The 55,573-nt window shown below is 62.0% G+C and carries 58 protein-coding genes and 1 pseudogene (2 of these 59 cut by a window edge); 25 read left to right on the top strand and 34 right to left on the bottom strand.

The genetic code is table 11. The features are described 5' to 3' along the window. From EJ066_RS23475 to EJ066_RS23460, 4 genes are all read left to right on the top strand, one after another. Nucleotides 1-419 carry the 3' portion of an ABC transporter permease gene (locus EJ066_RS23475; protein ID WP_126042158.1) on the top strand. Its footprint begins 412 nt before the window's first position, so 419 of the gene's 831 nt are visible here — the last part of the coding sequence; its start codon lies off the left edge, out of view; the stop codon is at nt 417-419. A 64-nt stretch (nt 420-483) separates the two neighbouring features. Beyond that, a complete protein-coding gene (locus EJ066_RS23470; protein ID WP_126042156.1) occupies nt 484-1,353 on the top strand; it encodes an NAD(P)-dependent oxidoreductase in 870 nt (289 codons plus the stop codon). Between the two features lie 8 nt (nt 1,354-1,361). Next, the gene (locus tag EJ066_RS23465) at nt 1,362-2,063 is read left to right on the top strand and encodes a DNA alkylation repair protein (protein WP_126042153.1); all 702 of its coding nucleotides are present in this window, start codon (nt 1,362-1,364) and stop codon (nt 2,061-2,063) included. Between the two features lie 86 nt (nt 2,064-2,149). After that, nucleotides 2,150-2,719, top strand: a complete 570-nt coding sequence (locus tag EJ066_RS23460) for a DUF3299 domain-containing protein (protein WP_126044021.1) — start codon at nt 2,150-2,152, stop codon at nt 2,717-2,719. Between the two features lie 11 nt (nt 2,720-2,730). On the opposite strand, the gene EJ066_RS23455 is transcribed toward EJ066_RS23460, so the two are convergent. The 4 genes from EJ066_RS23455 to EJ066_RS23440 all read right to left on the bottom strand — a co-directional run bounded on the left by EJ066_RS23455 (nt 2,731) and on the right by EJ066_RS23440 (nt 5,234). Further along, nucleotides 2,731-3,222 (bottom strand): Lrp/AsnC family transcriptional regulator, encoded by a 492-nt coding sequence (locus tag EJ066_RS23455; RefSeq protein WP_006333679.1) that lies wholly within the window; start codon nt 3,220-3,222, stop codon nt 2,731-2,733. Nucleotides 3,223-3,340: 118 nt separating this feature from the next. Then, nucleotides 3,341-4,021, bottom strand: coding sequence for a uracil-DNA glycosylase family protein (locus tag EJ066_RS23450; RefSeq protein WP_126044020.1), 681 nt, complete (start codon nt 4,019-4,021; stop codon nt 3,341-3,343). After that, entirely contained in the window at nt 3,961-4,572 is a 612-nt protein-coding gene (locus EJ066_RS23445) for a glutathione S-transferase (protein WP_126042151.1), read from the bottom strand. The genes EJ066_RS23450 and EJ066_RS23445 overlap by 61 nt, the downstream gene beginning before the upstream one ends. A 41-nt stretch (nt 4,573-4,613) precedes the next feature. Continuing rightward, nucleotides 4,614-5,234, bottom strand: coding sequence for a thermonuclease family protein (locus EJ066_RS23440; RefSeq protein WP_126042149.1), 621 nt, complete (start codon nt 5,232-5,234; stop codon nt 4,614-4,616). 75 nt (nt 5,235-5,309) lie between these two features. Here EJ066_RS23440 and EJ066_RS23435 point away from each other — a divergent pair, with 75 nt between their 5' ends. Then, nucleotides 5,310-6,830, top strand: coding sequence for a HAMP domain-containing sensor histidine kinase (locus tag EJ066_RS23435; protein ID WP_126042147.1), 1,521 nt, complete (start codon nt 5,310-5,312; stop codon nt 6,828-6,830). A gap of 189 nt (nt 6,831-7,019) precedes the next feature. Continuing rightward, complete coding sequence (locus EJ066_RS23430; RefSeq protein ID WP_245454963.1) at nt 7,020-8,768, top strand: FAD-binding oxidoreductase; 1,749 nt, start codon at nt 7,020-7,022, stop codon at nt 8,766-8,768. Between the two features lie 64 nt (nt 8,769-8,832). Here EJ066_RS23430 and EJ066_RS23425 read toward each other — a convergent pair whose 3' ends face one another. Further along, nucleotides 8,833-9,834 (bottom strand): nicotinate-nucleotide--dimethylbenzimidazole phosphoribosyltransferase, encoded by a 1,002-nt coding sequence (locus tag EJ066_RS23425; RefSeq protein WP_126044019.1) that lies wholly within the window; start codon nt 9,832-9,834, stop codon nt 8,833-8,835. 195 nt (nt 9,835-10,029) lie between these two features. On the opposite strand from EJ066_RS23425, the gene EJ066_RS23420 reads away from it, so the two are divergent. Both EJ066_RS23420 and EJ066_RS23415 read left to right on the top strand, forming a co-directional pair. Beyond that, nucleotides 10,030-10,263 (top strand): DUF1289 domain-containing protein, encoded by a 234-nt coding sequence (locus tag EJ066_RS23420; RefSeq protein WP_126042143.1) that lies wholly within the window; start codon nt 10,030-10,032, stop codon nt 10,261-10,263. Between the two features lie 7 nt (nt 10,264-10,270). Continuing rightward, nucleotides 10,271-10,975, top strand: a complete 705-nt coding sequence (locus EJ066_RS23415; RefSeq protein ID WP_126042141.1) for a TIGR02281 family clan AA aspartic protease — start codon at nt 10,271-10,273, stop codon at nt 10,973-10,975. A gap of 4 nt (nt 10,976-10,979) precedes the next feature. Here the strand turns inward: EJ066_RS23415 and dusA are convergent, their stop codons facing one another. Then, the gene (gene dusA, locus EJ066_RS23410) at nt 10,980-11,975 is read right to left on the bottom strand and encodes a tRNA dihydrouridine(20/20a) synthase DusA (RefSeq protein ID WP_126042139.1); all 996 of its coding nucleotides are present in this window, start codon (nt 11,973-11,975) and stop codon (nt 10,980-10,982) included. Nucleotides 11,976-12,060: 85 nt separating this feature from the next. Beyond that, nucleotides 12,061-12,636 (bottom strand): periplasmic heavy metal sensor, encoded by a 576-nt coding sequence (locus EJ066_RS23405; RefSeq protein WP_126042137.1) that lies wholly within the window; start codon nt 12,634-12,636, stop codon nt 12,061-12,063. Between the two features lie 57 nt (nt 12,637-12,693). On the opposite strand from EJ066_RS23405, the gene EJ066_RS23400 reads away from it, so the two are divergent. After that, nucleotides 12,694-13,236: a Crp/Fnr family transcriptional regulator gene (locus EJ066_RS23400; RefSeq protein WP_126042135.1), complete on the top strand. Its 543-nt coding sequence runs from the start codon at nt 12,694-12,696 to the stop codon at nt 13,234-13,236. A gap of 67 nt (nt 13,237-13,303) precedes the next feature. On the opposite strand, the gene EJ066_RS23395 is transcribed toward EJ066_RS23400, so the two are convergent. After that, nucleotides 13,304-13,567: a BrnA antitoxin family protein gene (locus EJ066_RS23395; protein WP_126044018.1), complete on the bottom strand. Its 264-nt coding sequence runs from the start codon at nt 13,565-13,567 to the stop codon at nt 13,304-13,306. 145 nt (nt 13,568-13,712) lie between these two features. Here EJ066_RS23395 and EJ066_RS23390 point away from each other — a divergent pair, with 145 nt between their 5' ends. Next, complete coding sequence (locus EJ066_RS23390; protein ID WP_126042133.1) at nt 13,713-14,075, top strand: hypothetical protein; 363 nt, start codon at nt 13,713-13,715, stop codon at nt 14,073-14,075. A gap of 66 nt (nt 14,076-14,141) precedes the next feature. Here the strand turns inward: EJ066_RS23390 and EJ066_RS23385 are convergent, their stop codons facing one another. The 3 genes and pseudogenes from EJ066_RS23385 to EJ066_RS23375 form a co-directional block, all read right to left on the bottom strand. Further along, complete coding sequence (locus EJ066_RS23385) at nt 14,142-14,426, bottom strand: copper-binding protein (protein ID WP_126042131.1); 285 nt, start codon at nt 14,424-14,426, stop codon at nt 14,142-14,144. Between the two features lie 25 nt (nt 14,427-14,451). After that, entirely contained in the window at nt 14,452-14,937 is a 486-nt protein-coding gene (locus EJ066_RS23380; protein ID WP_126044017.1) for a cupredoxin family protein, read from the bottom strand. Between the two features lie 66 nt (nt 14,938-15,003). Continuing rightward, nucleotides 15,004-15,164, bottom strand: a pseudogene (locus tag EJ066_RS23375) (copper oxidase); the annotation flags it as partial. A gap of 511 nt (nt 15,165-15,675) precedes the next feature. Between EJ066_RS23375 and EJ066_RS23370 the strand changes: the two are divergent. From EJ066_RS23370 to EJ066_RS23360, 3 genes are all read left to right on the top strand, one after another. Continuing rightward, nucleotides 15,676-15,966: a hypothetical protein gene (locus tag EJ066_RS23370; RefSeq protein ID WP_126042128.1), complete on the top strand. Its 291-nt coding sequence runs from the start codon at nt 15,676-15,678 to the stop codon at nt 15,964-15,966. 623 nt (nt 15,967-16,589) lie between these two features. Further along, on the top strand, nt 16,590-17,267 hold the full coding sequence (locus tag EJ066_RS23365) for a response regulator transcription factor (RefSeq protein WP_126042126.1): 678 nt from the start codon (nt 16,590-16,592) through the stop codon (nt 17,265-17,267). Further along, on the top strand, nt 17,254-18,612 hold the full coding sequence (locus tag EJ066_RS23360) for a HAMP domain-containing sensor histidine kinase (RefSeq protein WP_126042124.1): 1,359 nt from the start codon (nt 17,254-17,256) through the stop codon (nt 18,610-18,612). The genes EJ066_RS23365 and EJ066_RS23360 overlap by 14 nt, the downstream gene beginning before the upstream one ends. Before the next feature lie 84 nt (nt 18,613-18,696). Here the strand turns inward: EJ066_RS23360 and EJ066_RS23355 are convergent, their stop codons facing one another. The 8 genes from EJ066_RS23355 to EJ066_RS23320 all read right to left on the bottom strand — a co-directional run bounded on the left by EJ066_RS23355 (nt 18,697) and on the right by EJ066_RS23320 (nt 25,779). Then, nucleotides 18,697-18,981 (bottom strand): copper-binding protein, encoded by a 285-nt coding sequence (locus EJ066_RS23355; protein WP_126042122.1) that lies wholly within the window; start codon nt 18,979-18,981, stop codon nt 18,697-18,699. Between the two features lie 27 nt (nt 18,982-19,008). Then, nucleotides 19,009-19,497: a cupredoxin family protein gene (locus EJ066_RS23350; protein WP_126042120.1), complete on the bottom strand. Its 489-nt coding sequence runs from the start codon at nt 19,495-19,497 to the stop codon at nt 19,009-19,011. A 41-nt stretch (nt 19,498-19,538) separates the two neighbouring features. Further along, the gene (locus EJ066_RS23345) at nt 19,539-20,897 is read right to left on the bottom strand and encodes a copper oxidase (protein WP_126042118.1); all 1,359 of its coding nucleotides are present in this window, start codon (nt 20,895-20,897) and stop codon (nt 19,539-19,541) included. 16 nt (nt 20,898-20,913) lie between these two features. Next, nucleotides 20,914-22,371, bottom strand: a complete 1,458-nt coding sequence (locus EJ066_RS23340) for a TolC family protein (protein WP_126042116.1) — start codon at nt 22,369-22,371, stop codon at nt 20,914-20,916. Continuing rightward, on the bottom strand, nt 22,368-22,601 hold the full coding sequence (locus EJ066_RS23335) for a hypothetical protein (protein WP_126042114.1): 234 nt from the start codon (nt 22,599-22,601) through the stop codon (nt 22,368-22,370). The genes EJ066_RS23340 and EJ066_RS23335 overlap by 4 nt, the downstream gene beginning before the upstream one ends. Nucleotides 22,602-22,686: 85 nt before the next feature. After that, nucleotides 22,687-23,190: a hypothetical protein gene (locus EJ066_RS23330; protein WP_126042112.1), complete on the bottom strand. Its 504-nt coding sequence runs from the start codon at nt 23,188-23,190 to the stop codon at nt 22,687-22,689. A gap of 88 nt (nt 23,191-23,278) precedes the next feature. Continuing rightward, entirely contained in the window at nt 23,279-23,710 is a 432-nt protein-coding gene (locus EJ066_RS23325) for a YqaA family protein (RefSeq protein WP_189644553.1), read from the bottom strand. 32 nt (nt 23,711-23,742) lie between these two features. Then, a complete protein-coding gene (locus EJ066_RS23320; protein WP_126042108.1) occupies nt 23,743-25,779 on the bottom strand; it encodes a multicopper oxidase domain-containing protein in 2,037 nt (678 codons plus the stop codon). A 389-nt stretch (nt 25,780-26,168) separates the two neighbouring features. Between EJ066_RS23320 and EJ066_RS23315 the strand changes: the two genes are divergently transcribed. The 5 genes from EJ066_RS23315 to EJ066_RS23295 all read left to right on the top strand — a co-directional run bounded on the left by EJ066_RS23315 (nt 26,169) and on the right by EJ066_RS23295 (nt 31,035). Next, nucleotides 26,169-26,888: a FadR/GntR family transcriptional regulator gene (locus tag EJ066_RS23315; protein WP_126042106.1), complete on the top strand. Its 720-nt coding sequence runs from the start codon at nt 26,169-26,171 to the stop codon at nt 26,886-26,888. 62 nt (nt 26,889-26,950) lie between these two features. Further along, nucleotides 26,951-27,925, top strand: coding sequence for a sialic acid TRAP transporter substrate-binding protein SiaP (locus EJ066_RS23310; RefSeq protein ID WP_126042104.1), 975 nt, complete (start codon nt 26,951-26,953; stop codon nt 27,923-27,925). Between the two features lie 81 nt (nt 27,926-28,006). Next, complete coding sequence (locus EJ066_RS23305; RefSeq protein ID WP_126042101.1) at nt 28,007-28,579, top strand: TRAP transporter small permease; 573 nt, start codon at nt 28,007-28,009, stop codon at nt 28,577-28,579. A gap of 3 nt (nt 28,580-28,582) precedes the next feature. Continuing rightward, nucleotides 28,583-29,989 (top strand): TRAP transporter large permease, encoded by a 1,407-nt coding sequence (locus EJ066_RS23300; protein ID WP_126042099.1) that lies wholly within the window; start codon nt 28,583-28,585, stop codon nt 29,987-29,989. Next, on the top strand, nt 29,986-31,035 hold the full coding sequence (locus EJ066_RS23295; protein WP_126042097.1) for an L-idonate 5-dehydrogenase: 1,050 nt from the start codon (nt 29,986-29,988) through the stop codon (nt 31,033-31,035). The genes EJ066_RS23300 and EJ066_RS23295 overlap by 4 nt, the downstream gene beginning before the upstream one ends. A gap of 61 nt (nt 31,036-31,096) precedes the next feature. Here the strand turns inward: EJ066_RS23295 and EJ066_RS23290 are convergent, their stop codons facing one another. Both EJ066_RS23290 and EJ066_RS23285 read right to left on the bottom strand, forming a co-directional pair. Beyond that, a complete protein-coding gene (locus EJ066_RS23290) occupies nt 31,097-33,688 on the bottom strand; it encodes a TRAP transporter permease (protein ID WP_126042094.1) in 2,592 nt (863 codons plus the stop codon). A gap of 67 nt (nt 33,689-33,755) precedes the next feature. Beyond that, a complete protein-coding gene (locus EJ066_RS23285; protein WP_126042092.1) occupies nt 33,756-34,739 on the bottom strand; it encodes a TAXI family TRAP transporter solute-binding subunit in 984 nt (327 codons plus the stop codon). Between the two features lie 116 nt (nt 34,740-34,855). Here EJ066_RS23285 and EJ066_RS23280 point away from each other — a divergent pair, with 116 nt between their 5' ends. Beyond that, nucleotides 34,856-35,728, top strand: a complete 873-nt coding sequence (locus EJ066_RS23280) for a MurR/RpiR family transcriptional regulator (RefSeq protein WP_126042090.1) — start codon at nt 34,856-34,858, stop codon at nt 35,726-35,728. 12 nt (nt 35,729-35,740) lie between these two features. On the opposite strand, the gene EJ066_RS23275 is transcribed toward EJ066_RS23280, so the two are convergent. After that, nucleotides 35,741-37,063 carry an aspartate aminotransferase family protein gene (locus tag EJ066_RS23275; protein WP_126042088.1) on the bottom strand — a complete coding sequence of 441 codons (1,323 nt, stop codon included), beginning with the start codon at nt 37,061-37,063 and terminating at the stop codon, nt 35,741-35,743. Between the two features lie 133 nt (nt 37,064-37,196). Here EJ066_RS23275 and EJ066_RS23270 point away from each other — a divergent pair, with 133 nt between their 5' ends. After that, nucleotides 37,197-38,015, top strand: a complete 819-nt coding sequence (locus EJ066_RS23270) for a 3-keto-5-aminohexanoate cleavage protein (RefSeq protein ID WP_245454962.1) — start codon at nt 37,197-37,199, stop codon at nt 38,013-38,015. 64 nt (nt 38,016-38,079) lie between these two features. Here the strand turns inward: EJ066_RS23270 and EJ066_RS23265 are convergent, their stop codons facing one another. After that, nucleotides 38,080-38,382: a DUF982 domain-containing protein gene (locus EJ066_RS23265; RefSeq protein WP_126042084.1), complete on the bottom strand. Its 303-nt coding sequence runs from the start codon at nt 38,380-38,382 to the stop codon at nt 38,080-38,082. 47 nt (nt 38,383-38,429) lie between these two features. Next, nucleotides 38,430-38,708: a hypothetical protein gene (locus tag EJ066_RS31505; protein ID WP_189644584.1), complete on the bottom strand. Its 279-nt coding sequence runs from the start codon at nt 38,706-38,708 to the stop codon at nt 38,430-38,432. Between EJ066_RS31505 and EJ066_RS23260 the strand changes: the two genes are divergently transcribed. From EJ066_RS23260 to EJ066_RS23250, 3 genes are all read left to right on the top strand, one after another. Next, a complete protein-coding gene (locus EJ066_RS23260; RefSeq protein WP_126042082.1) occupies nt 38,598-39,659 on the top strand; it encodes a glycosyltransferase family 4 protein in 1,062 nt (353 codons plus the stop codon). The two genes, EJ066_RS31505 and EJ066_RS23260, sit on opposite strands and share 111 nt — an antisense overlap. Nucleotides 39,660-39,699: 40 nt before the next feature. Continuing rightward, nucleotides 39,700-41,862, top strand: a complete 2,163-nt coding sequence (locus EJ066_RS23255) for an amylo-alpha-1,6-glucosidase (protein WP_126042080.1) — start codon at nt 39,700-39,702, stop codon at nt 41,860-41,862. A gap of 143 nt (nt 41,863-42,005) precedes the next feature. After that, nucleotides 42,006-43,784 (top strand): trehalose-6-phosphate synthase, encoded by a 1,779-nt coding sequence (locus tag EJ066_RS23250; protein ID WP_126042078.1) that lies wholly within the window; start codon nt 42,006-42,008, stop codon nt 43,782-43,784. A gap of 173 nt (nt 43,785-43,957) precedes the next feature. Here EJ066_RS23250 and EJ066_RS23245 read toward each other — a convergent pair whose 3' ends face one another. The 3 genes from EJ066_RS23245 to EJ066_RS23235 are packed head-to-tail and all read right to left on the bottom strand — an operon-like array spanning nt 43,958 to nt 46,953. After that, nucleotides 43,958-44,629 (bottom strand): ABC transporter ATP-binding protein, encoded by a 672-nt coding sequence (locus EJ066_RS23245; RefSeq protein WP_126042076.1) that lies wholly within the window; start codon nt 44,627-44,629, stop codon nt 43,958-43,960. Continuing rightward, the gene (locus EJ066_RS23240; RefSeq protein ID WP_126042073.1) at nt 44,626-45,867 is read right to left on the bottom strand and encodes an ABC transporter permease; all 1,242 of its coding nucleotides are present in this window, start codon (nt 45,865-45,867) and stop codon (nt 44,626-44,628) included. The genes EJ066_RS23245 and EJ066_RS23240 overlap by 4 nt, the downstream gene beginning before the upstream one ends. A 9-nt stretch (nt 45,868-45,876) precedes the next feature. Continuing rightward, entirely contained in the window at nt 45,877-46,953 is a 1,077-nt protein-coding gene (locus EJ066_RS23235; RefSeq protein ID WP_126042071.1) for an efflux RND transporter periplasmic adaptor subunit, read from the bottom strand. A gap of 97 nt (nt 46,954-47,050) precedes the next feature. Between EJ066_RS23235 and EJ066_RS23230 the strand changes: the two genes are divergently transcribed. Then, nucleotides 47,051-47,734 (top strand): TetR/AcrR family transcriptional regulator, encoded by a 684-nt coding sequence (locus EJ066_RS23230; RefSeq protein WP_245455229.1) that lies wholly within the window; start codon nt 47,051-47,053, stop codon nt 47,732-47,734. A 194-nt stretch (nt 47,735-47,928) separates the two neighbouring features. On the opposite strand, the gene EJ066_RS23225 is transcribed toward EJ066_RS23230, so the two are convergent. From EJ066_RS23225 to EJ066_RS23210, 4 genes are all read right to left on the bottom strand, one after another. Next, complete coding sequence (locus EJ066_RS23225) at nt 47,929-48,303, bottom strand: cupin domain-containing protein (RefSeq protein ID WP_126042067.1); 375 nt, start codon at nt 48,301-48,303, stop codon at nt 47,929-47,931. Between the two features lie 19 nt (nt 48,304-48,322). Further along, a complete protein-coding gene (locus tag EJ066_RS23220; protein WP_126042065.1) occupies nt 48,323-49,198 on the bottom strand; it encodes a methyltransferase domain-containing protein in 876 nt (291 codons plus the stop codon). 162 nt (nt 49,199-49,360) lie between these two features. After that, nucleotides 49,361-51,877, bottom strand: coding sequence for a two-component system VirA-like sensor kinase (locus EJ066_RS23215; protein ID WP_126042063.1), 2,517 nt, complete (start codon nt 51,875-51,877; stop codon nt 49,361-49,363). Beyond that, nucleotides 51,874-52,818: a cytochrome c peroxidase gene (locus EJ066_RS23210; protein ID WP_210211037.1), complete on the bottom strand. Its 945-nt coding sequence runs from the start codon at nt 52,816-52,818 to the stop codon at nt 51,874-51,876. Before EJ066_RS23210 ends, EJ066_RS23215 begins: the two co-directional genes overlap by 4 nt. On the opposite strand from EJ066_RS23210, the gene EJ066_RS23205 reads away from it, so the two are divergent. After that, on the top strand, nt 52,805-53,794 hold the full coding sequence (locus EJ066_RS23205) for a response regulator (protein WP_281035436.1): 990 nt from the start codon (nt 52,805-52,807) through the stop codon (nt 53,792-53,794). The two genes, EJ066_RS23210 and EJ066_RS23205, sit on opposite strands and share 14 nt — an antisense overlap. A gap of 47 nt (nt 53,795-53,841) precedes the next feature. Here EJ066_RS23205 and EJ066_RS23200 read toward each other — a convergent pair whose 3' ends face one another. From EJ066_RS23200 to EJ066_RS23190, 3 genes are all read right to left on the bottom strand, one after another. Beyond that, entirely contained in the window at nt 53,842-54,144 is a 303-nt protein-coding gene (locus tag EJ066_RS23200) for a DUF982 domain-containing protein (protein ID WP_126044016.1), read from the bottom strand. 272 nt (nt 54,145-54,416) lie between these two features. Beyond that, on the bottom strand, nt 54,417-54,956 hold the full coding sequence (locus EJ066_RS23195) for a DUF1697 domain-containing protein (RefSeq protein ID WP_126042057.1): 540 nt from the start codon (nt 54,954-54,956) through the stop codon (nt 54,417-54,419). 17 nt (nt 54,957-54,973) lie between these two features. Next, nucleotides 54,974-55,573, bottom strand: the 3' portion of a protein-coding gene (locus tag EJ066_RS23190) for a CTP synthase (protein WP_126042056.1). It continues 1,038 nt past the right edge of the window; 600 of the gene's 1,638 nt are visible here — the last part of the coding sequence; the start codon falls outside the window, past its right edge; the stop codon is at nt 54,974-54,976.

The following is a 55,573-nucleotide window of genomic DNA, read 5'->3' as shown; positions in this document are numbered from 1 at the left end:
GGGGTTTTTTCCGCGAGGCGTTCAACTGTGCAATCTTCGCCTTCTCGCTCAACACTGCCGCCTATCAGGCCGAAATCCTGCGCGGCGCGATCCAGAGCGTGCCCAGGGGCCAGTGGGAGGGCGCCGCCTCGCTCGGCCTGCACAAATTGCAGACGATGTGGAAGATCATCCTGCCGCAGGCACTGATCGTGGCGCTGCGACCCTACGGCAACGAGATCATCCTGATGATCAAGGGCTCGGCAATCGTCGCCATCATCACCGTCTATGATCTGATGGGCATCACGAAGCTCACCTATTCGCGCACTTTCGACTTCCAGTCCTATGTCTGGGCGGCGATCATCTATCTGATCATTGTCGAAACACTGCGCCACGCAGTCGAATGGATCGAACGGCGCATCACGATCCATCTGCAACGCTGACTCCCATAGCCTTGCCTGATCCGCTAAAAAGCCGGAAAGCTGGCTTCTAAAAGGATTCGAAAACATGGCATCGGTGGCATTTCTCGGTCTTGGCGTCATGGGCTATCCAATGGCCGGACATCTCAGGAACAAGGGCGGCCACGACGTCACCGTCTATAACCGCACCAAGGCAAAGGCCGAGCAATGGGTTGACCAGCATGGCGGCAGTGCCGCCAGGACGCCGACTGAGGCGGCCGACGGCAAGGACTTTGTCTTTTCCTGCGTTGGCAATGACGACGACCTGCGTGCGGTAACGATCGGCGCCGAGGGTGCTTTCCAGACGATGAAGAAGGGAGCGATTTTCATCGACAACACCACGGCCTCGGCCGAAGTCGCGCGCGAACTGGCGGAGAAGGCGCAAGCGCGCGGGTTTTCATTCCTCGACGCACCGGTCTCCGGCGGTCAGGCAGGCGCCGAAAATGGCGTGCTGACCGTCATGGTCGGCGGCGAGCAAAAAGCCTTCGACGAGGCGAAGCCTGTCATCGATGCCTATGCCCGCATGATCGGGCTGATGGGCCCGGCCGGTGCCGGCCAACTCACCAAGATGATCAACCAGATCTGCATCGCCGGATTGGTGCAGGGATTGGCTGAGGGTATTCATTTCGGCAAGAAGGCCGGGCTCGACATCGAAAAGGTCATCGAGGTGATTTCCAAGGGGGCGGCCGGTTCGTGGCAGATGGAGAACCGCCACAAGACGATGAATGCCGACAAATATGATTTTGGCTTCGCCGTCGACTGGATGCGCAAGGATCTCGGCATCTGCCTGGCGGAAGCCGACCGCAACGGCGCCAAGCTGCCGGTGACGGCACTGATTGACCAGTTCTACAAGGACGTTCAGGCGATGGGCGGCAAGCGCTGGGATACGTCCTCTTTGCTGGCGCGATTGGAAAAATAGCGTTCGCCGTGGTCGAGCTTTCGCCTCAATCCAGCGCCGAGGAGATTGTCGCCCATCTGCGCTCGATCGGCTCGGAGGAGAATCGCCGCGGCATGCTGCGCTATGGCATCAAGATCGAACGTGCGCTCGGCATCCCGCATGGTGTGCAGCGGCAGATTGCCAAGAAAATCAAGCGCAACCATGAGCGTGCCTTCGAGCTATGGCGGACAGGCATCATGGAAGCGCAATTCATCGCTTCCGTCACGGCCGATCCGAAGCGGTTCTCTGCCGCGGATGCAAGGCAATGGGCGGCGACTTTTGATTCTTGGGATATCGTCGACGGCGTCTCCGATCTCTTTGTCGACACGGATTCCTGGAGGGAACTGATAGGCGAGTTCGCGGCCGACGAACGGGAATTCGTTCGACGCACGGCATTTGCCATGATGGCCTGGTCGGTCGTCCACCGGAAGAAGGAACCAGAATCGACTTTCCTCGATTTCCTGCCGATCATTGAAGCGCATGCCACCGACGGCCGAAATTTTGTGAAGAAGGCGGTAAACTGGGCGCTTCGTTCGATCGGCAAGCGATCGATGAATTTGCACGCCCCTGCCCTTGCCCTGGCGCAAAAGCTGGCGACCTCGACCGACAAGACGGCGCGCTGGATCGGCAAGGATGCCGTGAAGGAACTTTCCGATGCCAGAACGCTCGATCGGCTCGCCAGGAAAGGCTGACGGGCAAAATCCGCATCGGCATGCGATGCAGTTGGGACGTTGACGCCGTGGACGGCGACGGCTTTATTGGGCGAAAAGGCGAGCGGATGACGAAGTGGTTGGGATTGCCCGCGGCCGTCGCGGCCTTGTTGCTTTGCTTCGACACAGCGAGCGCTTCCGCCGAAGCCGCACGCATATTCTGGAGGGATTTGCGTCCGGCGGCCCAGCCCGCCGCCGAGAGTGTCGGATTGCCGATGGTCGCGGCAAAAATGCCCGACCATGGCGAGACGCTGTCTCTCAATCTGCAGGACAAGACGGTCCAACTGGCGGGGTACGCGCTGCCGGTCGATCGCGAGGGCGATCTCGTCTACCAGTTCCTGCTGGTGCCGTGGACGGGTGCGTGCAGCCACATGCCGACGCCCCCGCCCAATCAGATCGTGCTCGTCACGCCCTCCCGCCCCTACAGGATGTCTAAGGCCTACCAGCCCGTTTCCGTGACCGGCACCTTGCGGCCGGGCATGGAGAAAAGTCAGCTGTTCATCCTCGACGGCGCCAGCGTCATCCAGTCGGGCTACGCAGTGCGCAAGGCGGAAGTGGTGGACGTCGATGCGGTCCCCGACACCATCACGCAGCCGGCAAACTCGCCGTGGCGTTTTCTCAACAAAAAGAAGAACTAAGCAAAAAAACCTCAGGCGGCGTTGGCGCCCGATTCCTTGTCAAGAACCATGTAGTCCAGCGGCATTTCGGTCGTGTACTTGATCTGCTCCATGGCGAACGAAGACGACACGTCGCGAATCTCGATCTTGGCGATCAGCCGCTTGTAGAAGGCGTCGTAAGCAGCAATGTCGGGCACCACCACGCGCAAGAGATAGTCTACGTCGCCGCTCATGCGGTAGAACTCGACCACCTCCGGAAATTCCTGGATAACCTCCGAAAAGCGCCGCAGCCATTCATGGCTATGCGAATTCGTGCGGATCGACACGAATACGGTGACCCGCACATTCACCTTTTCATGATCGAGGATGGCAACGCGCCGCTTGATGACGCCTTCCTCCTCGAGCTTCTGGATGCGCCGCCAGCAGGGCGTCGTCGACAGCCCGACTTTCTTGGCGACATCGGCGACCGCGAGCGTCGCGTCCTCCTGCAAGAGGCGGAGGATTTTTCTGTCAAGGCGGTCCATTGGGCGCTCCCATGGGGATGACTAGGAATAGATTGGCTATAGTCCCTCTTATTTGGGCCGTTCACAAGAAAGAAATTCTGCCAGATGCCGCAAAAGCGAGTGATTTCTTGCTCACGCCTTACCCGAGGCGATAGCGGATTTCCGATCTCAGAAACGGCAGCAAATCCATTTCAAACCACGGATTGCGCTTCAGCCAGCCGGTGTTGCGCCACGACGGATGTGGCAGCGGCAGCACTTTCGGGTTGCTGGGCGCATCCCATATGGCGCGCCAATCCATCACCGTCTCCGTCAGCGAGGCGCGGCGCGCGGCGCCCATGTGCCAGGATTGCGCATAGCTGCCGATCGTCAGCACCAGATCGATGCGCGGCATCAGCGCCATCAGCGGCACACGCCAGGCTGGTGCGCATTCGCGGCGCGGCGGCAGGTCGCCGCCCTTGGCATCTTGGCCGGGAAAGCAAAAGCCCATCGGCACAATGGCGAATTTTGTCGTGTCGTAGAATTCTTCGCCGGTGACGCCCAGCCAGCTTCGCAACCGATCACCCGATGCATCGGTGAACGGCATGCCTGACATATGCACCTTGGTGCCCGGCGCCTGGCTGGCAATCAGGATGCGGGCGCTCGACGAGGGCCGCAGCACCGGGCGCGGCTCGTGCGGCAACGGCCGGCCGACCGGGTTTTCGACGCAGATACGGCAAGCGCGTACCGTCGCCGCGAAGTTTTCCAGTTCTTCACTCATGCTCAGGCGGCGGCGCTCGGCCGGCTGGAGATCGCCTGGTGCCAGCGCAGCACATTGGCGCAGTCTTCCGGCACCTTGATGCGCGCCGGCTTCATGAAATCGATGGCAATCAACCCGGTGATATCGGCGATCGAATAGGCATCGCCGGCGACGAACTCCCGGTCCGCCAACTCCTCGTCGAGAAGTTTCAGGAATCCGACAGCTTTCGGTTTGTTGGCCTCGCCCCATTCGGGGATTTGCGGAACCTCCCACTCCCTCATCGCAGGGTGGATGTGCCGAAACGCGGCGGCGACGCAACCGAGCAGGTTGAGTTCCATGCGTCTTTGCCACATCTCGACCAGCGCCTTGCCGAGCGCGCCGCGCCCGAACAAAGCCGGCTCCGGATGCAGTTCCTCGAAATAGCGGCAGATGGCGACGGATTCGGTGATGACGGTGCCGTCGTCCAGCTCGAGCACCGGCAGACGCTGCAGCGGATTGCGCGAACTGACCGGCTCCTGCTTATGTCCGAGCGCGCCCATATCGATGGGCACCAGCGGAACCTCGATCCCCTTCTCTGCGAGGAAAACCCGAACCCGCCTTGGATTGGGTGCGCGGCCACCATCGAACAGCTTCATTCCATTCTCCCGGTTTGCTCCAACAATTATAGCGTTCCTCATCAGAAGCGAAAAATTTCTCGCAAAGCATCGCCGATCGAAGCCAAAGTGCCGTGCTTTCTCTCGATCACCTCACGATCGTGGCTCTCGCGCCAATCGTGTGGCTCGTCGAAAGTGCCGGCCCAGATGCCGGCTTTGCCGGAACGTGCGGCGGCTTCCTCGGTTTCGAAATCGCCATAGGCAACCGCCCAGCCGGTCTCGACCTGGGCGCGGTTGAGATCCTTGTCGCCGGCCTTGCAATCGCCAAGCAGCCGGCCGTATCGGTCGCGCTGCCAGCCGGTGCAGGAGACGGGTTTGCCTGATATCAGCCGCACCAGCGACTGCCGCGCCAGCTTGCCGCAGGGATAGTCGGCGCCGTCTTTGCGGCAGGTTTGCGAATACTCCGGTGCGTCGATGCCGCGCATGCGGATGCGCTCGGTACCGAGCGTGATCGTATCGCCGTCATTGACGACGGCGGCCCCCTCCGTCCGGCGCGTCTCGATCCGGTCAAGGCGCGCCGCCAGAACGATCAGCAGACCGAGAACGATGACGGTCAGTGCGTAGTCCATCAGCCGGCGCCACAGGCTTCGCGGCCGCGGCGGTACGTATCGCTGTCGCGGTCGTCGCGACCACGAACGGCTCATATGGCAAACCGTTGGTTAATCATTCGAACGTAGCTTAACACTTTGAAACCGCTGCGCGCATAAATTGAAGTCTCCATGCCCTTGCAACGCTCGACCACAGCGGACAAGTTTATTGTGGACCGCAGGAAACCCCATCGCAACAGCGATGTGGCGCGCGCGGTGCGCAAGACGCGCGACCGTCTTTCGCAGCAGGCAGGCAATCCCGATTTCGACCGCGAGCTTTTGAAGCTCCACGCCCATGCGATGACAGGCAACGCGATCGTCGTTCCGCTTCTCGTCCTGGCAGCCGCGGCGACGGGCCTGTTTGCTGGGGTGGGTAGGGAAATTGGCGTCTGGGTTCTCTTTACACTCATCTGCTACGCCATCGTCGTGTTCATGGCGAGGCGCGTCGATCGGACGGAAGCTGCCGAACTCAACCCGCTGCAAACGCACAGTGATTTCTTGATAGGCCATTTCCTTTGCGGCCTGGGCTGGGCTTGGTTCGCCTGGCTCGGTTGCGATGCTTGCCAGGTCGACCAGTTCCAGCTCATCAAGGCGGTGGTGCTGCTGCTTGCCATGGCGGCGACCGCGATCACAGCGTCATCGCTGCGCGGTGCGCTGCTGTCGACCTTCGCCGTTCCGGTGGCGGCCTACGCCTATGCTGGCGCGCGGCACTGGATGCCGGTCGAGCTGATCATGGCCGGGTTGCTGATCGTCTCACTGCCCTTCTTCGCCTATGTGGCGCGCCATCTCAATCGCGCGTCCTTGATGGTGCTCTCGTTCCGGTCCGAAAAAGATGCGCTGGTCGCCGAATTGGAGACGGCGAAATCGATGTCGGATGAGGCGCGGCGACGGGCGGAAGACGCCAATCTGGCAAAGTCGCGGTTTTTGGCCTCGATGAGCCACGAGCTGCGGACGCCGCTCAACGCCATTCTTGGTTTCTCAGAGGTGATGGCGAACGAGGTGCTCGGACCGATGAGCAACCCGACTTATCGCGACTACGCTCGTGATGTCCACGAGTCCGGTCAGCATCTGCTCGATCTGATCAACGAAATCCTCGACCTGTCGCGCATCGAGGCGGGCCGCTATCAGCTCAACGAAGAGCCGATGATGCTGCTCTCCGTCGTCGAGGATTGCTGTCATATGATGGAGCTGAAGGCGCGCAACAAGGACATTCGTATCGTACAGGATTTCGAAAGCGCCTTGCCGCGCCTGTTCGCCGACGAACGCGCGGTGCGGCAGATCGCGCTCAACCTCCTATCGAATGCGATCAAATTCACCGGGACTGGCGGTGAAATCCGCGTGCGCGTCGGCTGGACTGCGGGCGGCGGCCAATATCTCTCCGTCAAGGACAATGGCCCGGGCATACCGGAAGACGAGATTCCGGTCGTGCTGTCCGCCTTCGGCCAGGGCTCGATCGCCATCAAGAGCGCCGAACAAGGCACCGGGCTTGGCCTGCCGATCGTCCAGGGCCTGCTCGCCATGCATGGCGGCGAGTTCGAACTCCATTCCAAACTGCGCGAAGGCACCGAGGCGATCGCCATCTTCCCGTTGAGCCGGGTGATGGAGGAATTGCCGGCACTGCCGACCAAGGCGGTTGCCGCTCGCCGGCGCTGAGCAATGGCTCACGTCGAAACCCGGCACTGGCGCCTGAATCGTTGCGGATAGGGCGATTTGGCAATAGCCTTGCCCAGGCAGGCTATCCAACGTGTCTTCCGAGCCAAGGCAATCAGGGGCCAAGGCAATCAGATGAACAGAAGACGTCTATTGCAGACAGCGGCAGCGATCCCGTTCTTGCGGTCGTGGATGCTCGGGCCGGCACAGGCCGCGGCCCGTCCCACGTCGCGCGTCCGTCCGGCCGACCTGGAATGGCCAGCGAAAGTAAGTTGGGACCGGCTTGGCCGGCAAGTCGGGGGGCAACTCGTAAAGATCCAGCCGCCGCTCGCCGCATGCATGAAGGCGCCGTCAGATCCCCGCTGCACGGATGTCTTCAAGGAACTGAAGAACCCCTATTACCTCGGCGACGAGGTCGGGTTGACACAGACGCTTGGCTGGGTCGACGGCTGGACATCGCAACCCAGCGAATATGCAGTCGTTGCCCGAACGAACGATGATGTCGTGGCGGCGGTCAATTTCGCCCGTGACAACAATCTGCGGCTCGTGGTGAAGGGCGGCGGCCATAGCTACCAAGGCACATCCAATGCCGCGGACTCCTTGTTGATCTGGACCCGGAAGATGAACGCCATCACCGTGCACGATTCATTCGTCGGTGTTGGATGCGCCGGACGACAACCGCCGCAGCCGGCAGTCACGATCGAAGCGGGCGCAATCTGGGGGCAGATCTATGACGCTGTCACCACGAAAGCGGGGCGCTATGTCCAGGGCGGCGGTTGCCTGACGGTCGGCGTCGCGGGCCTGATCCAAAGTGGCGGGTTTGGAAGTTTCTCGAAGGCCTATGGAATGGCGGCGGCGAGCCTGCTGGAAGCGGAGATCGTCACTGCCGATGGCGCCATTACAATCGCCAACGCATGCACAAATCGGGACCTGTTCTGGGGGATCAAGGGTGGCGGTGGCGGAAGCCTCGGGGTCGTGACCCGGCTCACGCTGCGGACGCACGAGTTGCCGGAATTCTTCGGCGCCGTGTTCACCACGATCGGCGCGACGTCGGACGCCGCCTTCCACCGACTGATCGTAAAGATCGTGGAATTCTACAGCAAGGCGCTGCTCAATCCTCACTGGGGCGAGCAGATTGCCTTCCGGCCGGGCAACGTTCTCGCGATCGCGATGGTATTCCAAGGTCTGGACCAACAGCAGGCTGAGACGCTCTGGCGGCCATTCTTCGACTGGGTGGCCGGCTCGCCGCAGGATTTCAGCCTCGAGGCGGAGCCGGTGATCATTGCCGCCCCGGCTCGAAATTTCTGGGATCCCGAATTTCTCAAGAAAATACCCGGACTGGTGCTCGCTGACGACCGCCCCGATGCCGGCAAGGCCAACATATTCTGGGCAAGCAATCTGGAGGAGACGGGACAGGTTCTGCATGGCTACCAGTCTGCATGGATTCCGTCATCCCTTCTCCAGACGGACCGGCAGCAGAACCTTGCCGACGCCCTGTTCGCGGCTACCCGCCACTGGACTGTCTCCCTGCATGTCAACAAGGGTCTTGCGGGCGCTCCTGCCGAGGTGATTGACGCCGCCCGCCAGACGGCGACCAATCCGGTGGTGCTGGATGCCTTCGCCCTGGCCATCAGCGGCGCCGAGGGACCGCCGGCATACCCCGGCATTGCCGGTCGCGAACCCAACCTGGCGGCTGCCCGTCGAGATGCGAGTGCAATCGACAAGGCTATGAACGAAGTGCGCAAGCTAATACCGGACGTCGGCTCATATGTGGCGGAAAGCGATTTCTTCGATGAAAGGTGGCGAGACGCCTTTTGGGGTTCGAATTACGTCAAGCTTCTCGCGGTGAAGGACAGATACGATCCGCACGGCCTCTTCTTCGTGCACCACGGAGTGGGCAGTGAGCGCTGGAGCGATGATGGGTTCACGAGATTGACCTGACACTGGAGCGTGACGGCCGAGACGAACCTGTGGCTTCCGGCGCAGTGCCAGCCTTAGACTCTCATCACCTGTCGCGAACCGCCGCCGCCATGCCCGAGCTGGTGAGCGCCGCCGCCTTGACCAGGCCCGCGGCAAGGGCCGCCCCTGCCCCCTCACCGTGGCTCACGCCGAGATCAAGCAGCGGGCGCAAGCCGAGCCGCTCGGCGGCCCGGCCATGCGCGGGTTCCGGCGACAGGCTGGCAAGCAGGCAATGGTCGAGCGCAGCCGGACTGGCTACCTGGAGCACCGCGGCGGCGGCGGTCGCCACCAATCCATCGAGCAGCACCGGAATCTTCTGCATCCGGGCGGCGAGGATGGCGCCGGCGATCGCTGCCAATTCACGGCCGCCAACCCGGCGCAGCGCTTCGAGCGGATCCCTCAGGCTTGTGCCGTGGAAGGCCAGCGCGGCATCGACCACCTCGGCCTTCCGTGCCTGCATCGCCGCATCCGCGCCCGATCCGGGTCCAACCCAATCGGCGCCACTGCCGCCGAACAGCGCCGCACACAAGGCGGCGGCGACGGTGGAATTGCCGACACCGACATCGCCAAGGCAAAGCAGATCGGTGCCGCCGGCGACCGCTTCCATGCCGAAAGCCATGGTGGCGGCGCAGCCGCGCTCGTCAAGTGCTGCATCCTCGGTGATGTCAGCGGTCGGAATGTGCAGCGCAAGATCGAACACTTTCAGCCCCAGATCGTTGGCGATGCAGATCTGGTTGACCGCAGCACCGCCCGCCGCGCAAAGCTCGACCTCGTTCGCCGTGGCAGCGACAGGCCGCGGCGAAATGCCGTGCCGAGCGACACCATGATTGCCGGCGAAGATCCCCACCAGGGGCCGGTTCACCGCCGGCGGCGCACGACCGCTCCAGGCGGCAAGCCACGCGGCGATGTCTTCGATGCGGCCGAGTGAACCTTTGGGCTTGTCGGCCTTTGCAAACAGCGAACGGACGCGGGCTTCGGCCGCCGTGTCGGCCGGCGGCAGGGTCGCAAGAAGATTGCGAAAATCGTCGAAGGGCAGCGCGCTGGTCATGTCGTTGGTGATCATTCCCTGAGTTGGTGAGCGGCATAGCCGCCTTGCTCGATCTTCACAACCTTTCGGCACAACTGCCTGAATTGGCGTGAAAGCGGTTGCCGGCGGCGCATTCCGGAGGGCTTGCATTGGCCTTACCGTTACACCATGTGGAGGCGAGACAAGGGATTCCTGACGGAATCCTGAGAGAACATCATGACGGCCATCGAATCCCCGTGCATCCTGGTCTGTTCGATCGATATGAAAACCGGTTTCTGCTTCGGTTGCGGCCGCACGCGCGAGGAAATCGGCGCCTGGATCGACATGACCCCTGAAATCCGCCGAAGTGTGATGGCCGAGCTGCCGGCCCGGTTGGAAACGGTCGAGCGGCGACCGCGCCGGGAAACGCGCCGCACCCGCCTCGCGCGCGAACGCGACTCCCTCTCGTGAGCCATCTATGAACCGGTTTTTTTGGACTTTGATGATCGTGATCGGGGCAGGCGTGGTCCTGCTCATGCTCAACGATTCCGCCGGCAGCACGTTTGGTGTCGAGAACCATGATTTCGGCCGGCTGGTCTGGCTTGGCGCATTGGTCGCGCTCATCGGCGCCGGCCTGCTTCGATCAGGCCGGTCCTTAGGCGCCATGGCGCAAAACCTCGGCATCTGGGGCGTCATCGTGCTCGCGCTGATCGCCGGCTACCAGTACCGTTATGAATTGCAGGATTTCGCCAGCCGGGTAACGGCTGGCCTTGTTCCCGGCAGTCCGCTGGCATTGGGGCTGGAAGACGGCCACGCCACGGTGACCCTGGACAAGGCCGGCAATGGCCATTTCGAAGCGCGCATCATGGTCAACGGAGCGCCGGTCCGGGCCGTGGTCGATACCGGTGCAACCAGCACCGTGCTGACCGCGCAGGACGCGCAAGCGGCCGGGTTCAATCCAGCCGTTCTCAATTTCAGCATACCGGTTTCCACCGCCAATGGCATGGCGCGCGCCGCCGCCGTGAGAACCGACGAATTGGCGATCGGCGGGATCGTGCGCAAGGACATGCCGGTGATGATCGCAGCGCCCGGCATGCTCGGCCAGAGCCTGCTCGGCATGAATTTCATCGGCTCACTGTCCGGTTTCGACGTGCGCGGCGATCGCATGACCTTGCGCGATTGAACAGTCAGGCTGCTTCGGCGTCCGTCCCGCCGAAATCGACTGCGGCGAAAGCCGCCTTCAGCACATCCGGTCCGGCGCCGGACCTTGTCGCGTCGGTCGAAAGGATCTGCCGATAGCGGCGCGCACCGGGCAGGCCGTGGAACAAGCCGACCATGTGACGGGTGACATGGCCAAGCCGCCCGCCCTGCTCGATATGGCACGCCGCATAATCCGCCATGGCATCGATCAGTGCGGCAAAATCAAACGGGTTGGGTTTGTCGCCGTAAAACGCGGCGTCTACGCCTGCCAGAATGCCCGGCGTATGATAGGCGGCGCGGCCGAGCATGGCGCCGTCGACATGATCGAGATGGTGAAGCGCTTCCTCAACCGACTGAATTCCGCCGTTTATGCCAATGAATTTGTTTGGCTTTCTGGCTTTCAGCCGATAGACGCGACTATAGTCGAGCGGCGGGATGTCGCGGTTTTCCTTCGGGCTCAGCCCTTCCAGCCACGCCTTGCGGGCATGCACCCACAGCGCGTCGGCGCCGGCCGCGAACACACCGTCCGCCAGCCCATCGAGCGCCGGCTCGGGATCCTGCTCGTCGACGCCGATGCGGCATTTGACGGTGACGGGGATGCTGACGGAAGCCTTCATCGCCGCAACGCAATCGGCGACCAGAACCGGTGCTTTCATCAAGCAGGCGCCGAACGTACCCGACTGGACGCGGTCGGACGGGCAGCCGACATTGAGATTGATCTCGTCATAACCGAAGGCCTCGCCGATGCGCGCCGCCTCGGCAAGTTTCTGCGGATCGGAACCGCCGAGCTGCAACGCGACCGGATGTTCCGTGTCGTCGAAGCCGAGCAAGCGCTCGCGCGCGCCCTGGATGACCGCGTCGGCCACGACCATTTCGGTGTAGAGCAGCGCTTGGCGCGTCAACTGGCGATGGAAGAACCGGCAATGCCGGTCCGTCCAGTCCATCATCGGCGCGACGGCAAGTCTGTGATCTACCGGCTTCATTTAATTATCTTTTTCTACCTCAGCCCGTCCAATGCCCGTCGCAATCTACACGATCCGGCCGCATTGACGCCTCAATAGGCCCTGTTCAATCAGCCTGTCCAGAGTATCCGCGAAGTTGTGAATACCGGCTGATCTGCCCAGGGGTAAGCAACCCGGCCATATCGAGGTGATAGCGCAGGTGCGCTGCCCGTAGCTCGCCTTGCACGCCGGCGATGGCTTTTGTCATCTCAGCGAGGCGCGCCGACGTTATCTTCCGTTCGGAAAACAAGCGGTCCAGTTCGGTTTCTTTCTCGATTATTCGTCTTCCGAGCAGGATGGTTTCTGCCTTCATCTGATCCAAAAGGGCCTTGGTCCGCGACGCCTGTTCGTCGGTGAGGTCAAGAGCATTCCGGAGTTCGAGGACGTGTGACGGACCCGGATAGGAATTGAGTTCGGCCGCCAGCGCCAGGCCGATCCCTCGCCCCGCCATAAGGTCGGCGATCTGCTCGCCCGAGAGCGCCTTCACGCGGCGCGTCTCCATCCCGGAATAAGACGAAGTGATTTGGTCCTTTCCTTTAGCGGCCTTGTGATGGTTGATGCCATCATGCTGTTGCGCCAGCCCGTGAGGGACGGCAAGAAAAGTCAGCATGAGGGACAGCGCGGCAATTGGGTTGCGGTTCATCGAGCGATCTCAGCGTTTCGTGTTCGCGACGTTTGACATGGCTGCGGGATCTGAAACATGATCGCGATCATGTCGGAACTCCTCTTCGAGCAACTCCTTGAGCTCGCGGAACGCGAGCAGTCTCTCTCTGCCGGCAGTGTCCTGTTTCGTAGGGACGACCCGGTTCTGTCGCTCTTCCTGGTCACCGCGGGAGAACTGCACCTTGTCCGGGTACTTCCTGACGGCTTCCAGCTGACATTGCAGCGTGCCAGCTCGGTTTCGATCCTGGCCGAGGCTTCGCTGTTTGCGGATCGATACCATTGCGATGCCTTGGCACCTGAGGAATCCATGGTGCGCGCTGTGCCGATCACCAGGGCCAGGGCCGTGCTCGAAAGCGATCGCGCGCTGGCCTCCGCACTGCTGCGACACCTGGCAGGCGAGGTCCATCGGACGCGGACGCGGGCCGAGATATTATCCCTGAAATCCGTCGCGGCGAGAGTTAGCGCCTGGAAGGCATGCAACGGCGGCGTCTTGCCGCCCAAGGGACGCTGGCATCATGTTGCATCGGAAATCGCCGTTACGCCGGAGGCGCTTTATCGGGAGCTTGCCCGCCGGCGATGATGTGCCACCAGCATGATGCATTCCCACATGCCGCCAAGAAAAAGATCACTAAGCGCGCACGTTTCCGTCAGGTGATGTCGTCTGGACGGTCGTTCTCGGCGGCGATCCGCTTCTGGACCGTGGCCCGCAAGGCGTCGTTGATACGGTCCTGCCAGCCCGATCCGTCCGCCTGGAAATAATCCAAGACAGCCCGATCAATCCTGATTGAAACAAGCTCTCTGACATTTGGAGCTGCGGTTTCGCGAACCGGTGCGGCCGGCTTCTTGATTGGCTTGAAGGCGGCTTCGGCAGCGGCCATTGGATTTGTCGGTCGGCGTGGAGGATTTGCCATTGCTGGTCCTGACTGGAGATACGAATCGGAGGAGACATCCAACGCAATGCGCATCCCAATGCCTCGGCACACTGCCGGGAACAGTGATTCGAATATTGACGCAAGACATGGTAGTCTCTCGTCCTTGGATCTTCGGGAGGAGGAGATGCGCGCCATTGCATTTTTTGCCGGCGTGTTGGTGGCTACGCCCTCGATGGCGGAGCAACTGATCTTCTACACTGCCAATTTTCCCGATGCGACGTCGGTCCAGCTTAGTGTGCGGAGCAATAGCGTCTCGCAAAGCGGGGACTATGATTTTGACGTCGCTATTGGCCTCCTCGAGACGGATGCGAACGGCGTCATCAGGTATGAAGATACCGGCAGGCACCATGCGCGCGTTCGCTGTGCCTACCCGGCGTATGTAGGCGTGGGTTCGCGCCGATATCCAGTGGAGATGCCTCTGAGCAGTTCCGCACATGATTGGAAAGAAAATCTCTGGATAACGTTCTGCGCGTCCCCGTCATCGTGATACCGTTTTGCCCGATCGGGCCAGCGGCCGCGGGTTGACTTTTCAACCCGCGGTGCTGGTCTCGGATCACTTGATGTCGGTGACCGTGATGCGTCCGTTGACGCGGTCGGCTGTGAACTCGATCGCCTGACCCGCCTTGACCTTCTCGATCATACCGTCCTCCGCGACGACGAACACCATCGTCATCGCGGGCATGTCGAGATTGGTCAGCGGCCCATGCTTGATCGTCAGCTTCTGCTGTTTGGCGTCGACCTTGACGACTTCGCCCTTCACGTATTCCTGCGCAAGCGCGCTCCCGCCGATGGCGAGCGCGAGCGCGAGTGTCGAGAGTGTTTTTTCCAACAATGTCATGATTCTTCCTTTGCGGTTTTGGCGGTCAGTTGGCGACGGTGATGTCGCCCTTCATGCCGGAATCGTAATGACCCGGGACCAGGCAGGCGAAGCCGAACTCGCCGGCATTGGCGAACGTCCAGATGATCTCGCCTCTGGCGCCGGGAGCCAGCCGGATCGAGTTGGGATCGGCATGCTCCATTTCGGGGAACTTCTCCATCAGCGCCTTGTGCTCCATGATCCCGTCATGGACGTCCATGACGAATTCGTGGTCGATCTGGCCCTTGTTGACGAACTTCAGGCGAACGGTCTCGCCCTTCTTCACCTTGAGCACGGCCGGTTGGAACAGCATCGTCCCGTCGTCCTTCTCCGACATCGAGATGTTGACCGTCCGCTTTGCCTGGCCAGCTTCACCAGGATTGCCGATCGGCATTGCGGCTTCGTCGCCATGCCCTCCAGCGTGGGTTCCGCCGGCAAGAGCTGCTCCGGAACTGGCGGCCATCAAAATGGCCGCTGCAATGATACGTTTCATGCTGCACTTTCTCTCATTGTTGAGGTTGAGGGTTCTCATCCCTGTTTGCCGTGACCGCCGTGCGCTGTATTCGGGCTGGACCCGGCGGATCTTGCTGGTGACTTCGAGTTGTCGACGCCGATGACCGTGAGTACGCCCATGGCGTTCGTTGTGTGGTGCGACTTATGGCAGTGGATCGCCCGGTCGCCCTCGTATTTGGCTTCGAACGCGTATGCCCGCATGGCGCCGTCGGGGTGTCGAGCGACACCTCGGACGATCCCAGGATACTGCTTCAATACCGAGGTTCGAGCACGGGCGAACGAAGGCCGTTGCAAGAACGGTATTGCTCGCGGCCGCCATGCGCCACAACATTTTTCATACATTTTTGTAAGGCTTGTGTATGGCTCGTGGCCACTTGCGGGTGGTCGTCAACCTCGCTGCGGAACTCCTGAATCAGGAATAGCGGACGACCGACACAACTCCTGTGCGGCAGTCTCTCAGCGCCTCAAGCAGACGCGACAATCAGATGTTCTTCATGACGGAAGTCGCATTGGATGGCCATGCATCGGCGCAAGAGAAACTGCGACAGCCGTTCAACATGTGGCATTTCAAAGCTGAACTTCCCGATTTCGGCTTCAGTCGCGACCACGCATGAGAATCACAAAAATGTAAGTCCGACGGAAGGTGCCCGTGAATTCGACCCCGTAGCCTGTTGTTGCTGAGCGTTCGAACGCTCGCTTTAGACAAAAGGACTGAACCATGAAACACACCATCGGATATGCATTGATAGTCTTCGCGGCGATGACCTCGGCCAGTGTCGCCAGCAGCGGCACGAACCCGACAAGCTCCGGCATCGACAAGGTCTTGCAGGGCCATGGATCGGCGGGCGAAACCGCGAAATCGGCATCCAACCCCGACATATCTTACCAAGTGCTCGACAATGGCGACATCCAGAAGACCAATTCCCGCTACGATCGAGTCGAAGTCGTGAGCCCGTCATGGTGGCAGGGTATCTCCCCCCGCCAGCGCGACAGCTGGGCGGGCCGATAGCAGGACCAACACAGCAGGCTCCGCATCCTCCCACGGGGCCAATGCAGGGCAAACCAGCCGGCAGCACCGCCGGCTGGTTTGCCCCTTCACCGCTCGCTAACGAACCTGACCAAATCTTGCTCCAGTGCGCAGCTCATTGCAGCCGACATGCTCTCCACGCACCTCAGGGAGGGGCGCCGCTTATACAAGCGGCGCGACACGATGCTGTGATCGCCGGCCACGATCCGCCAAGCTATTGGCCTATATTGGACACAGTTGTGAGAGAATCCGTAGTCATCGTCGGAATCACCCGGCCATTGCCCGGGAATGGAAAAAGGTGAGCCTTATGTTGGACTTGCGGTACAATGAAAGGATGACGATACGAGTGGTCAATTACCTCGAAAGTTGCAAGGTGCTTTTGCTTCCAAACCGTGTTGTCGATCCAGTCCATGGATGTTGAGGTATCAAAACCCAGGATCTGGCTGGTGGAAAGGCCGCGTCACCGACTGATGGCGCCGAGCCGAAAAACCCGCCGAGCAAAGTCTCCCTGAAACATCGCTTCGTCCGCGCCATCGCCGGCAGAAGCAAGCTGGATAAAAGGTCATCAACGCTTGGCGCGCCAAGCCAGATGAGAGACTGCCATTATGAAAATTCTCTTGGTCGAAGACGACGAACAAATCAGCCGCTACATCGAAAATGGACTGAACTCTTCCGGCCATGTGGTCGATGTCATGACAGACGGGCGCGATGCTCTGCTTGTCGGACTGCGCGAACCTTATGATGTCGCAATTGTGGATCGGATGCTGCCAGGCCTCGATGGCTTGTCGCTCGTGCGGGGTCTTCGAGGCGCCGGCGGAAAGGTGCCAGTGATCTTCCTGACGGCGGTGGGCGGTGTCAACGATCGAGTCGAGGGACTGGAGGCCGGTGCCGACGATTACCTGATCAAGCCCTTTGCCTTCTCCGAACTCCTGGCTCGTGTCAATGCTCTGCGAAGGCGCCCTCCGATCGCCGCCGAAAAGGCAAAGCTGAAAGTGGCTGATCTGGAACTGGATCTCCTCAGCCGCCTCGCCACCCGCGGCGGAACGACGATCGAATTGCTCCCTCGGGAATTCGCGTTGCTTGAACTCCTGATGCGTAACGAGGGCCGCATACTGACGAAGACCATGCTTCTGGAGCGGATCTGGAACTTCAACTTCGACCCACAAAGCACCGTGGTGGAAACCCATATCAGCCGACTGCGGGCGAAGATCGACAAACCGTTCGATGTTCCGCTCCTGCATAATACACGCAATACCGGCTACACCATTCATGGCCAACGCTAGTATCGCCAGAAGTACGTCGATCCGACTTGCCGCGTTCTACATCTCCCTGTTTCTGCTTTCGTTCCTGGGAGCCAATTTCGTCGCTTACAACATGGTCGCCGCCTATCTTTACGAGCGGCTGGATTCAAATGTGATGGAGCGGTTCCGGGAGATTGCATTCGCCTATGAGGCGAACGGTGTCGATGGCGCTGCCGCCATGATCCGAAGCCATGGTCCGGCAATCAGGGGACAGGAGACGCTTTACACACTGAAGGATCCCAACGGCGACTTCCTGGCTGGCAACATTGATATTTCGGCGTCGCCGCCGGGATTTTCCACGCGCGCACCGACAAGCCACAACACGGCGCTCACCAACTACCGGCTCTACCGGAAGAACCTGGATGGCTACGACCTGACCGTCGGCGTAAGCTATGACGACACCAATCGCTTGCGCGGCATCGCGCTTGTCAGCTTCGGCTGGGGAACGGCGATCGTACTTGCCGGAGGCCTCGGCGCGGGTGCGGTGTTGGCGTTCCGCACACGGCGGCGCATCGCTGGACTCTCGGGTGCCATGAAGGCCGTCGGCGCCGGCGAGCTCGCCACCCGCCTGCCGATCTCCTTGCGCGGCGATGACATCGACATGCTGGCAGCTGAGGTCAATGTCGCGCTGGCACAGCTGCAGGCTAGCGTTGCGGCGATGACGCAGGTAACGACCGACATCGCGCATGACCTCAAGACGCCGATCGGGCGGCTGTTTCTGACACTTGAGGCCGCTTCCGAAAGCAAGGACCAAACCGTCACGAGATCGCTCATCGAAAAGGCGATGGGCGAAGTCTCGCACATAGCCGGCACATTCGATGGTCTGCTGCGCATCTCGCAGATCGAGTCCGGCGCGCGCCGGACGCGATTTGCAAAGGTGAACCTTTCAGAATTGGTCACCGAAATCCACGATATCTATAGTCACATCGTGGAAGACGCCGAGCGTTCTCTGGTTCTGTCCAGTGACAGCCGAAACACGGCCTCATTCATATGGGGCGATGCCGATCTGCTGAAGCAGATGTGCGTGAACCTTGTCGTCAATGCAATGCGCCACACACAACGAGGGGCCCGGATTGCGATCGGTGTCACGACGAAGGCGAAGCGCTGCTCCATCGTCGTCAGCGACAACGGACCGGGCATCCCGGCGGAGGAGCGGCAGAAAGTGCTCAAGCGCTTCTATCGCGTGGAAAAGAGCAGGACGACCGAAGGGACAGGGCTCGGCCTCAGCCTGGTCAAGGCCATATCCGACATCCATGGTGCGACAATTTCCCTGGACGACAATAGCCCCGGCTTAATCGTCAGCGCAGAATTCCCACGTACACGATGAATGGATTTGAAGAAATGTCCGTCCACGGAGATCAAGCGCGTGGGACTGCCGCGGGTTTTTTCAACCCGCGGTGCTGTTCCCGGATCACTTGATGTCAGTGACCGTGATGCGTCCGTTGACGCGGTCGGCTGTGAACTCGATCGCTTGACCCGTTTTGACCTTCTCGATCATGCCGTCCTCCGCGACGACGAACACCATCGTCATCGCGGGCATGTCGAGATTGGTCAGCGGCTCATGCTTGATCGTCAGCTTCTGCTGTTTGGCGTCGACCTTGACGACTTCGCCCTTCACGTATTCCTGCGCAAGCGCGCTGCTGCCGATGGCGAGCATGAGCGCGAGTGTCGAGAGTGCCTTTATCAATAGCGTCATGATTGTCTCCTTTGCGATTTTTGTCAGTCAGTTGGCGACGCTGATGTCGCCCTTCATGCCGGAATCGTAATGACCCGGGACCAGGCAGGCGAAGCCGAATTCGCCGGCATTGGCGAAGGTCCAGATGATCTCGCCTCTGGCGCCGGGCGCCAGCCGGATCGCGTTGGGATCGGCATGCTCCATTTCGGGGAACTTCTCCATCAGCGCCTTGTGCTCCATGATCCCGTCATGGACGTCCATGACGAATTCGTGGTCGGTCTGGCCCTTGTTGACGAACTTCAGGCGAACGGTCTCACCCTTCTTCACCTTGAGCACGGCTGGTTGGAACAACATCGTCCCGTCGTCCTTCTCCGACATCGAGATGTTGACGGTCCGCTTTGCCTTGCCGGCATCGCCAGGGTTGCCGATCGGCATTGCGGCGGCTTTGTCGCCATGGCCTCCAGCGTGGGTTCCGCCGGCAACAGCTGTTCCGGAACTGGCGGCCATCAAAACGGCCGCTGCGATGATACGTTTCATGCTGCACTTTCTCTCATTGTTGAGGTTGAGGGTTTCGGGTCTCATCCCTGTTTGCCGTGACCGCCGTGCGCTGCCGGAGCCATCGTTTTTGCGTCGCCTGATTTCGTCGGAGCGGGGACATCTCCCTTCCACTCGTAAGCTACGGTTCCCTCCGGGTGCTGGTACCAGCCCGGATCGGCGTAATCGTTCGAGGCCAGCCCTTCGCGCACCTTCACGACCGAGAACATCCCGCCCATCTCGATGGCGCCGAATTGGCCCCAGCCGCTCATCATCGGGATGGTGTTGTCGGGAAGCGGCATCTCCATCTCGCCCATGTCGGCCATGCCACGGTCACCCATGGCCATATATTCGGGCTGGACCCGGCGGATCTTGTCGGTGACCTTCGAGTTGTCGACGCCGATGAGCGTGGGCACATCGTGGCCCATGGCGTTCATTGTGTGGTGCGACTTATGGCAGTGGATCGCCCAGTCGCCCTCGTATTTGGCTTCGAATTCATATGCCCGCATGGCGCCGACGGGGATGTCGATCGACACCTCCGGCCACCGCGCCTCCGGCCGGACCCAGCCGCCATCGGTGCAAGTCACCTCGAAGTCGTAGCCATGCATGTGGATCGGGTGATTGGTCATGGTCAAGTTGCCTACACGGACCCTGACCCGGTCGTTTTTCGCCACCGGAAGATGACTGATCCCCGGAAAGACGCGGCTGTTCCAGCCCCAGAGATTGAAATCCGTCATCTCCATGATGCGCGGGACGTACGACCCCGGCTCGATGTCGAAGGCATTCAGCAGGAACACGAAATCGCGGTCCACCCGCATGAATTTCGGGTCCTTGGGATGAATGACGAAGAAGCCCATCATGCCCATGGCCATCTGGACCATTTCATCGGCGTGCGGGTGGTACATGAATGTGCCGCTCTTCACGAGGTCGAACTCGTAGACGAAGGTCTTGCCGGGCGGGATTCCGGGCTGGGTCAGACCGGTCACGCCGTCCATGCCGTTGGGCAGGATCATGCCGTGCCAATGGATCGTCGTGTGCTCCAGCAACTTGTTTGTCACGAAGATGCGGACCCGATCGCCCTCGACCGCCTCTATGGTCGGGCCGGGAGACTGACCGTTGTAGCCCCAGAGATAGGCAGTCGTGCCGGGCGACAACTCGCGCTCGACCGGCTCGGCCACGAGGTGGAACTCCTTCACGCCGTTGTTCATGCGATGCGGAAGGGTCCAGCCGTTGAGCGTCACGACCGGCTGGTAGTCCGGCCCGCTCGTCGGGAAGATCGGCGGCTGCATGTCGGCGGACTCCATGATTGGAGCGTCGGGGAGCCCCATCGCAGACGTTTTGGTCCATGCAGTGGCGCCGGCGAGCAGGGCTCCCGCGCCTAGCAACTGACGTCTTGAAAGCATTTTCTTCTCCTTGCGTTCAGTGGCCTTCAGCGCCCGCTTCGGCCGCGGCCGGTGCGTCGCCGCCCGCGGCCGAGCTTGCGCCGCCGCCGTGGATCGCGGTTCCGAGATTGACGTCGGCCAGCCAGAAATTGCGCTTGGCGTTGAGGGAAAGCATGATCGAGCTGATTTTCGCGCGTGTGTCCGCCAGCAGCTCGAACGTGTTGGTGATCATGCCGTTGTAGGTGAGGACCGATTCCGCCTCGATCTTTGTTCGCAGCGGCACAACATTGTTCCGATAGTGCCGGGCAATGTCGTAGGTCGAACGGTAGGCATCATAGGAGGATCTGGCCTCCGACCGGATATTGACTGCCTTTTCCGCCATCCGATTTGCAGCTTGCATATAGGCAAGCTCGGCCTTGCGCATGCGTGCCTTGCCGGTATCGAAAATCGGAATGACGAACTCGAGCTCCAGAGTGGGTGAGACAGTCTTCTCGGTTCCGCCCTCCTCAGACTCCTCGCGTTCCACCTCCACGCCGGAAAGCAGTTCCAGATCGGTGACGTAGCGCGTCGCCTCGGTCAGACCGTAGGATTTCGCCAGCGCTTCCAACTCAAGCTTCGCGATCTCGAGGTCGACGCGATTTTTTAGCGCCTCCGCCTCGATCGCGCGTTTGGCCTTGGCGCCCTTCGGTAAGGCAGGAAGCATGTTTGGGACGGAGTAACTGACATCCGGTCCCCATAGACCCATCAGCCGGGTGAGTTCCTCCTTGGCGGTCCGTGCGGCGAGCCGCGCCTCCGCCGCCTGACCGGTGATCTCGGCATAAAAGACATGTTCGCGGGCTTGGCCGGTCTTTGTGAAGGCGCCGGTCTCGCCAAGTTTTTGAGCGAGTTCGGAGGCTGCGTCGGCGGCGGCTTGCGCCTTGTTCAGATAGGAAACGCTTTCCCAGGCCGATACCGCATTGATCCAGGCTCTCCGCGTGTCCGCGGCCAGCCGTAGCGTTTCTTCGGCGGCGCGGAGCTGGGCCTGACGGAAACGCGCATCCGCGACCGCGACGCGCCGCTTATGGGTCGCCAGCGCAAGGATGTTGCCGACCACCGCTCCTTCAATCGTCCGCACAGGATCGACGCCGATCATGCCGACCGAGATCGTCGGATTGACGAGCATCGATTCCTGCCACATGTCGGCCGCCGACAGGCCGATCTCGGCGTAGGCGGCCTGCAGGCCCTTGTTGTTGAGCAAGGCAACCTGCACCGCCGTATCTGGACCGATCGTCTTCTTCTGGACGAGGCTCTTCACGCGCTCCGAGACCGTTCGTGCTTCCTCGCTGGACTGCACCCACACTGTTTTCTTGCCGGTCGCGGATTCGGCGCGCGCCGAGACTGTCGTGAAGCCGGCCATGGGTTCTGAAATGCCATCAAGGGCCCCGCCGGTCGCGCATCCGGCGGCGATCAGCGGGATGGTTACGACCACAGCTATGGTCAGGGGCCGGCGCTTCATGATCCGGCTCCCGGGTTCGCAGGGGAGCGTTCCGTATTGCGACGCCGCCAATTCTGCGGATCGACAGGCTCCCGGTGGCGATAGTCGGCGATGACTGGGTGGTAGTGCGCATCACGGACGCCCATTACGGGATCGGCCGGATTGAAGGCGGGAAGGATGTCCGGCGGCGTGGTTGCCGCACATCCGGCAACGAACAGCGATGCGAGCATCGCGAAGCTTGCGATTTTCATTATAGACCCTGAAGCTTGACGTGTGCGTTTGGCCGCGCGGGAACGGATTCCCGACGCTGCGCGCGAACGCCCCGAAAGGGACGCGTCAGTTCAGATGTCTGGGAGGCCTTATGAGCGCGGTGTATTCGCCGAGCGGCAAGGTGACGGCAATGACGGGCGCAAAGCAGCGGGAGACAACATGCTCCATGTCAGGGCAGTCGACCGGCATCGCATTCGCCGGCGCGCAATGGACTTCGCAGCTTTTATCGGCGGATTGCTTGGCGCCGTGATGATGCTCCGGCCTGTCCGTGTCGTCCGCCGTGGCGCCGTGATCGCCCATGTCGTGTGCGGGCATCTCGGCTTGGATATCCATCCTGACCTGGGAACCCTTGGCATTGGCTGTGGCGAACAGACCAGGCTGGAGAGCCGACATGACGAGGAATACGACCGCCAGCAATGCTCTGAGCGGCGTGTTTCCTGGGATCGTGATTCGACCAACAGTCTTCATCGGCCCTTCCGACAATTGTTCGGCTGATTTGTCAAGGCCGCCTGCTGCAGTGCAACCAAAAGTGAAGGCCGTTGCAGGAACGGTATTGCTCGAAGCCGCCATGCGCTACAACATTTTTCATACATTTTTGTAAGGCTTGCTTACGGCTCATGTGCAAATGAATGCAATCGTGCGCTGTGATGTCCGCGATTTAGGTCAGGCCCAGCACTGCTCCGGCGACGACCAGATATCGCGAAACCTTCGCGAGGGCGACGATTGCGACAAAGCTCCATAGCGGCTCGCGTAAAATCCCGGCGACCACCGTCAGCGGATCGCCGACGATCGGCATCCAGCTCAACAGGAGCGACCATCTTCCATAACGGCGATACCAGGTCGTGGCACGGTTGAGTGTTGCGGGGCGCAGCGGAAACCAGGGGCTGTCCCGGAAGCGTTCGACGCCTCGACCGAGTCCCCAGTTCACCGCCGAGCCAAGGACGTTGCCTATGCTGGCGACAAGAACCAGCATTGCGGGCGAGAAGGAACCGGTCGCGAGGAGCCCTGCAAGGGCCGCCTCCGACTGCGCCGGAAGGATGGTTGCCGCGGCGAAGGCAATGAGAAACAAGCCGCCGTATGCGGCAAACATCTCCATTTACCTTTTCGCTTTGCGGAAGGGCTTCAGGGTTGCACATCGATCACGACCATCAGTCCGCCACCGCCCTTCTCTTCGACATTGTTGTTGGTCGTATGATGCCCGATATGGCAGTGGATCAGCCATTTTCCGGGCCGGCGCGCCTGCCAGACGACATCGTAGCGCTGCCCTGGTCCGACGTTGACTGTGTCGGCAAGGAATCGTGCCGACTCCGGGATAGTCTCGCCGTCGCGGGCGACAATCTCGAATGGACCGCCGTGGATGTGCATCGGGTGGATAAACCCATTGTTGGTGCCGATGAAGCGCACTTTCAGAGTTTCGCCGACCTTCATCCTGATCGTGTCCGTTGACGGATAGGCGCGGCCGTTGATGGTGAAATAATTCGGCTGCCCGCCGTCCATCGGCATCGCCGGGAAAGTCAGACCCTCCCGCATCAGCCATTCCTGAAGCTGGATAACATAATCATGGTCGGCCGCAATCTCGTCCTGGGGATTGGCGGGATCGATGATGAGTGCGCCGTAGAGTCCGAGCGCCTGCTGGCGATCGACATGGTCATGTGAGTGATAGAAGTAAGTCCCCGATTGGCCCGCCGTGAATTCATATCGGTAGCTGCCGCCGGGCGCGATTGGCTCCTGCGTGATCTTAGCCGGACCATCCATTTCATTCGGCAGGATCAACCCGTGCCAGTGGATGGTCGTGCTCTCCGGCAGGCGGTTCGTAACGTTGATGCGCACCCGATCGCCTTGCCGGATATGCAGCCGTGGGCCTGGAACCTGGTTGTTGATCGCATAGGCGTCGACTTTCACGTCCGGCAGGATCGCCCAGCGGATGACCGACGTTTCGAGGTCGAACACCTTCACCCCGTTCTCCATCCTGGCTTCCAGTTCCCGGTCGCCGCGAACCTCCAAGCCATGACTGGCCGTGATCAGGCGAGGATGCACGGCGGCCATGTCCAGCATCGCTGCAGCCGGTGTGTCGCGGTCCATGATCATGCCGGGCGGCATGATGGCGCCGCCGACATCGCGCGCGCTGAGGGTGAGATTCACCCAATTGGCCGGAGCGATCATACCGAGTGCCAGCGCAAGCACTGATACTCCGCCAAAGGCCGCGAGTTGCGGCACAGTTGCATCCGGTTCCATTCCGTGACCGCCATGCGGACCACGCGACCCGCCATTGCCGTGAGAGGAGCCGTGGCCGGATCGGGGATGGCCGGTCTCTGGGTTGCCGCCCGGGTTGCCATGTCCGGGGTTGGCGTGCCCGGGGTTGGCGTGCCCGGGGTTGGCGTGCCCGGGGTTGGCGTGTTCGTCGAGGCGCGTATGAGGGTGACGGCGCCTCGCTACCGCCGCTACTGCACCGCCATGCGCGCGCTCGCGCTCCTTCGCCTTGTCGGATTGCGGTTCGCGTTCGGTCATCAGCCCGTGTTTGAGGCCACCCGCCACCATCCATACGTTGGACGGATATGCGATGATGAAGCCAACGACCACGCCGAACGACATGACGCCCCAGAACAGGAGTTCGGCCGGGTCCATGGCCCGCATGTCGCTGCCCATCATCAGGAAGCTCATGACCAGGGCCATGCCCGCCATCATGAAATTCATGCTGATGAATTCCGGCATGAAGCTCTTGCGGACATTCTCCCAATAGGTGCCTCCCATCATCGATTTCATGAACAGCGATTGGAAGATGAACAGGCCGAAAGCGAACCCGGCAACATACTCGACGATGAGATCGATCCACATCGGCAACCCGAGCGCGGCGGTGATCGCTGCCGCGAGAATGATGCCGGTGGCGTCTCCGGCCACGCAATGGATCGTCGAGCCGACGCCTTGCTTCCAGAGTGGCTTGGTGAATGCTTCGTGCTCGCCTGGCCGCGGCTCCTTGTCGGCCAGCACATAGATCAACAGCCCAAGCGGTCCCATGTAGAGGGTGACCAGGATGAAACCCCATTTCATCACCACCGGTTCGGGATTGTTGCGGAACTGGTCCCACGCCACATAAGCCGTGCTAAGACCCGCAAGAATGAACCAGACTGCAAGGAAATAGTCGACGGGCTGTACGAACATTGCGGAACTCCTGTCGGTTTGCCCTCCACTGACCCAGCCAGGCACCGCCTGCCCGGGTCGTCTGTGGACGGTTTCGGCCGCCGCCACGGACGCTGCCGCGTCACAGGCCGGCTTCCCGTCGAAAATCCCGGAGATTGTCCTGGCGGCTTTCGCCACCGCATCGAAGCTGCGGAGAGACAGGACCTTCCAGTTGCTGGAAGGTCAAGAGTTGCCGCTCAGCCAAATCGCCGATCCTTGGTTTCAAAGAAAATCACGGAGAATGAGTTCCATGGGCGTTCTCCGCTCCTTGACACTCCGCTATTTTCGCGGCAGTTTTCGAACAATAGGTCAGACCAATTTACCGATCTTAGATCGGCCCGACGATTCTGCTGAAGTGGAACTGGGTGACAATGCCGATCCATGCCGTTGAGCCGCGTCGACTTTACCGGCAGATCGCCGATCAGCTCCGGCAGTTGATCGACGCGGGCGAGTTCGCCGTCGGCGATCGCCTGCCGACCGAACGCGAACTGGCCGATCAACTGGGCATCTCCCGCCCGACCGTCCGTGAAGCGCTGATCGCGCTTGAGGTCGAGGGGCGGATACGCATTCGCGTCGGCTCCGGTATCTACGTCACCGATCCGCCACGCGCCGACGTTTTGGCGGCAGAGATGGATGAAGGCCCATTCGAACTGTTGCGGGCACGTGAGTTCATCGAAGGAGCGATCGCCGCCGAAGCCGCCCTCCATGTTCGGCCGGTCGATCTCGAACATTTGGACGATGTACTGCGCCGCATGGAAGACATCCCTCATCCAACCAAGATGACGATCGCGCTTGACCGCGAGTTCCATACGACGGTGGCGGGAATTCTGGGAAACGCTGTCCTGGTGCGCTGCATCGGCGAGCTTTTCGACCAGCGCATGAACCCATATTTCGAGCTGCTGTCGAGCTATTTCGAGAACAGGGATTCCTGGCAAGCCGCCGCTAAGGAGCACCGCGCGGTGCGCGACGCGATCGCGTCGCGCGAGCCCGAAAGGGCGAAGGCCGCCATGCAGGAGCATCTGCGCCAGTCGCAACTGAGATTCTCACGCAATTTCGGTGAGAAATCCGTGGCCAGGGAGGTCGCGGAATAGGAGGCGGCCGACCGGGAGGATCCTGTCGGCACAGTCGAAATCCAATCACAGGGAGGAATATGATGCTGAGAAAATACGCCGTTCTGCTCGGCACGATCGCCGCGATCGCTCTGCCCATGGCTTCGGCCTCTGCACAAACCGCGTTGAAATGGGCTCACGTCTATGAAACGTCCGAACCCTTCCACACGGAGTCCGTGTGGGCGGCGGAAGAGATCAAGAAGCGCACCGACGGCCGCTATACGATCGACGTCTTCCCGGCCTCGCAACTCGGCAAGGAATCCGACATCAACCAGGGGCTGACCCTCGGCACGGTCGACATCATTATCTCCGGATCGAGCTTCGCCGCCCGCGAATTCCCGCCGATCGGCGTGACCTACTTCCCGTTCACCTTCCGTGACGCGGATCATCTGCTCGCTTACACCAAGACCGACAAATACAAGGAATTGACCGGCGGCTACGAAGAGGCGTCGGGGCATCACATCACGGCGACCACCTACTACGGCACGCGTCACACGACCTCCAACCGGCCGATCGAGAAATGCGCCGACATGCAGGGCCTGAAGATCCGCGTGCCTGATGTGCCGGCCTATCTCGCAATGCCGCGCGCCTGCGGCGCCAACACCGCGCCGATCGCCTTCGCCGAGGTCTATCTCGCCTTGCAGCAGGGCACGGTGGAAGCGCAGGAAAACCCGCTGACGACGATCGACGCCAAGAAGTTCTACGAAGTGCAAAAGCACATCATCCTGACCGGGCATATCGTCGATCATCTCAACACGATCGTGTCGCAATCGCGCTGGTCGCAATTGTCGGACGAGGACAAGGCGATCTTCACCGAGGTGATGCAGGAAGCCGCCGCACGCGCGACAAAGATCATCGTCGATCGCGAGAAGGCCCTGGTTGAGACCTTCAAGGAGCGCGGCCTCACCGTCACCGAAGTCGATCGCGCCGATTTCGAAAAGAACGTGATGGAGAAGGTAACGTTCGAGGAGTTCGGCTACCGCAAGGAAGACTGGGAGGCGATCCGCGCCGTCAAGTAAACTGCATCAATCCGGGCCCGGCGCGCCAAGCGCGTCGGGTCTGTTGAGCCCGCCGCCCCCAACAGTGTCCGGAGCTTGCCGATGACCCAAGAGGTCCACACCCAGGTTACCCCCGAAGAACTGGCGCATGCATTCGAGGAAGAAACGCTGCCCGTCGATCTGTCGCGATACGCGGTGGAGGACTGGGTCACGCTCGCCGTGTTCTGGGGCATGTCGCTCTGCGTCTTTCTGCAGTTCTTCACGCGCTACGTCATGAACAACAGTCTTGCCTGGACCGAGGAGATCGCGATCAACTGCCTCGTCGTCGTGGTCTTCCTGGGCTCGGTCATGTGCACGCGCACCACGCGCCACATCCATGTCGACGTGCTCTATCATTATCTCCCCCCTGGGGCGGGGCGCTACCTGGCGCTCGCGGTCAATCTGATCACCATTTGCTTCTTTGCCTATATGTCCTGGCTCCTATGGCGCTATGTCGGGATCGTCCACCGCGAGCGCATGGTCACGATCGACCTGCCGCGCAACGTCGTCTTCTACGCCGTCTTCGCCGGTTTCGTGCTGATGATGCTGCGCGCTATCCAGGTATTCGTCGGCAACATCCGCCGTGGCTATTCGGCGCTGGAGCGCCCCGCCGCGTTCGACGGGCTGGGGGAATAGGCCATGCTGCTTCTGATCGGAGCCTTTCTCGTCCTGATGCTGGTCGGCGTGCCCGTCGCTGTGTCGATGGCGGTGGCGTCGCTGCTCTATCTCGTCTTCTACGGCGTGGCGCCCGACATCATCGCCGCGCAGCGCATGATCGCCGGTGTCGAAAGCTTTCCGCTGCTGGCCGTGCCGTTTTTCATCTTCGCCGGCAATCTCATGAACATCGCCGGCGTCACCGGGCGGATCTATTCCTTTGCGCTGGCACTTGTCGGCTGGATGAAGGGTGGCCTCGCGCAGGTGAACATTATCGGATCCGTGGTCTTCGCGGGCATGTCGGGCGCAGCCCTTGCCGACGCCGCCGGTATCGGCACCATCGAGATCAAGGCCATGCGCGACCACGGCTATCCCGTCGAGGCGGCCGTTGGCGTCACCGCCGCCTCCTCGACGCTCGGCCCGATCTTCCCGCCGTCGCTGCCCTTCGTCATCTACGGCATGATGGCCAACGTCTCGATCGGCGCGCTGTTCATGGCCGGCATCCTTCCCGGCGTGGTCATGACCGTGCTGATGATGGTGACGGTCGCGATCTTCGCCCACCGCCGGGGCTGGGGTTCGGATACGCCGTTCAAATTGAACCGGCTCGCCGCCGCCTCGATCGAGGTGGCCGTCGTGTGCTGCTTTCCGCTGGCTGTTTATGTCCTCGTCGAGATGGGACTGTCGCTCAATATTGCCGTTGGCATCGCGCTTGTTATCCTGATCGCCTGCGACTGGTATTTCGACTTCTCCGCCGTCATGGCGCTCATGACACCGATCATTCTGATCGGCGGCATGACGATGGGCTGGTTCACGCCGACCGAAGCGGCCATGGCCGCCGTCATCTGGTCGTTGTTCCTAGGGCTGGTGCGCTACCGCACGATGACGTTCGCAACCCTCGCCAAGGCCAGTTTCGACACGATCGAGACGACCGCGTCGGTTCTCTTCATCGTCACCGCGGCGTCGATCTTCGCCTGGTTGCTCACGGTCAGTCAGGCGGCGCAGCTCTTCTCGGTCTTCATCACATCGCTGACCGAAAACAAATGGGTGTTCCTGATCCTGGTGAACATCCTGATGCTGCTAGTCGGCTGTTTCCTCGACACGATCGCCGCGATCACCATCCTTGTGCCGATCCTCCTGCCGATCGTGGTCCTCTACGGCATCGACCCGGTGCATTTCGGCCTGATCATGACGCTCAATCTGATGATCGGTCTCCTCCATCCGCCGCTCGGCATGGTGCTTTTCGTCCTCTCGCGGGTTGCCAAGCTATCGGTCGAGCGTACGACCATGGCAATCCTGCCCTGGCTCGTCCCATTGGTCGTCGCGCTGATCCTGATCACCTTCATCCCCGCCATCACGCTGTGGCTGCCGACGCAGCTGGGGCTGGTCCGTTGATCGACAACGCAGTCGCCGCGACGCTGTTCGGCCCCGAGGACTTGCGCGTGATCGAGCACCCGCTCGCCCCGCTCGCGCCGGGAATGGTGCGCGTGCGCTTCGGCGCAGGCGGCATCTGCGGTTCCGACCTGCACTATTTCCGCCACGCGCGGACCGGCGACTTTGTCGTCACATCGCCGCTCGTGCTTGGCCACGAGGTCGCCGGAGAGATCGTCGAAATCAGCGCGGACGCGCCCGGACTTGCCGTCGGCGATCGCGTGGCGGTCAACCCGTCGCGCTGGTGCGGACGATGCGCGCGATGCGCGGAGGGCCGCGCCAACCTCTGCGAAAACATCTATTTCATGGGCTCGGCGTCGAAAACGCCGCACATGCAAGGTGGTTTTGCCAGCGTGTTCGACGCCACGCCCGCGCAATGCGTCAAGGTTCCGCCTGATGTCGCCTACCAGGCGGCGGCTCTCGCCGAACCCCTCGCCGTCAGCCTGCACGCTGTGGCACGGGCCGGCGACATCGCCGGCCGCGACGTCATCCTGTTCGGCGCCGGCCCGATCGGGCTTTTGACCATGCTCGCCGCCAAGCTCAAGGGATGTGGCGAGCTCACCGTCGCCGACATAGCCGAGGCGCCGCTAGCCTTCGCCAGCAAACTTGGAGCAGACAGGACGATCGACCTTTCCGGTGGCGACGACGAGCTAAAGGCGCTTGCGGCCGACAGGGCGATCGATGTCGCGTTCGAGATTTCAGGCACCGCAGCGGGCCTAGCGCTGGCGATCGCCAGCGTCCGGCGCGGCGGCACGGTCGTTCAGGTCGGCAATCTTCCGGGTGGTCAGATCCCCGTGGCGGCCAATGCGGTGATGGCCAAGGAAATCAATCTGAACGGCACGTTCCGTTTCGGCACGGAATTCGACCAGGCGGTCGATCTCATCGTCGGCGGGGATATAGACGTGCTGAGGCTGGTGACCGCCGAACGCCCCCTCTCCTCGGCCCGCGATGCGTTTCGGCTGGCCGCCGACCGCTCGCAGAGCGTCAAGGTCGTGCTGACCGCCGACTGAGGAGTTTTTTCGACCGCCTGCAGCGACCTGGTTTCACAAGTGCTGGCCGACTGCTCCAGGCTCAGGCTTCCTTCCTGTCCGCCTGCTTGCGCGCCCGCGCAAATTGCAGTCCGGCGACGCCGGCGGCCGCAGCAAGCGCCAGGCCGATCGGAATGAGGTTCGAGGGCTGATCGGCCTTTTTGAGCACAGCCACCACGTCGTATCCGACGTCCAGCCCGATGCGCTTGGCGTAGGATCCGAAGGCGACACTGCTGATCATCAGCGCGTCGCCGGCTTGCGTGATGGTGAGACCGATGTCGCGCAGCCGCTTCAGCGGTTCACCCGGCTCGCCGAGCGGCACGTTGACGGTCTTGCGTACATCGTCGCCCATGAGGTCGACACCCTCGACGACGAAATTGATGCGGCCATCGGCCGGCGCTTGCCCGACCGCCGACAGGAACTCGCTCGCCGGCAATTCCTCGTAAGGCGGCGACATCTGATTGAGCCACCAGTCCGGCCGAAACAGCGTGAAGCAGATGAGAAGCAGGGCCGCACTTTCCCACAGGCGGCTTTTCGTCACGAACCAGTTCATGGTCGCGGCGGAAAACAGCAGGATGGCGATCAACGAGACCGTCGCCACCCAGATCGTTTCGAGCCAGGTATCGACTCCGATCAGCAGCATCACCGGATTGAAGATGAAGACGAATGGCAGGATCGCCGTACGCAGCGAATAAAACGCGCCCTGGAAGCCGGTGGCGATCGGATCCTCCTTGGAGATCGCCGCCGCCGCGAAGCCCGCCAATCCGACAGGCGGGGTGATATCGGCCATGATGCCGAAGTAAAAGACGAAGAGGTGGACCGCGATCAGCGGGATTGGCAATCCGGCCTGCGCGCCGAGATCGACCACTACCGGCGCCATCAGCGTCGCGACCAGGATATAGTTTGCTGTGGTCGGAATACCCATGCCGAGCACGAGGCTGATCGCGGCGATCAGGATCAGCATCAGGATGACGTTGCCGCCGGAGATGAACTCGACGAGTTCCGTCATCATCAGGCCGAGACCGGTCAGCGTGATCGTGCCGACGACGATGCCGGCGGTGGCCGTGGCGATGCCGATGCCGATCATGTTGCGGGCGCCGAGCGCCAGCCCGTCGATCAGGTCGTCCCAGGCAGCACGCACTGAAGCCGCGAGGTTTTCGTTGCGGAATACCGCCATCAGCGGCTTGCGGGTGGCGACGATACCGAGGATCGACATGGTCGCCCAGAACGCCGAGAGGCCCGGCGACATCTGCTCGACCATCAGGCACCACAGAAGCACCGCGATCGGGATGAGGAAATCGAGCCCGGTCCGCGTGACGTCCCAGGCGCGCGGCAGTTCCAGGATCGGCGCGGTCGGATCGTCGAGTGCGAGGTCCGGGTAGCGGGAGGAGTACCAGACGGAGGCGACGTACAGAGCCACGCCGGCGATTGCGAGCACCGGCGGCGCGGCCCCACCAAAGACAGCCTGGATAGCAATGATGCCGTAATAGACGATGCAGACGGCGAGAATGCTGCCGGACACTCCGAGTCCCATCCGCAGCATCCGTTCTCTTGCCGGCGTCGGACGTTGCGGGATCGTCTTCAGGCCCATCTTTATCGCTTCGAGATGAACCATGTAGAGCAGCGCGATATAGGAGAAGACCGCCGGCAACAGCGCATGCTTGACGATCTCCGAATAGGGAATGCCAACATATTCGACCATCAGGAAGGCGGCCGCGCCCATGACCGGCGGCATGATCTGGCCGTTGATCGAGGCCGAAGCCTCGATGGCGCCTGCCTTGACACCGGAAAGGCCGGTGCGCTTCATCAACGGGATGGTGAAGATGCCGCCTGAAACCACGTTGGAGACGGACGAGCCGGATACGACGCCGTTGAGAGCCGATGAGACCACGGCGACTTTCGCCGGGCCACCGCGCAGATGGCCGAGCAGCGCGATGGAGATCTGCATCATCCAGTTGCCGGCGCCTGCCTTTTCCAGAAGCGTGCCGAACAGGACGAACAGAAAGACGAAGCTCGTCGATACGCCAAGTGCAATCCCGAAGACGCCTTCGGTGGTCAGCCATTGATGGTTGAGAAACTTGTTGAGTGACGCGCCGCGATGCTGAATCACGTCCGGCATGTACTGGCCGGCAAAGGTGTAGAAGATGAAGACACATGCCACCACCACCATCGGAAGGCCGAGTGCGCGGCGCGTCGCCTCGAGGAGCAACAGGATGCCAACGGTGCCGGTGGCGAGATCGAGAGCGGTCGGCTGGCCCGGCCGTCCGGAAAGCTCGGCGTAGAACAGAAAGAGGTAAGCGCCGGCAAACCCGCCGACCACGGCCAGCACCCAGTCGAGCACCGGCACGCGATCGCGGGGAGAGGATTTCAGCGCCGGATAGGCGAGGAACGTCAAAAACAGCGCGAAGCCGAGATGGATGGCGCGCGCTTCCGTGTCGTTGAGGATGCCGAAGCCGAAGACGAACGGTAAAGGCGAAGCGTACCACAGCTGGAAAAGCGACCAGGCAACTGCAACCCAAAGCAGGATTCGAGCGACTGTCCCGCCCGGATGCCGGCCACCCGTATCGGCCTCCGCGACAAGTTGTTCGAGCTCTTCGAGATCGACGCCGGCCGGTTGTTCCTTCACTTCGCTCATGACGCCTCCTGTTGCGGATGGCCGGCGGGGTCCGCTGAACCCGCCGGACTGTCGTCAGGTCACGAGCCTACTTCAGCCAGCCCTTCTCCTTGAAGTATTTTTCAGCGCCCGGATGCAGCGGCGCGGAATTCCCCTCCGACACCATCTTGGCCGGATCGAGATTGGCGAAAGCCGGATGCAGCGACTTGAACTCGTCGAAATTCTCAAACACCGCCCTGGTCAATTGATAGACGCTCTCATCGGGAACCTTGGCCGAAGTGACCAGCGTGGCGAGCACCCCGAAAGTCCCGGTATCGTCTGGATTGTTGGCGTAGAGCCCGCCGGGAATGATCGCCTTGGCGTAATAAGGATTCTCGGCGACAAGCTTATCCACGACCTCTCCGGTCAACGGCACCAGCTTGGCACCGCAGGTGGTCGTCGGATCCTGGATGTTCGCGGAAGGATGGCCTACCCCGTAGAAGAATCCGTCGATCTTGCCGTCGCAGAGTGCCGGGCCGTGCTCGTCAGCCTTCAACTCCGACGCGAGCGAAAAGTCGGCCAGCGTCCAGCCCATCGCACCGAGCAGACGTTCCATGGAGGAGCGCGTTCCGGAACCGGGATTGCCGACGTTGAGGCGTTTGCCCTTGAAGTCCTCGAATTTCGTCACCTTGGCATTCGGATGGGCCAGGACCGTGAACGGCTCCGGATGGATCGAGAACACGGCCCGGAGGTCGGTATGCGCGCCGCCTTCCTTGAAGGATTCCTCACCCTTGAAGGCGTTGTATTGGACATCGGACTGCGCCATGCCGAAGTCGAGTTCGCCTTCCTTGATCGTGTTCACGTTGAATGCCGATCCGCCGGTCGATTCGACCGAACAGCGGATGCCGTGTGTCTTTCGATCCTTGTTGAGCAGGCGGCAGATAGCACCGCCAGCGGCATAGTAGACGCCGGTGACGCCACCGGTGCCGATGGTCACGAAATTCTGCTGCGCCATTGCGCTGGCCGAAAACAGCAGCGCGGCCGACAAGGCGGCGATCTGCGCTCCGTGGCGTGCAGTCCGAGCATGTTTCATCCGATTCTCCCTTGGTGCTTAGCGTGCCGTCGCGGCCGTCCGGTGTTCTTGTATCAAGGCACGTCGATGCATGCTACGATTGTTGCGCTTTATCAATCAAGGGAAATGCTTGTTACATGGATAGGCGGGAGATGGGCTTCGACGCGCTTCTGGCACGCATACTGACCGAACTCCCCCAACTGAGCTCGGAACTGCGCAAAGCGGCACGGTTCCTGGTCGATCATCCCGACGAGGTGGCGCTGGTTTCCATGCGGGTGCTGGCCTCGCGATCGGAGGTGACACCGACGACCTTCGTGCGACTGGCGCGGCGGCTGGGCTTCGGCGACTGGGCGGCGCTGCGCAAGCCGTTCGAGGACCGGTTGCGCTCCGGCAAGGCGCCTTTCGCGGCAAAGGCCGATGCGCTTGTCAGGCGCGGGTCGGAGGCGATCTTCGCGGAATCGCTGAGGACGACGGTGGCCAATCTGGCGGCGGCCGAAACGGTCAACGGCAGCGAAGAAATTGCAAGGGCTTGCGCGATACTGGAGAAGGCGCAGCGCATACGCGTCGCCGGGTTCCGAAGCTGCCGCGCACCCGCGCACGCGCTCGTCTATCTCTGCCGGATGTTTCGGCGCGAGATCACGCTGCTCGGCGGCGACGGCGGTGCGATCGAGGCGGAACTCGCAGCGCTTGGAAAGAGGGAAGCGGTCGTCGCAATCGGCTTTTTGCCCTATTCGCGTGAACTCGGGCCAGTGGTGGAGGCCGCGCTGCGACGCAACGTCCCGATTGTCGCGGTCGCCGACAGCATGGCTGCTCCGATCGCGCGACATGCGAACGTTACCTTGCGTTTCTCTACCGACAGCCCGTCCTTCTTCCCGTCGGTGGCCGCAGCGATGGCCATCGTGGAAGCGCTGGCTGCAACGATGCTGGCGCGCAGCGGGCCGGCAGCCGCGGCCCGTGTCAGGGAGACGGAACTGGAGCTACAGGCGTTCGGCGCCTATCTGCCGGAATGAGAAGCGCTGGCGCTATGCCACCGCCGCGTCTATCGCGTCGCCGAGCCGTTCAACAACAGCGTCGATTGCTGCGGCGTCTATGATGAAGGGCGGTGCAAGCAGCACATGATCGCCGCGCGCGCCGTCGATCGTGCCCCCTGCGGGATAGACGAGCAGCCCTCGCGCCATCGCCTCGCGCTTGATGCGCGCATGTAGTTTGCGGCCCGGATCGAACGGCTCCTTCGACGAACGGTCTTCGACCAGCTCGAGCCCCATGAAGAGGCCACGACCGCGGATGTCACCGACATGGGCGTGGTTGGAAAAGCGCTCACCGAGGCGCCGGGCGAGATGGGCGCCCATCGCCTTGACGTTGTCGAGCAGGTGGTCCCGCTCGATGACCTCCTGGACGGCAAGCGCTGCCGCGCAGGCCATGGGATGGCACATATAGGTGTGGCCGTGCTGGAAGAAGCCGGAGCCTTCGGCGAAAGCGTCGAAGATGCGGCGCGAAAGCAGCACCGCACCAATGGGCTGATAGCCTCCGCCGAGCCCTTTGGCGATTGTCATCAGGTCGGGTGCGACGCCGTCCTGCTCGCAGGCGTGCAGCGTGCCGGTGCGGCCCATGCCGCACATCACCTCGTCGAGGATGAGGAGCACACCGTAGCGGTCGCAGATTTCGCGGATGCGCCTGAAATAGCCGGGAACGGCAGGCACCGCTCCTGCTGTCGCGCCGACGACAGGTTCCGCGACGAAGGCCATGACAGTGTCCGGACCAAGTTCGAGAATCTTGTCCTCGAGCGCCTGGGCGGCGCGCAGGCCGTAGGCCTCCGCGCTCTCGCCGGCTTCCTGGTAGCGGTAGGCATAGCATGGGTCGATGTGATGCGTGTCGATCAGCAACGGGCGGAATTGCGCACGCCGCCACTCGTTACCCCCGGTGGCGAGAGCGCCGAGCGTGTTGCCGTGATAGCTCTGGCGTCGGGCGATGACGTTTCGCCGCTCGGGCCTGCCAGTCTCGACGAAGAATTGCCGTGCCATCTTCAGCGCCGCCTCCACCGCCTCGGAGCCGCCGGACACGAAATAGGCGTGGCTTATGCCTTGCGGCGCGCCGGCGACCAGCCTGTCGGCGAGTGTCTCGGCCGGCCCATTGGTGAAGAAGCTGGTATGGGCGTAGGCCAGCTTGTCGGCCTGGGCATGGAGCGCGGCCGTCACGTCGGGATGGCCGTGGCCGAGGCACGAAACCGCCGCCCCGCCTGACGCGTCGATATAGGCGCGGCCATCGCGATCGAAGAGTTCGATACCTTTGCCGCCAGCCACGACGGGCAGGGTCGCATGGATCTGGCGATGCAGGATGTGTGTCATGCTTTCCTCGATTGACGATGGCGCGATTTGAAGCGAACTTATCATGCAACATATGTTACATAGTGCGCAATACTGCAACAATTGGATTAAGCCTATGACATTCGATGGGGATGTAGCCGGCCCTGGACACATTATGCCGACGGCAATCGCCGTTGCGCCGAACGGTGGGCGGCGTGGCAAGGAAGACCACCCTGCCCTGCCGATCGGCCCCCAGGAACTGGCCCGGACCGCCGCCGCCTGCCTCGAGGCGGGTGCCGCCATGATCCATGCGCATGTCCGCGATCGCGACGGCGGCCATTTGCTCGACGCGCACGCTTATCGCGAGGTGACGAAAGCGATACGTGATGCGGTGGGCGAGCGGTTGATCATCCAGATCACCAGCGAAGCGGTCGGCCGATACCAACCGGCCGAGCAGATGGCGGTGGTGCGCGCTGCCCACCCCGAGGCGGTTTCGCTGGCGCTGCGCGAACTGGTGCCCGGTTCTTCCCATGAAACCGCTTTCGCGGAGTTCCTGTGGTGGTTGAAGAGCGAGCGGATCGCCCCTCAGATGATCCTCTACGCGCCCGAGGAGGCGTCGGCCCTGGCCGCCATGCAGCAGCGCGGGCTAGTGCCTTTTGACGACATCCCGGTGCTTTATGTGCTCGGCCGCTACACGCCGGGACAGGTTTCGCGGCCGGCTGACCTGCTTCCCTTCCTCGCGCATGACCGTCCACGCTTCGCGCACTGGATGGTCTGCGCCTTCGGCCGGGAGGAAACCGCCTGCATTACGGCCGGTGCGCTGCTGGGCGGTCATGCCCGCGTCGGCTTCGAGAACAATTTTACTCTGGCCGACGGCACAACCGCCAAGGACAATGCCGCGCTCGTGGCTGCAACCAAATACGCGTTGACCGCCTGCGGCGTCAGGACCGCCCAAGCCAACGACCTTCGTGCCGCATGGTCGATCCAGCGCTAACGATCGCCAGCGCTTTGATGCAGGTTTCCTTTGCTCATCAACGGCAAGCAAAGCTCGCTGGCGTCTATCGCCTCAGCGCGTAGGCACTGCCCCTATTTTCGCTGTCCATTGGCAGTGCCATATCGTCGTCCAGCAAGCGGGTAATCCGGGCAAAGCCCGTAAACGCCTTTCTTGCTTCCTCGGCAGACATCTTGCCCGCCAGAGCTGCAGCGCAGCAGTTCAGTGCGCATTGATACACCGGCCCGCGCCGCCCCTTTGGCCATTTCCGCAAGAACGCCATCGCTTCCCTAACGCCGTCAATGTCTTCCACCGGCTGCCCGGGCGCGCGCGAAATTCGCACCGGCGAAAAGAATTGCAGACGATCCATTGGTTCCTTCCGGTCGATCGCGATGCATTCGATCAACCTTATTGAATTCACGGCTTAGCCAATTGGTTCCCGGCAAGGGGCCTGCGGCGCTCGATAAATGGCAGCGGACCAGCTGAGTGAACGCCGGCTATGGCCGACTTTTTGCCGTTGCGGGAACGTTCAGGGGGCTGGTGCATTTCGACTTCAGCGATGATCCTTGAGGGAAATGCCAAGCTATGCGAATAGCCCATGTGGCGCCGCTCCATGAATCCGTGCCGCCCCGGCTCTATGGAGGCACGGAGCGCATTATCTCCTATCTGACCGAAGGCTTGGTCGAGCTTGGCCATGATGTAACCTTGTTCGCCAGCGGCGATACAAGGACGTCTGCAAAATTGGTGCCGTGTCGCGAGCGTGCGCTGCGTCTTGATCCGCGTCCGCTAAAATCCGAGACAGCCGCGCATCTCCTGATGCTATCTGAGGTGAAAAAATGCGCTCAACAATTTGATATCATTCACTTCCACCTTAGTCATTTCCTGCACTTTTCTTTCTTCTCACACATATCGGAGCGGACGGTGACAACGCCACATGGCAGGCTCGACTATGTCGATCTGGCACCGGCGTACGAGCGTTTTCCGCGCTTCCCGATGATCTCCGTCTCCCGTAGCCAAAGGATGGGGCTCGCCAATGCCAACTGGCTGGCGACGATCCACCACGGGCTCCCGACCGATATCTACGAACCGACTTTCGAGACGAACCGAGGAGAACCTTACCTTGCCTTCCTTGGCCGGATGTCGCGCGACAAGCGTCCGGATCGTGCCGTCGAGATCGCGCTGCGATCGGGGCTGAAACTGAAGCTTGCCGCAAAGATAGGCGACGACGATCGCGCCTACTTCCACAAGGTGGTCGAGCCGCTGATCGACGGTGACCGTGTCGACTATGTCGGCGAGATCGAGGAGGACAAAAAAGCGGAATTCCTCGGCAAGGCGGCCGGCCTTGTCTTCCCTATCGACTGGCCCGAGCCGTTCGGTCTTGCCGTCATAGAGGCGATGGCCTGCGGCACGCCGGTGATTGCCTGGAACGCCGGCGCCATGCCGGAGATCGTCGATCAAGGCGTGACCGGTTTCATCGTGGATTCCATGGAGGGCGCGGTCGCGTCGGTGCCCGGCTTGCTGCGGCTCGACAGGCGGAAAGTGCGAGCTATCTTCGAAAGGCGGTTTTCCGCCAAGAGAATGGCGCGCGACTACGTGGCCGCCTATGCGTGCCTGATCGGCGCCTCGGCCGAAGCAAGAGCGTCGTGAGCGGCGCTGCCTCGGGCAAAGCGAGAGAGATGTGCAACGAATGACCCAACTCGACGAGCGCAAGCTTGATCCCGCGGTGGCACTTGCCTCCCTGGACCCCACCGCACCTCGAGAGCCGCACCGGCTGTTCGCCCTCAAGCAAGGCGATTGTTTTGCCGTGGCCGACGCTTACGGAGATATCCGCGGCGCCGGCGACGGTTTTTTCCGTGACGACACGCGGGTGCTTTCCGAATTCCGGCTGACCGTCGGCGGCCGACAGACATCACTGCTCGGCGCGTCGCTCAGCCAGGACAATGTCCTCTTCACCTCCAACCTGACCAATCTGCCGATGCAGAGCGTCCGCGGCCGGGACATTCCACAGGGCGCGATCCATATCGAACGCACCAGGCTGCTTTGGCAGGATCGGCTGTTTGAACGCATCACGCTTTCCAATTACAGCCAGGAACACTCCACCATCCGCGTTTCGCTGCATTTTACAGCCGATTTCCGCGACATGTTCGAAGTGCGCGGCTCGACAAGGCCGAAGCGCGGGATGGCCCATGCTGCCGTGACGGATGCGACCTCCGTCCTGTTTCGCTATGACGGGTTGGACGGGCTGGCGCGAATGTCGGCGATATCGTTCTCGCAGGCGCCGGACCATCTGATGGCCGACCATGCGGATTTCCTGATTGCCGTGACGAAGCGCAGCAGCAGGGCGCTGTATGTCGAAGTCGGTTCCGAAGTGGCGGAAGCGCCGAACCGCGATCGTTTCCGCGCCGCCGCGGCCCGGGCTCGCTTTGGTATGCGGGCCAAGCGCCGCCATGGCGGCACGATGCACAGTTCAGGGCGCGTTTTCAACGAATGGATCGAGCGCGCCCGCGCGGATGTGGCGCTGCTGACCACGGAGCTTGCGACGGGACCTTACCCCTATGCGGGCATCCCTTGGTTTTCGACGGCGTTCGGCCGCGACGGCGTGATCTCGGCGCTGCAGATGCTGTGGCTCAACCCGGGCCTCGCGCGAGGCGTGCTGGCCTTCCTTGCCCACCACCAGGCGACAGAAACATCACCGTTCAGCGATTCGCAGCCGGGCAAGATCATGCATGAGACCCGCAAGGGCGAGATGGCGGCGCTGCGGGAGCTCCCCTTCGGCCGCTACTATGGCGGCGTCGATACGACCCCGCTCTACATCCATCTCGCCTGCGCTTATGCGGACCGTACCGGTGACATGGCCTTCATCGACAGCCTGTGGCAGTCGCTCTGCGCCGCGGCCGATTGGACCGAGGAGGCAAGCCGGGCGACCGGTTTCGTCACCTATCAACGTGCCGCCGAGTCCGGCCTCACCAACCAGGGATGGAAAGACAGCATCGATTCCGTCTTCCACGCAGATGGCCGCATCCCTAAGGGACCGATTGCCCTGGTGGAGGTGCAAGGCTATGTCTTTGCCGCATTCCGGGGACTGGCGGCGCTCGCCCGTCGCCGCGGCGAGGACGACAGGGCCGATCATTGGGACAGCCGTGCCGAGGCCATGCGCGCCGCTGTGGAGCGCCATTTCTGGCTGGACGATCTCGGCTTCTATGCCTTGGCGATCGACGGCGCCGGCGAGCCTTGCAAGGTGCGGACGTCTAATGTCGGGCACCTTCTCTATGTCGGTCTCCCCGACCCGGTACGGGCCAAGATGGTCGCCGATCAGCTGCTTTCGGCGTCCTTCCATTCGGGCTGGGGGCTGAGGACGCTCGCCGACGATGCCGTGTTCTTCAACCCGATGTCATACCACAACGGCTCGATCTGGCCGCATGACACCGCCATGTGCGGCGCCGGTCTGGCGCGCTACGGCGAGCGTGAAAGCGTGGTCCGGCTGATGAACAGCACTTTCGAATCAGCGGTCCATTTTAATATGCGGTTGCCCGAGCTGTTCTGCGGTTTTACCCGCGCGCCGGGCGAAGCACCGATCGCCTATCCCGTCGCCTGCTTGCCGCAGGCATGGTCGGCCGGTTCCGCCTTCATGCTGATGCAGGCCTGCCTCGGCATGGAAATCGACGGCTGGGACAGCGAAATCCGCGTCGCCCGTCCCAGGCTGCCGATTGGTATAGACACGTTCACGCTGAGGCATCTGCGCGTGGGCGCGACGGTGGTCGACCTCAACTTCCAGCGTGTCGGCGACAGGGTCGTCGCCTTCCTCTCCGATCGACATGAGGGGTTAGTGCCGCTCGTCGTGCGGACCTAGCCTGGCTTTGCGCATCGAACTGATCGCGACGCTCCAACTGTCGGAACCGCTGGCCCGATCCGTGCGTTGTCGCCAGTGGCCGGCTGCGAATTCGAAAAAGAGAAAAACGGTCACCGACCGGCCGGGAGGAAATCGTCGTTCCAATGTCAGACTATGGCATAGAGGTACTCTGGGTTCTGATCCTTGCAAGCCTCGGCATTTCCGCTGTTGCCGTGGTGTTCTCGGTATCCCGTCGGCGCCAAAGCCACACACCTGCGGTCACGTACGCCGCTGGCGAAGACGCGGCTTCGGAAGCGGCGCATAAAGTGCTGAGGGAGTTTGAAAAGAACGGCCACTCGGCCGATGCAGCGCTGATCGCATGGTCGCCCGACACCTTGCGCAAGATCCTGGCCGACGATCTGCCGGATACGCAGGTGATCGTGGTGTCCAACCGCGAACCCTACATTCACAACATCAAGGATGATGGCGTCGAACTCGTGGTGCCGGCCAGCGGGTTGGTTTCGGCGCTCGAGCCGATCACCCGCGCGTGCGCCGGCACCTGGATCGCCCATGGCGGCGGAACGGCGGACCGTCTCACGGTCGACGAGAACGACCGGATTGAGGTGCCGCCCGACAATCCGTCCTACGCGCTGCGCAGGGTCTGGCTGACGGAGGAAGAATACCAGGGCTATTATCTGGGTTTCGCCAACGAAGGCCTGTGGCCGCTTTGCCATATCGCCTTCACCCGCCCGATCTTTCGCGCCTCGGATTGGGAGGCCTATGAGGCCGTCAACCGGAAGTTCGCCGATACGGTGGTTGCCGAAGCGCGCAACGAGCGGCCGATCGTGCTGGTCCAGGACTACCACTTCGCGCTTTTGCCGCGCATGATCCGCGAGCGCCTGCCAGAGGCGATCGTCATCACGTTCTGGCATATCCCATGGCCCAACTCGGAAGTGTACAGCATCTGTCCATGGCGTGAACGGATCCTGGAAGGCTTGCTCGGCAGCTCCATCGTCGGCTTCCATACCCAGTTCCATGCCAATAATTTCGCCGAAAGCGTCGATCGCTTCCTGGAAAGCCGTATAGAGCGGGCCGATGCGGCGATCTCCTACGGCGGAAGGACGACGCTGGTGCACGCCTATCCCATCTCCATAGGATGGCCGGCCGAACTTTTGGCGAAACTTCCTGATGTCAACGAATGCCGCGCCCGCCTGCGCCAGAGGTTCGGGCTGAAAGCGGATGTCAAACTGTGCGTTGGCGTCGAGCGTCTCGACTACACGAAGGGCATTCTCGACCGGCTTCAGGCGCTGGAAGAATTGTTCACGAGACATCCCGAATGGGTTGGAAAACTGGTTCTCCTGCAGATTGCGGCACCCAGCCGGGGCACGCTCCCGGCTTATAGGCAACTCCACGATGAATGCCGCCGTTACGCCGAAGAGCTCAACCAGCGCTATGGCAGCGAGGACTACAGCCCTGTCCTGTTGGTGATCAGACATCACGCGCAGGAACAGGTCTACGAGATCTATCGCGCCGCCGACATATGTATGGTCACCAGCCTGCATGACGGCATGAACTTGGTGGCTAAGGAATTCGTCGCGGCGCGCGACGACGAACAGGGCGTGCTGTTGCTCAGCACCTTTGCCGGCGCCTCGCGCGAACTCCTGGAGGCGCTGATCGTCAACCCCTACGATACGGCCATGATGAGCGAGGCACTGCTGCGGGCGCTGACCATGACGCCAGACGAACAGCACGAGCGCATGCGGCCCATGCGCGAGATGGTACGCGACAACAATGTCTATCGCTGGGCCGGCAGCATGCTTCTCGATGCGGCCCGCCTTCGCAAGCGCGGCGACCTCGACCGGGTGACGGGTGCCGGCGAGCGGCCATCGAACAACAACAACGTCATTCCGATATTCGACCCGACAAGAAAGGCAGCGTCATAAAAGGCCTTCGACTGCCCCTGGCGTGTCAACGCGCCCTGCCCCATTGCCTTAATGCATGTCGCCCAAAAGTGCGCAGCGGTTTTGGGATAACGACATGCATAAAAACAAGAACTTAAAGCGCGCCGCGTGAATCCTTTCAGACGCGACGCGCTTTAGGTCACCGGAGAAGCCGATCAGCCGACCTTCCCGTCCACGATGTGAATGCGGCGATCCATGCGCGCCGCCATGTCGAGGTCATGCGTAACCGCCACGACAGTCTTGCCGCGCTCGCGCACCAGATTTTCCAGGATTGCGAAGACCTGCTCGGAGCTTGTGCTGTCGAGGCTCCCCGTCGGCTCGTCGGCGAGGATAAGCGGCGGGTCGTTGGCGAGCGAGCGTGCCACCGCGACGCGCTGACGCTGGCCGCCCGAGAGCTGGTCGGGCCGCTTGTCGAGATGTTCGCCGAGCCCCAGGGATGAGAGCAGCTCCCCGGCCCGCTCGCGCATCTCGGGCCGCGCCAGCCGGCCCAGCCTGCGCATCGGGATTTCGACATTTTCGCGCGCCGTGAACTCCGGCAGTAGAAAATGAAACTGGAACACGAAGCCCAGCATCGAAAGGCGGGTCCGCGCACGCTCCTTTTCATTCATCGGCGCGGTGTCGCGGCCGCCTATTCTCAACGTTCCACCGGTCGGCCGGTCGAGCAGCCCGAGCAGATAAAGCAATGAGGATTTGCCGGAGCCGGAGGGACCGGTGACGGCGACGAATTCTTTCTCGTTGATCTCGAGCGTAATGTCCTTGACCAGCGTGACGGGAACCGTCTCGGGCAACACGCGCGTTAGTCTCTCGGTCTCGATGAGCGCGCTCATGATGCGCCTCTGATGATGTCGACGGGGTTCAGCCGCGCTGCACGGCGCGCCGGCAGGTAGCCGGCAACCGCTGCCGAGCCGAGCGCGAAAGCCGACGCGATGATGTAATGCATCACGCTCCAGGTGATCGGCAACCGGGTCATCTCCTGGCCGGTCGCGGCGATCTCGAAACGCACGAGCGACAGCCCATAGGTCATGGCGAAGCCGAGCAGCCCGCCGAGCACGGAGCCGGCAGCGCCGATCGCCACGCCTTCCAGCAGAAAGAGCCGGCGCATGTCCGACTCCGGGAAGCCAAGCGACTTCATGATGGCGATGTCGCGCGCCTTCTCGTGCGTGATGGTGGAGATGATGTTGTAGATGCCGAAGCCAGCGACCAGCATGATCGCGCCGACGACGGTGTACATGATGACGTTGCGCACGACGAGCGCTTCGAGGATCGATTCATTCGCCTCCTGCCACGCTACGGCCTTGTAGCCCAACTCGGCCTCGGCACGGTGCGCCACTGCCGGCGCGCGGTTGGGATCATCTAGCTTGATGCGGATCTCGTTGATGGCGTTCGGACGCGCGGAGAGGATCTGCGCGTTCTTCAGAAGCACATAGGCCTCACCTTCGTCGCGCGCGGTGGTGCCGGTGTGGAACAGGCCAGTGATCTTGAAGTTGCGCGTCAGCCCCTCGGAGGAAACCGCCGTTATCGTGTCGCCGAACCCGGCACCGAGCCGGCTCGCCATCGTGTCGCCGATGAGCACGTTGTTGCCGCCCGCGGCAAGTGCCGAAAAGCTGCCCTCGACGAAGTCTTCGACGATCGGCGACACGCCGGACTCGCGCTCCGGTTCGATCCCGATGATCGCCGCCCCCACTTCGCGGCTGGAATAGCGGATCACACCCTGCGTTCTGAGGCTTGCCGCGAACCGGCCGGGAATCCAGCTCTCGAGCCAGGAGGTCGCGGCGGTCGGATTGATGATGCCGCGGCGATCGTCGCGCGGCCTGAGCCCCGAAATCGCGACTGTCGCGAAGGCATCCTCGGCGGGTTGACGGCGGGCGGTGCGCTGCTCGTCGGTGATGTCGACATGCGGCATCGTGTCGACGAGCTGCCTGACGAAATCGTCCTGCCCGCCCTGCATCAATGCCGCCATGGCTATGGAGAATCCGACACCGACCGCGACGCCGATCACGGCAACCAGCGTCTGGCGACCGCGGCCGGCAATGTGCGTGACGGCGATGTCGAAGATAAGCGGCATCGTTGCTTCTTACCTCTCCTGGGCGACGGTGACGCTCACGCGTCCTCCGTCGGCGAGGTCAACGGGATAGGGCGAGATGACGCGGGCCTTCTCGTCGACGCCTGCCTTCCCATCGACGCTTGACAGAACCTCGATACCATTGGAGCCGCGAATGCCCGTTCGGATTTCACGGCGCCAGGCCTTGTCGCCCTCGACCACGAACACCTTGTTCCCATCCATCGCAACGGACGGGATCAACAGCGCCTTTTTCGAAACGCGGATGACGATGTTCACATCGGTCGACATGCCTATACGAAGTGGGGTGTCGTCCGGCAGGCGGAAGCGGACGCGATAGGTCTTCGTCACCGGATCGCCCTTGGGCGTGATGCTGTCGACCACCGCTTCCAGGTTCTGCCTGAGGAACGCATCGGATTTAAGCAGCGCGCGCTGGCCGACCTCGACCCGGGGTATGTCCTCCTCGTTGACCTCGGCGACCACCAGCAGCGGCTTCGGCTCGCCGACCCAGAACAACACCGTGCCGAGCTCGGCGACCTCACCCACCTCGCCGTCCTGCCTGAGCACGACACCGGCGCTCGGCGCACGTAACACGTAGGTGTCGAGTCGCGCCTCCTGTCCGGCAACCAGCGCTTCGATCTGGCCAAGCTCGCTCTGCGCACGATCAAGCGCCTGCTGGCTCGCCGCACGCCTTTCGGCAAGCACGGTCAGCCGCCGGAGCTCTTCCTGGGCAAGCGCTTGACGCGCTTCGAGCTCGCCAAGCACGGCCCGGGCCTCGCTGTCGTCGAGCTTGGCGAGCACGTCGCCCTGTGCAACCCTCGACCCCTCGCAATTACATTGCTCGACGATCCTCTCGCGGACCACGGGAGTCACCTTGGCCCAGGTTTGCGGCTCGACGGAGCCACTCGCGTAAACGATTTCCGCCGCGTCGCCGCGCTGTGGCGTCACCACAGAAACCTTGGCCGGCTGCCACAGATACCAAGCGCCGAAAGCAGCAGCAGCCGCGACAAGAACAATGCCGACAATCCAGCGTATCCGTCGCAAGACTCTCCCTCCATCATCGAATCCGAACGTCGGGCGGGTGGCAGACATAGCACCAGACCGACCGTCGGTCTATAAAAGTTGCATAAGGAAACGGTTCGTGCTCCTCTGCTCCACCTGGACTTAGCGAGGATCGATTTTGCCCCGAGTGATAAAGCCGCCGGAAATACGATCCGCCGAGCTTCTCGACTGCGCCCAGCGGCTTTTCTTCGAGCATGGCTACGACAACACGACGGTAAACGACATCATTCGCGAGGCCGGTCTGTCGAAAGGGGCGTTCTACCACTATTTCGCATCGAAAGAGGCGCTGCTGGAGGCGCTCGCCGCACGTCTCGCACGCGACAGTTTCACCGAGCTGCAGCCCATGCTCAACGACCCAACACTTGACGGGCTTGGCCGGCTCAATGCGCTCTTTGCGGGCTCGCAGCGGCTGAACGTCGAACTCGCTCCGCAACTGCGCAAGACGTTCTTCGTCGTCTTCCGGCCCGAGAACCTTGCCCTCTTCCATCGGGTTGACCAGGCGGTCAGGGAACTGGCCATGCCGATAATCGCCGATCTCCTCCGGAAGGGAAGCGAGGAAGGCGTGCTCGATGTGCCTGATCCGGAAGCTTTTGCCGAGATGTTTTTGCAGCTCCGGCTGATCTTGCGGGATGTGATGCACCGCGCCTTGCGGCAGGCCGAACGGGGCAATGTCGACGAAGCAGCGCGGCTGCTCGACGACCGGCTGCGGCTCTACGGCATCGCAATCGACCGGCTTTTGAAGTTGCCCGATGGAACCATAGAAGCGGCGCAACCCGGATTTGCCAAGGCTTTCCTCGAAGCAGGCCCTTGAGCCGCCAGAGCCGCGGGGCAGCAATTTACCGCGCAATGGTGGACCGGGCTCACTCCTCGTACTGCCGTGGAGAAGGCTTTACCGACGCTGTCCAAGATCACGGAAGCGTCAGTGAAAGACCTATGCTCGCATTCTCTTCCGGCGTCGCATTCCAGTAGCCTTATGCCGCGGAGGTCTTCAGGAAATGCTGGATCTCATCGGCTGAGGGAGGATCCGAATGCCTGTTTTCCTCGATGATCGGCTTGCCGACTTCTCGGAAGAACCGGCCTATCCGTGACGTGCTGACGAGATTCATGACTGCCGCTTCGGCCGACAGGTTTCGAAAGGTGCTTCGCCCCGCCCGGCACATGGAAAATGTCGCCCGGCCGGATGGATACCCAGACGAAGCCTTCCGGCGACTGCGAAAGCCCTTCGATCTCGCCGGAAATCTGGATGAAGGTCTCCGGGTCGGCGTGGCTGTGCAGCGGCACTGTAACACCCGGCGGGACGGTGCCGCCCATGACGCAAGGCTCGCCATTGTGCGGGTCGACGGGATGTCCCGCGCGCCCGCTGATGGTAGTGTCGAACATCCGATGCTCCCTTCGTTCGTCATCCCGGCGTATTTGCCCATGCGCCGACAAAGGGCGGCAGCATGATGCACATCCGCTGTTCGACAGCCTCGTTGCGCAGTCGATCGGCGAGCGTATCGACCTTTATTTCGGCGGCGGTCGCGACACCGACGGCCTCGGCCATCGGCAATAGGCTGCGTAAGGTTCCGGCAATGTGGTCATAGATCGGCGAGCGGGGCTTGCTGCCGGCCAGGCCGGCGGAATTCATCTGCGGCGCCGGCAGCCCTGCACCGGCGAAGACCATGGGCAGCCTGCCACCCATGTCGACCTCGAAACCCGCCCGCTCGATCGTCTCGATGATCCAGCCGCGGCATTTGCTGAACAGCGGCGCCTCTGGAAAACTACGGGCGAGCGGCATCGCCATTTCCTGGAAGGCGATGATGCCGCCCGGCCGAAGAAAACCGGCAAGCCTGCGCAGGGTTGCGGCCGGATCAGGCAGGTACATCAGCACGAGCCTGCCGATCACCGCATCGAAAGTCTCCTCGGGCGAGAACGTATCGAGCTCGCCCATGGTGAAACGTGTCCAGTAGCACTGGCCGGATTCGGTGGCGCGCCGCTCGGCAATGTCCACAACCTCTGCCGAGCGATCGACGCCGAGCACTCTTCCGGTCGGCCCGACCAGCTTCCCAGCCAGCAAGGAGACGTCGCCAACGCCGGAGCCGATGTCGAGCACGCGCATGCCCGGCCCTATCCCCGCGCTTTGCAGGACATGCTCCGTAAGGTCGTGAATGAGCGCTCCTTGCAGCTCCAGGCGCTTGAATTCGCCTTCCGTGTAACCCAAGGCATAGGGACGCGGATCTGTGGTGCTCTGATCGCGGTGGATCTTAGGTGCGTGTTCGGCAAGCAGATTGTACATTGTTTGACTCCATGATCGATCTATCTGGATTAGACCTCCCGATTACCTCGCCAATGGGCAGCCATATGGGAGGAACATCGAAGAGCCCGGCTACGGGTAGATTTCAGCCAGGTGGAATTTTGGTTACAGTTGTAACGAAGAACCCAGCCGACCTGATCAGCCTCAATGCAGATGGCGGGCAATGCATTGTGCGACGGCGGACGACAGCAGCGGCTTCTTGATGACTTCGCTTATGCCGGCCGCCGTTAGTTGACGCGACCGAAGCGGGCGGCCGTAACCGGTCATCAGCACTATCGGAAGATCCGGCCGGATCTCATGCACCTGGCCGGAGAGCTCGATCCCTGTCATCTCAGGCATGACCTCGTCCGTCAGCACCATGTCGAAGCGCCCGGGGTCGGTACGGAATGCGCTGAGAGCCGCAGGGCTGCGGTCGAAGCCGACCGGCTCGTAGCTGAGCGCAGCGAGCATTTCCTCGGCAAGCTGCATCAGCGACGCGTCGTCGTCCACGACCAGGATCGTCTCGCCGTTGCCATACTGGACAGGAACCTCGGTGACCGCACCCTCGCCCTCGTCCGCATCGGTTGCAGCGGGTTCGATCCACGGAAAATAGATCTCGAAGGTCGTGCCCTCGCCAGGTTGGCTCTTCACGTCCACCGCACCTCTATGCGCCGCAACAATGCCGTGTACCGTCGACAGGCCGAGCCCGGTGCCTTGCCCCGCCGGCTTGGTCGTGAAGAACGGCTCGAAGATGCGCTCGAGCGTCGCCTGATCCATGCCGCTGCCGGTGTCCCTGACGGCAAGGCCGACATAGCGGCCGGGAGACAGGTTGCCGTGCGACAGCATCCTGGCCTCCGCGAATTCCGCCGTATCGAGACCGATCTCCAATATGCCGCGGCTGTTCATCGCTTGCGCCGCGTTCGTGCCGAGGTTCATGATCACTTGCTGAAGTTCGGTCGGATCGCCCATCATCGCGGCATCCGCAGCTACAAGATGCGTCTTCACCGAAAGCGTGGCGGGGAACGAGGCGCGCAGCAAGTCAACCGCCTCCGCAACCACGGGCTCCGCCCGCAGCGCGTGGTGCTGCCGCTCGCGGCGACGGCCGAAGGCAAGGATCTGCTCCGTGACGTCCTGCGCCCGCTTGCCGGCTTTCATGATCTGCTGGACGTAACGCCGCGCGCGAGACTCCTTCAGTAACACGGCCAGCGCCATCTCGCCATAGCCGAGGACGGCGCCGAGGATGTTGTTGAACTCATGCGCTATGCCGCCGGCGAGCGTTCCGATTGCTTCCAGCCGCTGCGACTGGTCGAGTCGGGCCTGAAGCGTCTCGCGTTCGTGTTCGCTGTGCTCGCGCGCGATGGCGTTGGCGAAAATCTCGGCGGCGGTGCGCAGCAGAGCGATGTCGTCGTCGGCCCAGCGCTTTTCGCGCGTGACGGTATCGAGAGCCAGAAAACCCAGCCGCTCGCCGGCATGCCACAATGGTATGCACAGCCAGGATCGAACCTGATACGCTTGGAGACATGCCTTCTCTGGACCCTCTGGGAGCTCGCCGACACTAGGAATGTGAATGCAGCCTTGCCGCTCGCGGTCCTTGAGCGTCCAACGTGAAGCCAGCTCGATCATGTCCTTCGGCAGGTGCGCCGGCGTGCTTACGTTCGGACGGCGATAGAAGTAGCTGCCGGAAGAGCCGGCATCGCTGGTGCGGCTGACGAAAATCTGGGCGCCGTCGAGGCCGGCATGTTCCACCAGGCGCGCAAGACCCTTGCTGATGCCGGCCCTGATGCGGTCACGCGACAGATTGATGAACTGCGTGGAGATCGAGGCGATCAGACCCTCGAATTCCAGCCGCTCGCGCAGGGTCCGCGCATTGTGGCGCAGGCGGGCAAACAGGTAGGCCACATAGCCCGCGAGGACTAGCGCGGCGATGTAGAGCAGCGCCTGGAATCGCGCCGCCCGCGCTGCGGCCCGCCCATGCGCGTCGAGATACACGTCCTGCAGCGCGCGCGCCTGTTCGCTCGTTGACGCTGTCTGTAGACGGGCGACGAGATCGTCGACCGCCGGAAGCCTGGTGACGATAAGCCGGCCATGGGAGACGAGCGAGAGCACATCGCTTCCGGGCACGGTATTAACGGACGGCCTGGCCAGCCGGTCGAGTGCGGCGGTCACCGCCTTTGCCGCTTCCGGCTGGGGATCGCTGATGAACTGCGACATTGCGATCATCAGGGCTCCTATCTCGATCGCTCGAAGGCCGTCGCCCTCGGTTGTGAGCCGGCTACTCATGTAGTTGAAATAGTTCAGCGAGTTCCGCAGCAGCGCGTTGTCGGACTTGAACGCCTCGACGAGCGCTTCCTCCTCGCGCACCGCGGCGACGACCGCGGCGACCCGCCGGTCGATGTCCGCCCGTGCTTCGCCGCTTGCGATGTCTCGGGCGGCCGGCAGCGTCCGCGTCGCCCTATCCAGGCTCTCGATCGACCGCACAAGCGGATCATAGCTGCGCAGGAGCCCCGCGCGTGCCCGCAACACGTCGCGCTGAAGGGCGGCGTTATAGAGGATCACGGTCCTGAGAGCATCGAGCGCGCGTTCGTGGCGCGCAGCATCAGGAGCCGCGCCTTGCACCAGGAGGTAGGTCAGGACGATGAGCAGGCACGCGATGACCGGGGCCAGGATGCGTAGCGACTTCATTGCTGCAGACGATCGGCTGCACTGGTTAACGGCCGGCCGCGATACTCGCCCGTCAGCGTCCCGAGGAATTTGACGATGAGATCGGCATCGCGCTGGTCGAGCTCCCGGCCAAGCTGACTCCGCGCCATGATCTTCACGGCGTCTGCGAGCGATGCGGTACGGCCGTCGTGAAAATACGGCGCCGTCACCGCGACATTGCGCAGGCTGGGAACGCGGAACACATGGCGGTCGCTCTCGGTGCCGGTAACAGTGATGCGGCCGAGATCCGCCTCGGTGAGGGTCTTCTGGCTGGCGAAGGGGTCCAGGAAGATGCCGAACTTCTGAAACAGGTTGCCGCCCACATTGGCGCCTTGATGGCAGGCGATGCAGCCATACGCCTTGAACAGCTGATAGCCATGTTCCTCGTCCGCCGTGATGGCGTCGCGCTCTCCCTTGAGATATCGGTCGAAACGGGCATTGGGCGTGATCAGCGATCGTTGAAAGTTGGCCAGGGCATCGAGCACATCCGTCCGGCTGGGGGCGGCGCCGTAGACCGTCACGAATCGCTGCGAATAGTCCGGGTCGGAGCGCAGTTTCGGCAGCAATTCCTCCCAGTTCGTGTTCATTAGCCTGCCATCGAGCAGAGCTGCCTCATTCTGCTCCTCGACAGTGCGGAAATTGCCGCGCCAGTTCAGCCGGAAATCGAGTGCTGCGTTGAAGACGGTCGGCGCGTTGAAATCGAGCGGCTCGCCATCCGCCGCCGTGGAACGAGCCCTCCCATCGTCGCCGCTGAGATCGAGCCTGTGGCAGCCGCTGCAGGCGACGACATCGTCATGCGACAGCCGGACATCGTCGAACAGGCGCTCGCCAAGTGCGATCTTCGCCTGATCGGAAGGACCGCTGCCGGTTATCGGAGCAATCGGCTCGCCGATCGGAACTGCCGGCTGATTGACCAAAGCCAACGCAAATGGTGCCGCCACTGCCAGGCAAAGCGGAACAAAAAGCCCGGTCCAAATCTTACCAATCTGCTCATGCGCCATAGAGCAAGCCTGTGGTATCGACAACGAAGATCGTCGGCGCCCACCAACAAATCGCCGAAAATCAACGTTAAGTCTAATAAAGCAACGGCTCGATCATGGGTTCCATACGTGCGGACGGTCTGAGATGTTAGCCGAACAGAACACTCGCCACGAAGAGCAGTCGAAAGGTAGAATCGAACAGGCGGCGAAGCATATCCTGGTCGTCGATGACGACCTCGACGTTCGCGATATGCTCACCAATTACCTGGAGAGCGAGAACTTCAGGGTCAGCGCTGTCGCCGATAGCCAGGCCATGTCGCGCGTCCTCGATGAAAGACCTGTGGACCTGATGATCCTCGACATGCGGCTTGCAGATGAGGACGGGTTTGACATCATGCGGCAACTCGGCAGTCCGCCGGAAGCGCCCATCATCGTCATCACCGGCCACAAGCGCGACGAGGTGGATCGCGTCGTCGGCCTGGAGCTCGGAGCCGACGACTACATCACCAAGCCCTTCAGCCTCAGGGAACTGGTTGCGCGCGTTCGCGCAGTGCTGCGGCGATCGGGGTCAACGCGTCAGCGTTCGCGTGGCAAGAAGCACATGCGCTATCGCTTTGCCGGCTGGGAACTCGACATGCGGATGCGGCGCCTGAAGTCGCCCGCGGGCGAAGCAACGCCGCTGACCGCCGGGGAGTTCAATCTGCTGGCGGCGTTCCTGCAATCGCCGCAGCAGATCTTGAGCCGCGAGCAGCTTCTCGCTGCCAGCAGGGTTCACGACGAAGAGGTGTTTGACCGCAGTATCGACGTGCAGATATTGCGACTGCGCCGCAAGCTCGAGGTTAACCCGAGCGAGCCAAAGCTCGTTGTCACCGAGCGGGGGGTTGGCTACGTGTTCACTGCCTCCGTCGAGGTGCTGTGACCTTGCCGAAAGGCGCCACGTTCAAGGCAGAGTGCAAATATGAACGTTCATCGCCTCAGCGCATGTACGCTATCGATATTTTCGCCACCCAACGGCAGCGCCATGTCGTCGTCGAGCAAGCGCGTGATGCGGGCGAAGCCGGTAAAAGCCTTCCTTGCCTCCTCTGCCGACATCCGGCCCACCAGAGCCGCGGAGCAGCAATTCACCGCACATTGGTAGACTGGCCCACGCCGGCCTGTTGGCCATTTACGCAAGAACTCCATCGCTTCGGCTACGCTATCAATTTCTTCGGCAGGGTTTTTCTGCCCACGCGAAATCCGCACAGGCGTAAAGAACTGCAAGCGATCCATCGTTTCCTCCCGGTTTGATCGCAATATGCTTGATCGAACCTTGTTGAACTTGCGGCTGGCCATTAGTTTCCGGCAAACAGAGCCCGGCGCTGAAAAAGGTAGGCCCAAAAAACAAGTGTCTCACATCATTCGACTGAAATCGAATCACCAAACGTGACAAACGAAGCGAACAACGTTGCGCGCCGATAAGCGCGGTTCTCATTGAACAATTATTGAACTTCTCGAGGGGAAGCTCCGCTTCCAAGGCGATTGGCGCGTCAATGCCGCCCGCCCTACCCACCGACCAGCTCGGCCAACTTGCGCACTGTGTTCCAGTTGCGCGAAGTGCCGACGCCGAGACGTTTATGGCTCGTCGCCGCAAGCAACCGCGAACTTGGTGTTTCGCGGGAAAAGACGATCCAGATGTCGCCGCCGACCGCCTGCATCTTTTCGTTCTTGCCGACATAGGCCTCCAGCGCCGCGACCGCCTCATCGGGAACGGGCCTGCGCATCACGCGCACCGCCACCTGGTCTGCCGCGGCAGCTGATTCGGCGGGAAACGGATTGCCGGCCGCAAGCGTCAGCCAGTCTCCCGCACGGCGCACGATGATGTCGACGTGGCGGCTGAAGGTTGTCTCGAACGCTGCTTCGAGCCGCCCTTCCAGCGCTGCAATTTCGGTTTCTTGCGCCTCGAACACCAGATTGCCAGTCGCCACCAGAGTGCGCGGGTTGTTCAGCTCCAGGCCTTCCGCCATGGCCCTGAGATCGGACATGACGACCCGCCGCCCCTCGCCAAGGACGATGCTGTAAAGCAGAGCGACATAGGTTTGCATGGCGGCCGGTGGCCAGCCTAAACCAGTCGCGACTGTTCCACTGCGGCCTCGATGAAGCTGGCAAACAGCGGGTGCGGGTCGAGTGGCCGGCTTTTCAGCTCGGGATGATACTGCACGCCGATAAACCAGGGATGGTCGGGGTATTCGACCGTTTCCGGCAGCACGCCGTCCGGCGACATGCCGGCAAAGACCAGGCCGCAATCCTCGAGCCGCTCCTTGTAGTCGATATTGACTTCGTAGCGGTGGCGGTGGCGCTCGGAAATCTGCGTGTCACCGTAGATGTCGGCGATTTTCGAGCCCTTGGCGAGGTCCGCCTGATAGGCGCCGAGCCGCATGGTGCCGCCGAGGTCGCCGGTTTCCCTGCGCTTTTCCAGCATGTTGCCTTTCAGCCACTCGGTCATCAGGCCGACGACTGGTTCCTCGGTGGGGCCGAATTCGGTCGATGAGGCATGTTCGACGCCGGCCAGCGAACGCGCCGCCTCGATGCAGGCCATCTGCATGCCGAAGCAGATGCCGAAATACGGCACCTTCCGTTCACGCGCAAACTTTGCCGCCAGGATCTTGCCTTCCGCGCCGCGCTCGCCGAAACCACCAGGGACCAGAATGCCATGGACCTT

It is taken from the genome of Mesorhizobium sp. M9A.F.Ca.ET.002.03.1.2, assembly GCF_003952365.1.
Lineage (GTDB): Bacteria > Pseudomonadota > Alphaproteobacteria > Rhizobiales > Rhizobiaceae > Mesorhizobium.
Note: the sequence above shows the minus strand (reverse complement) of the source record. Positions and strands in the feature narration are given on the sequence as shown.

Bases quoted from the DNA above. Each gene is read 5' to 3' on its own strand.
- EJ066_RS23260 (WP_126042082.1), top strand. From the start codon at position 38,598: ATGCGAATAGCCCATGTGGCGCCGCTCCATGAATCCGTGCCGCCCCGG.
- EJ066_RS23265 (WP_126042084.1), bottom strand. From the start codon at position 38,382: ATGGATCGTCTGCAATTCTTTTCGCCGGTGCGAATTTCGCGCGCGCCC.
- EJ066_RS23290 (WP_126042094.1), bottom strand. From the start codon at position 33,688: ATGAGCGAAGTGAAGGAACAACCGGCCGGCGTCGATCTCGAAGAGCTC.
- EJ066_RS23300 (WP_126042099.1), top strand. From the start codon at position 28,583: ATGCTGCTTCTGATCGGAGCCTTTCTCGTCCTGATGCTGGTCGGCGTG.
- EJ066_RS23215 (WP_126042063.1), bottom strand. From the start codon at position 51,877: ATGAAGTCGCTACGCATCCTGGCCCCGGTCATCGCGTGCCTGCTCATC.
- EJ066_RS23415 (WP_126042141.1), top strand. From the start codon at position 10,271: ATGAACCGGTTTTTTTGGACTTTGATGATCGTGATCGGGGCAGGCGTG.
- EJ066_RS23405 (WP_126042137.1), bottom strand. From the start codon at position 12,636: ATGAACCGCAACCCAATTGCCGCGCTGTCCCTCATGCTGACTTTTCTT.
- EJ066_RS23435 (WP_126042147.1), top strand. From the start codon at position 5,310: ATGCCCTTGCAACGCTCGACCACAGCGGACAAGTTTATTGTGGACCGC.
- EJ066_RS23340 (WP_126042116.1), bottom strand. From the start codon at position 22,371: ATGAAGCGCCGGCCCCTGACCATAGCTGTGGTCGTAACCATCCCGCTG.
- EJ066_RS23470 (WP_126042156.1), top strand. From the start codon at position 484: ATGGCATCGGTGGCATTTCTCGGTCTTGGCGTCATGGGCTATCCAATG.
- EJ066_RS23330 (WP_126042112.1), bottom strand. From the start codon at position 23,190: ATGGCGGCTTCGAGCAATACCGTTCCTGCAACGGCCTTCACTTTTGGT.
- EJ066_RS23360 (WP_126042124.1), top strand. From the start codon at position 17,254: ATGGCCAACGCTAGTATCGCCAGAAGTACGTCGATCCGACTTGCCGCG.
- EJ066_RS23385 (WP_126042131.1), bottom strand. From the start codon at position 14,426: ATGACATTGTTGGAAAAAACACTCTCGACACTCGCGCTCGCGCTCGCC.
- EJ066_RS23395 (WP_126044018.1), bottom strand. From the start codon at position 13,567: ATGGCAAATCCTCCACGCCGACCGACAAATCCAATGGCCGCTGCCGAA.
- EJ066_RS23355 (WP_126042122.1), bottom strand. From the start codon at position 18,981: ATGACGCTATTGATAAAGGCACTCTCGACACTCGCGCTCATGCTCGCC.
- dusA (WP_126042139.1), bottom strand. From the start codon at position 11,975: ATGAAGCCGGTAGATCACAGACTTGCCGTCGCGCCGATGATGGACTGG.
- EJ066_RS23225 (WP_126042067.1), bottom strand. From the start codon at position 48,303: ATGTTCGACACTACCATCAGCGGGCGCGCGGGACATCCCGTCGACCCG.
- EJ066_RS23370 (WP_126042128.1), top strand. From the start codon at position 15,676: ATGAAACACACCATCGGATATGCATTGATAGTCTTCGCGGCGATGACC.
- EJ066_RS23390 (WP_126042133.1), top strand. From the start codon at position 13,713: ATGCGCGCCATTGCATTTTTTGCCGGCGTGTTGGTGGCTACGCCCTCG.
- EJ066_RS23345 (WP_126042118.1), bottom strand. From the start codon at position 20,897: ATGCTTTCAAGACGTCAGTTGCTAGGCGCGGGAGCCCTGCTCGCCGGC.
- EJ066_RS23365 (WP_126042126.1), top strand. From the start codon at position 16,590: ATGAAAATTCTCTTGGTCGAAGACGACGAACAAATCAGCCGCTACATC.
- EJ066_RS23195 (WP_126042057.1), bottom strand. From the start codon at position 54,956: ATGCAAACCTATGTCGCTCTGCTTTACAGCATCGTCCTTGGCGAGGGG.
- EJ066_RS23255 (WP_126042080.1), top strand. From the start codon at position 39,700: ATGACCCAACTCGACGAGCGCAAGCTTGATCCCGCGGTGGCACTTGCC.
- EJ066_RS23455 (WP_006333679.1), bottom strand. From the start codon at position 3,222: ATGGACCGCCTTGACAGAAAAATCCTCCGCCTCTTGCAGGAGGACGCG.
- EJ066_RS23400 (WP_126042135.1), top strand. From the start codon at position 12,694: ATGATCGCGATCATGTCGGAACTCCTCTTCGAGCAACTCCTTGAGCTC.
- EJ066_RS23235 (WP_126042071.1), bottom strand. From the start codon at position 46,953: ATGTCTGCCACCCGCCCGACGTTCGGATTCGATGATGGAGGGAGAGTC.
- EJ066_RS23325 (WP_189644553.1), bottom strand. From the start codon at position 23,710: ATGTTTGCCGCATACGGCGGCTTGTTTCTCATTGCCTTCGCCGCGGCA.
- EJ066_RS23420 (WP_126042143.1), top strand. From the start codon at position 10,030: ATGACGGCCATCGAATCCCCGTGCATCCTGGTCTGTTCGATCGATATG.
- EJ066_RS23200 (WP_126044016.1), bottom strand. From the start codon at position 54,144: ATGGATCGCTTGCAGTTCTTTACGCCTGTGCGGATTTCGCGTGGGCAG.
- EJ066_RS23285 (WP_126042092.1), bottom strand. From the start codon at position 34,739: ATGAAACATGCTCGGACTGCACGCCACGGAGCGCAGATCGCCGCCTTG.
- EJ066_RS23240 (WP_126042073.1), bottom strand. From the start codon at position 45,867: ATGCCGCTTATCTTCGACATCGCCGTCACGCACATTGCCGGCCGCGGT.
- EJ066_RS23380 (WP_126044017.1), bottom strand. From the start codon at position 14,937: ATGAAACGTATCATTGCAGCGGCCATTTTGATGGCCGCCAGTTCCGGA.
- EJ066_RS23305 (WP_126042101.1), top strand. From the start codon at position 28,007: ATGACCCAAGAGGTCCACACCCAGGTTACCCCCGAAGAACTGGCGCAT.
- EJ066_RS23460 (WP_126044021.1), top strand. From the start codon at position 2,150: ATGACGAAGTGGTTGGGATTGCCCGCGGCCGTCGCGGCCTTGTTGCTT.
- EJ066_RS23250 (WP_126042078.1), top strand. From the start codon at position 42,006: ATGTCAGACTATGGCATAGAGGTACTCTGGGTTCTGATCCTTGCAAGC.
- EJ066_RS23440 (WP_126042149.1), bottom strand. From the start codon at position 5,234: ATGAGCCGTTCGTGGTCGCGACGACCGCGACAGCGATACGTACCGCCG.
- EJ066_RS23275 (WP_126042088.1), bottom strand. From the start codon at position 37,063: ATGACACACATCCTGCATCGCCAGATCCATGCGACCCTGCCCGTCGTG.
- EJ066_RS23445 (WP_126042151.1), bottom strand. From the start codon at position 4,572: ATGAAGCTGTTCGATGGTGGCCGCGCACCCAATCCAAGGCGGGTTCGG.
- EJ066_RS23280 (WP_126042090.1), top strand. From the start codon at position 34,856: ATGGATAGGCGGGAGATGGGCTTCGACGCGCTTCTGGCACGCATACTG.
- EJ066_RS23245 (WP_126042076.1), bottom strand. From the start codon at position 44,629: ATGAGCGCGCTCATCGAGACCGAGAGACTAACGCGCGTGTTGCCCGAG.
- EJ066_RS23220 (WP_126042065.1), bottom strand. From the start codon at position 49,198: ATGTACAATCTGCTTGCCGAACACGCACCTAAGATCCACCGCGATCAG.
- EJ066_RS23270 (WP_245454962.1), top strand. From the start codon at position 37,197: ATGCCGACGGCAATCGCCGTTGCGCCGAACGGTGGGCGGCGTGGCAAG.
- EJ066_RS23320 (WP_126042108.1), bottom strand. From the start codon at position 25,779: ATGTTCGTACAGCCCGTCGACTATTTCCTTGCAGTCTGGTTCATTCTT.
- EJ066_RS23315 (WP_126042106.1), top strand. From the start codon at position 26,169: ATGCCGATCCATGCCGTTGAGCCGCGTCGACTTTACCGGCAGATCGCC.
- EJ066_RS23335 (WP_126042114.1), bottom strand. From the start codon at position 22,601: ATGAAAATCGCAAGCTTCGCGATGCTCGCATCGCTGTTCGTTGCCGGA.
- EJ066_RS23430 (WP_245454963.1), top strand. From the start codon at position 7,020: ATGCTCGGGCCGGCACAGGCCGCGGCCCGTCCCACGTCGCGCGTCCGT.
- EJ066_RS23350 (WP_126042120.1), bottom strand. From the start codon at position 19,497: ATGAAACGTATCATCGCAGCGGCCGTTTTGATGGCCGCCAGTTCCGGA.
- EJ066_RS23425 (WP_126044019.1), bottom strand. From the start codon at position 9,834: ATGACCAGCGCGCTGCCCTTCGACGATTTTCGCAATCTTCTTGCGACC.
- EJ066_RS31505 (WP_189644584.1), bottom strand. From the start codon at position 38,708: ATGGCCAAGCTCGACCAAGCCTTCGGTCAGATAGGAGATAATGCGCTC.
- EJ066_RS23310 (WP_126042104.1), top strand. From the start codon at position 26,951: ATGCTGAGAAAATACGCCGTTCTGCTCGGCACGATCGCCGCGATCGCT.